A 57,671-nucleotide genomic window follows, 5' to 3' on the forward strand; every position below is an offset into this window, starting at 1 on the left:
ATCGCCGCCTTCCGCACTGATGAAATCATCGCCTTCATCGCCGCGGATGACATCGGCACCGCCGCCGCCCACCACCGTGTCATTGCCGCCCAATGCTATGATGTTCTCGCCGTTGGCCGTGCCAAGCAGAACGTCCGCATTGGCTGTACCCACAACCGGAGCCCCTGGTGAGTTCGAACCTGGAGCAGGAGCATCGTCATCCTCCTCTACCGGCTCCCCGCCAATCTGAGGCATGCCGTCTGGCGCAGTGAACTTGATGGTTTGTTCACTGCTGGTCAGTGTCGTGACGCCATCTTCTATGGTTGCTTCATAGTCTGCAATGGTCGCTCCGTTTGGCAATTCGATCACATCCTGGGGACGGAGGTTGCCGACAATCGTGTCGTTACCGCCGTTGGACCTGAAGACGATGCGATGCGCCGAGTCCAGCGATGAGATATCCACCGTATCATCGCCTGCATTGCCATCAATAGTGATGGTATTGAAGTTCAGGCTGGTGAAGGGCGCATTGAAGTTGCCGATGACCTGAATCGTGTCACCGCCATTACTACCGCTTCCACCGGGAGGTGTTCCACCAGGCGAAGTTACCTGCTGTGTGTTGACCCGGATCTCTTCGATGTTATCGAGTTCGGCGATGACTGTTGTGGTTGCACCAACCGTACGGGTGATAACAATCTCGGTATTAGCTCCCAACACCGGAATGTTTGCTGCGAGAGCAGCTGCCTTCGCATAGATGCGGAATATCTCGGCCCCCGCTCCGCCGTTCAACACGAAGGTGTCGGTAGCACCGGCTCCGCCGTCGATCATGTCGAAGCCGTCACCAGTTGTCCAGTTGATCGTGTCATTGCCTGTGCCCGCGAGGATGATATCGTCGCCCGCACCGCCAGTGACTGTGTCTCCGCCGTCGCCAGCATCGATGTTGTCATTGCCACCGCCGCCGTTGATTGTAGTACCAGCAGTATCACCAATGATGATTTCGCTGGTGGCACCGCCATTGATGGTGCCTGTGACCCTGGTTACGTTCACCGCCGTTGTCGGATCAGTCAGTGTCCCGTCACTGGCAACGTAGTTGAAGCTGCCTCCTGCCCCACCGGTATCGGACACCGTCACCGCTGTGGCACCAAGAGTGGGCGCGTTGAGACCGTTCTGGCCGCCCACCGACGTGATTGTCACCGGCGAGCCCTCAGGGTCTGTGTCATTCGCGAGAAGTGCCGACCGGGCGATGGAGAAGTTCACGCCTGAAGCGACATTGGTAATAACAGTGTCGTTGTTTCCGACCGGCGCATCATTCGTGGCGGTGACAGTGACCGTCGCCGTGGCGACGTTGCTGTTCAATAGCCCGTCATTGACTGTAACCTGAAGTGTTCTAGCGCCAGCGGTCGGGTTATCCGACGTGTTCGCATATCGCACTTGCTGGATCGCCGTCCGGTAGTTGGCAATCGTGGTTGTTCCGGAGAGGTTTAGAGTGATCTGACCTGCTACGGATGTGTCCACTGATGAGGTAATGCCGCCCGGAAGCCCGCCAAGTACCGACAAGACGTCACCCACGCTGGCATTGGTCAGAACGACGCGGGCCGAAGCCATAGTCGTGCCATCATCGGTAATCACGGAGCCGACGGCGATTGCGACACCAAGTCCGTTTTCGGTATAGCTCGTTTGATAGTTGTTGCCGGGCGTACCTGGAATGGTCGTGGTAGTTGTCGTCGTCGTGGCAATATTAACGTTGTTTATGCGGACATCTTCCCCCGCTCCAGTAATCGTCGAGGCGACAAAGCGGATTGCTGAATTCGGCCCAGCCCCCGTGAGGTTCAGGTTGAAACTCGGATTATCCGCACCATCCCCTCCACCGGAGGTGCTGCCTATCGTTTCAAGTACGGTGAAATTCCCGGGGGTAAAGTTCCCAGAGGCTGAATATTGCACCTGGACGGTTTCCCCAGCGTCGATGCTGCTAGAGCCGTTATTTCGATCATACTCGAACGACAGGACCGCGGTCGTCAGGCCGGAGAGATTGACGGTACGTGTGATCGACGCGCCGTCCCCCGTCAGGAAGCGAAGGTCGTTGGTGCCGTTGTCGAGTTGGATCTGGCCGGCAGTGACGCCGCCGCTGTCATTCGCCTCCACCCAAGGCGTTGCCGCCCAGTTCACGGTACCATTGGTGTTGTTAAAGGCTGGTGTATCGAACGTATCGCGAAATGCCTGAGGAGCAGATACAGTCGACGTCGTTGTGACGTCGCCGTGGAGGTCCAGTGTCGGGGCCAGCAGCGAGATGTCCTGATCGGTGAAGTCCAGAACTTCGATGTTGCGGAGTGTATCTGTACCGTCTGTTGCGAGACCACCGGTATGCGCCACGGTGATCGTTCCGTCGGTATTGAACGCGATATCGTACTCATCTCTGGCGCCCGAGAACACCGCGCGATCCACGTCAGCGACATTATCTGCAGTGTCACGGATCGTACGTACAATCGCCAGTTGGCCTGGATTAATCGTACCGGCGAACATCGCAGCGGTAAGTGTTGTCATGCTGTTATGCAAGGCGATAGGCGCACCGGTATGGTTTGGATCGTTGGCCGCAAACACGCCGATCTGCACGTCAAGCCATTTGTCGCCGTCGATGATGTCATCACCGGCGTTGCCCGTGATCCGGTCGCTGCCGTCACCGCCTAGGATGATGTCGCCAGCTGCGAACGAGGTGACACCTTCTCCCAATATAGCCTGGAGTCCGTTTATAAGGGCGATACCTTGTGCATCAAGTGCGCTTCCGTAAAAGCCTGTGGAACCACCTTGTGCAAGTGGAGCAAGCGAAACCACATCCTCATTCGAACCTGCCAATACGTCGTCAAAACGTGTTCCAGACAAACCCTGCACGGATTCGAACTCGTCTAGTGCCGTATTTGGCGGCAGCGTCGGTGCTTCGTCGAACACGATTGGGATCGAGAGATCGGCATTCACACCAGTTACGTTATTTTTGTAAGTCGCCCAGTCGAAGCCGGACATGCCCGCCATTTTGCCACGGCCCGGGCTACCAACGAAGATGTCGTCGCCACCCTCTCCGATAAACTCGTCGAAGCCGCCATCGCCAAGGAATACGTCGTTGCCGCGAATGCCGTCACGTGCGAAAATTTCGTCGAAATTGTCGCCGGGTGCGCCGTCGAAGGTGCCCGTTTCGAGCCAGTCATCGCCTTCGTTGCCAAGCAGGCGTTCAGCGTTCTTGTTGCCGAGGATAAAATCATTACCCTCGCCGCCGAAGACCTCCGAGCCCATGTCTGTACCGAGAACGATGAAGTCCTGTCCAGCACCTGCAAGGACCAGATCAAGTCCGTTACCGGCATTGACGACGTCGTTGCCGTCACCTGCCTTGATATTGTCGTCGCCACCCGCATCACGGATGATGTCGTCGCCGGCGCCACCGTTGATGATGTCGTTGCCGAAACCACCTTCAAGTCGATCATTGCCACCATCACCGAACAAGGTGTCATCACCAATGCCGGCAACCATAATGTCATTGCCCTCGGTGCCGCCGAGCACAACGTGCTCCTCACCGGTGTAACGCAGGTAATTGGTATCGGCGCCTGCGGTAGCGGGATTGTTGCGGATCACGAGCGGAGTGAGGATGCCGCCGCCTGCGGGATCGATGCCAAGATTGTCAGCAGCTTCGTTGATGGCCGTGTTCGGATCATCGTCCATGATGCCATCGGCACCAGCGGTCTCACCCAAGCCTTCATTGTATTGCCTGGTCCTGTCGACCTCCAGGATGAGGCCGGGCGTCGAGAATACGTCAGACGGCAGGTGCGTCGCGTCGGTGTTGCGCATGATCAGCGAGGCAAAGGAATTGCCCTCCATCTCGCTAAACAGGTGCAGGCCGTCAAGCCGCTGCAAGTAATAGAACCGATCACCGTTCTGGAGCTTTTCCATCTGCGTCTCGAAGACGAAGTTGAAGGTTGAGCCCAGCATACCGCCGAACGGCATGGTTTCTTCGGCAAGTCCACCGATCCATAGATCGACATTGTTGAGTCCGCCTAGATTTCCTCCGGCATAGCCGTTGGTTGCATTGAGGAAGTCCACGGCGTCCGCAGGGACCACAAAGCCAGCGATGAGGGCAAATTTACCGGTGGCGATGCCTGTAATGAGCGTCAGCGCTGCGTCACGTTTGCCTTCGATCGTGGTTTCGCCGGTTATCAGCGAGTGCGTGCCATAGGCAGCGATGAAATTGATGATCGAAGCTTCATTCTTGAGATGTCCGGCGAAATCGACCCAACTCTCATAGGGCTTGAGCAAGGATTCTTCGTTCGTAGCTTCGTAAAATTGGCTCCGCGCTTCATTCAATGACGGTACGCCGGTGTCACGGCCACGCGCCAGGTTGATGGTAGCCAGATCCAGCGGAAGCCCAAGAAGGTTGTTGCGAAGGGCACTGGTGACGAATTCATCGATCTGATTACCCGCCTGCCGGGTCATGCCGCGGATGATGGCGCCGGCCGCAATGTTGGCATCGACGACGCCACCAGTACCGTTAGTCTCGAACTGGAGCGGGTTAAGGAAGCCTTCGATCAAACCGATATCATGATCAGTGAATGTCGGATCGAAACGGTCAATGGTCTCAGTCAGCATCGAGTGGCCGAAGCGGTAAACAACGTGGGCGAATTCGGCCACGATATCGGGATTGATCGTGACGTCGTACCCGTCGGGGACGAGGAAGACGTTGATATTTGGCTGAATCTTGCGGGCGAATTCTTCGAACACGAGATGCTGGTATTGCATTTCGGTGCCGAACTTGGCGGCCTGGAACAGACGTTCACCATCCCAAACCAGGGCTGCGACTTCTCCCGCTGTTTCCGGGACCGAGGCCACGTCGTTGATCAACCATTCATTGAGAAACGCGGTTGCTTCTTCCTGAGAGGCGCCGTTGGCGAGCATGGTTGTTGCATCGGCAAGGGTGACTGTCTTTGTGTGCTCCACAAGACGGTTATGCTCCGAGTGGAAAACGTGATGGACGGCCGTCAAACCGATATTTTCGTTGGCGCGGCCATCGCCGGCGATGAAATGCGCGTCGAGTAATTCGTTGTCATAAAATCCATTGGTCGGCCCGTTGTCTGGATTGCCCAGGCCGATTTCGATGTCGCCATCGGCCAGGCCTGTCGGCACGGCGCTATGGGCGATATCGGCAAGGAAGGCATGACCGGTGCGAACGGCGCCGGCCGTCAGTACGCCGAGCCCGCCATTTGCCGTGGGATCGCCCTCGACCATGATGAAGGTGCCCGGTGTGGCGCCAGGGAAGATCATCTGCGGGTAACCGTTGGGACCCGGAATGAAGTTGCCATACTGGTCGGCGGCGAGGAGGGGAATATTGCCGACGTCGGAGTCGATCAGCTGGATGCCTAGCAGATCGGCGGCCTGCGCCTTGACGTCAGCCCATGTGGCCATGCCACCATTGACGCCTTCAATCAGCTTGCCGGTCGATACCGGATCGCCCGCTGCATTCAGCGCATAGCCACGCAGAAACACCTGGTGCGAGGAATGGGACGTATAGGTTTGGTTCTGATCGACGAACGGCGTCGTGGTATTGACCGGCCGCGTGTCGTCCGCGCCTTCGTTGACATTTAAGGTTGTCGGATCATCACCCATGATGCCATCAGCGCCTGGGCCGACGGTTGCGCGGGTCAGCACCATGAAGTTCGGTGCTCCTGGGGTTGTGTCGAAAAGTGGATCGTCCGGCTGCAACGGTATGAACACGGTTCCGCTACCGCCCTTGTTGACGAGGTCAAGGCCATGATCGAAGAACTGGCCGAACAGCGTAAACCAGGAATTGAACGGTGCCGACAGGCCCTCGTCGGGCGCGATATTCGGTATTGAGACATTGGAACCTTCAAGCTCGACGCCATAGGTGCCGAGGAGCGTCATCAGCGGGTCGTCAACAGCATCGAGAGCCGTCTGCGCGTCTGTGACATCTTGTAGTGCGGCGGCGGCGGCGGCTTGAAGCGCGGCATTGCCAGGGCTTGCAGCAGCTGCGGCGGAGGCGTTGGCATAAGCACGCTCGGCATCGCCAAGATCATCGAACAGTGGCTTCAGCGGAGCGTATGCAGCAGATATTTGTGCCGTTATGGCCATCTGGTTAACCGGTGTTACGGTACCGGCGCGTTGCAGGGCGGTCAGTATTGCTGAGGGATTGCCGAGCGTCTGGTCGACAATCAGGTTGGAAATAGTGCGCAGTGCCGGATCAACGACAATCGAGTTGGGATTGTTCGATGGATTGTAGTTAGGCGCCGTCGGCATCGCGGGTGCCGGGCCAGGGCCGTCCATATCGAGTGGCGTGCCGTCGGCCGGACGGAAATCCGTACCCAGTCCTTCGGGGAATGGCTGGTCAGACGATCCCCACGTGGGATGCAGCAGATTGTTATAGGTGCCATCGACAGTGCGAAGGCCCCAAGCCAGATTATAGGTGGGAATCAGACCACCGGGTCCATAAAGCGGCTGTCCTCCGGCATGAGCCTCGGCAATTTTGATTTGCGCCAGGATGAAATCCAGATCCGAACGAATATAGCTGACCATGTTGCTCTCCCATTAGACACACAAGAAATCGTCGTGTCGGACGATGTTTCCGCCTTACGTCTGCTCATGCCGACGCATTTACTTTGACCCTCAACTTGGTTTCTCTTGACCGCTCCCAGAACAAAGGGACAAACTGGTTCAAAATAACTTCGGCACGAGTTTCGATGGTCGGATAATGTAAGGGGGGAAGCGAACTTGATAGTTCGGAAGGTCCAGTCAAATACACAGACTTTCGTCGGCGGGAAGGTGGGACTTTGGGCCCGAACCAAAATGTGACCTATGGCCCTAAGGACGAAGGTAGTCCTTCAAAATCCAATACCCTGTTCCAACATTGGCACAGCCTGGGTTTGACATCGCAATTCCTTATTGTGGCGACGCTCATCGTCTGTGGTTCAATGGCGGTACTGGGCGAATGGCTAAGCTCGCAGATTGCAGCGAACCAGCTTCGGAGCCGTGTAGAAGCCGGAGCACTCTATGTTGAGGGATTTCTGGCCCGCCATGTGGAGGAGACCGAGGATGGGCCGAGGGTTGCCACCGACCGGCAGAAGGAACTCGACGAACTTTTGATCGGGACTGAACTCTCCAAGCGCGTCGAAGGATTCCGAATATGGCGCCAGGACGGCTCAGTCATCTACAGCACAGACAAATCTCTGATGGGAAAGCGGCTTCCATCGACCGACATCGACAAGGCGTTTGCTGGGACAGTCGTCTCGCAGTTGGAAGTTGGACATAACGACGAAGGAGATATCACGCTGGGTGACCATCAATCTTTGATCGAAATCTACGCGCCTATTTATCGCCCGGGCTCACACGATGTAATCGCCGTCGGAGAACTCTACGAGGAGGCTGAACAGTTTATCCTTCAGCGCAACCGCGCTCAGCGCCATACTTGGGCCATTGTCGGCGCGACGACGCTGGCAATCATGGGGCTGCTTTTTCTCATCGTCAGGCGTGCGAGCAATGTCATCGAAAGCCAGCGAGTGACGCTGAAGTCCCAGTTGGCCAATGCGCAGGCATTGGCTGAACAGAACAAAAAACTCCGAAAGGCTGCCGACCACGCCCGTATGGACGCTACCAAATCCAATGAGACGCTGCTCAACCGCATTGGCTCTGACCTGCACGACGGACCGGTTCAGCTGCTCAGTCTTTTGATCCTCAGGCTTGGAGGCGGCTCTTCCGGCCCGGCGATGGGGTCAGATCTGCCGAAAAACGCGCCTCAGGAACTTCATCCCTCGCGGCTAGCAAGCCAAGTGCTTACGGAGCTGCGCGAACTCTCGACAGGACTCGTTCTGCCAGAGATCGAGAACATGTCGCTCGAAGCGGCGCTTCGTGTTGCTGTGGAACGTCACGAGTATGCGACCGGTTCAGTTGTCAGCGCGAGTTACATTGGCCTGCCAGACAATGTTGCCTATCCATTGAAAATTTGCCTTTACCGTGTTGTTCAAGAAGGGCTCAACAATGCGTTCCGACACGCTTCCGGATTGGGCCAAAAAGTCACGGCTTCGGCGGACGGAAAAACCATTACTGTTGTCGTCAGCGATGCGGGGCCGGGATTGGTGCGGGCGGAAGGAGCCTCGGTGCGCACAAGGCCATTGGGACTTCAAGGCATCCGTAATCGCGTGGAAGCCTTCGGCGGTTCGGTGCAGTTCCAGCAGCGTAGCGGTAATGATACGCAATTGATCGTATCGGTCTCCCTGGAAAGCAACTCGCCTTAAGACGGTTCTAGTGGCGCGACATTGGCTCTCGTTGACCGCCGACCTCGAGCTTCTGGGCGGCAATGAGAACTTCGAGCCGATTTCGGGCATGCAATTTCTGCATCAGAATTGTCATGTAATTTTTGACAGTCTTCTCTCCGATGCCCAGCCCAACGGCAATTTCGCGATTAGTAAACCCTCGCAGCAATAGGCGAACGATCTGCTCCTCACGTATGCTCAACTTGATGGGACCCGCCGACATCCGTCGCAAGGAAGCAATTCTCAAGGCCTCGACGACTTTGCAGGCAAAACTTGGAGTGATGTAGGTTTCGCCGTTATGGGCCGCCCTTACGCCTTGAATGAGTTCTTCGGCGCTGCTGCCCTTCAAGATATAACCACTGGCACCAGCGTTAAGGGCCCGCACTGCATAATCGCTTGCAGTCATGGCGGTAAAAGCCACCACTTTTGTGCCGCCCGATTTTGTGACGATCTCGGTAATTACATCAAACACGTTGCCGGGCATGAACAGGTCGAGGACCATAACGTCCGGACGCAGCTTTTTGTTTATTTGAAGAGCATCGTCAGCAGTTGCTCCCTTGGCGACAACCGTAAAATCGTCGTTTACTTCAAAGAGGTTGACCACGCCAGCCAGCAAAAGCGGATGGTCGTCGACCAACGCGATCGATATTGAACCCATGATTGATGCCCTCACTATGCCTTTGCGGCTTTTATGGCTGTATTAGGCACTTATTTGGCTGTTCTGTCCTTAAACAATTGGGACTAACCAAAATCGATGGCCTGAAAGCATTGAAATAAGGAGGTGGTGGGGTAGGCGTTTTCCCTTTTGATGCAACCGATTGCCATCGGCAACCTGTTCTAGCCATCACTCATGTCTTTGGCGGGGACTGACAGGGATTGCGTCAAATCTTCCCTATGTCGTCGCCCCACAGCCAGCGATATGGCAAGCGGATATGAGCATTGGGTTCAGGGAATCGTAAAGATACTGATCTGATCCGTGATGCCGCGAAGAGTAACGGTTTGCGACATCGGCTTGAGACCACGATCCGTAAGGACATGGGAAACACGCGGATCATTGAGTACCGAACCGGTAGCGAATATCTCGCGCGAGGTTGCGAGGTGTTGGACCCGCGAGGCAATGTTGACAGTTTGTCCGAAATAATCCTGGCGCTCGTTGAGGCTGACGGCTATGCAGGGCCCTTCATGAATGCCGATTTTCAGCAGCAGATCTTCGCTGCCACGTTCCTTGTTGAGTCGCAGCATGGCATCACGCATCCGCATCGCCGCCACCAATGCCCGGTCGGGTGTTGGAAAAGTCGCCATTACCGCGTCGCCGATCGTCTTGACGACAGCACCTGCCTCTGCGCCGACAATCTCATTGAGTACACGGAAATGGGCCTTCACAAGATCGAATGCAGCCAAATCGCCCACCCTCTCGTAAAGCTCCGTCGAACCGCGTAGGTCTGTGAAAAGGAACGTGAGACTGGTAATCCGCAGCTTCTGGTCGACGTCGATGGTATCGGTACGATAGATGTCGCGGAATGTCTGATTGGAGAGTAGGGACTTGGCGGTAAGGAACGGGCGGCGCTTGCCGAGCATTGTGTGAAGAGCATCATTGGCCAGGCACACCGACGGAAGCGTGCGAACGTCGGTGTGATTCTCGACTGATATTCGCAAGGGACCGGGGCGCAAAGCGATCGTCTCGCTGTGCCGGTGCGTACGGTCAAATACGAGCGATACGGTCTGCCGTTCCTTGGTCGGCTCGCCGGTCACGTCCAAAAATTGAGCTGCGTGGGTCACCGGTTCAAAGACAATAATGAAGGCTGGTGGCAAATGCAGCGATATCACCGCTTTTTCTCCGGCGGGTAGTTCAAGCGACTCAATAATGAACTCGTCAACTTTTTCCCCAAAATCGTTGTCCGGCAAATCGACTCCCGAACCCCAATAAACCTGACGGAAATATTCCACGGCTGGCAGTTGGTGGGGATTGTGAGCCTCGATATGGCGCACACGCGGTGTCACGGTGAAGGTGACTTCTACCATTTCGTCGAGCGTCGGCTCGTAGCCGGCAGCACAGAGCGCGCAGGTGTATTCATCGCTTTGCACGGTCTTGAGCGAGGTATTAGCATCCAGAACGCCACCGCAGCCGGGGCAAAGAACATTCCACGACATTTCGAACAGGCCGAGACGTGATGCCTGCAGGAAGGCGCTGATCGTCTGCTCTTTATCAAGTTGTTCGCTGGCAGCAAAAGCCAGCGCATTGATACGGCTCAGCTTGCGATCCGGCGCTTCGCGAACGAGCCGTTCCAGGGCATCGACAACGCGGGGCTGGGCCGATTGACGGAGCATTGCAAACAAAGGCTTAGCTTCACTCATGAGAGTATTCTACACTGAAATCAGTGAGCGGACAGCGAATTCGTGGGAAGTTATGGCAGGCGAAGAAGACCACCGAAGTCCCATATGTCTAAACCCGATCCTGAACGCTATCATCACTTCGAACCCTAGACGCGCAGTAGACAGGCGGGTCCACATGCGGCTGAGAGCGGTAAACTATTAGCCAAATTACTGAGACTACGTCCTTTGGGAAAAGAGCCAATGTTGGGACACCTCCCGGGAGGCGTGTAATTGTTCCTGTTTTATGCTTCAAAAATCGCATAATGTCTCAACTCAACTTCCGCTGATGTCGCTTGAAGGTTAGCCTCGCCTAGATAACCCTCAACTGTTGATCGTTACCATCCGAGACGGGCGGATATTTTGGCGGCTGCATCCTTGAGCAGCAGTGTGTAGCGGTTGACATCACTTTGTTGCGTGCGAAAGGCGGGCGCCGCAACGTTGATGGCGGCTATCACAGAACCATCGAACGCCAGGACGGGAACCGAAACAGACACGAGTTGTTCGCTGACTTCGCCATAGCTCACGCAAACACCGTTTTTGCGGACATTTTCAAGTTCTTGCAGAAGTTTCGCGTGGTTTGTAATGGTGCTGTTTGTGAAGCGTGGGAGTGTCGCTGGTATCATCTGCATTTGAACTTGTGGCTGCAGGAAAGCCAGGAGCACTTTGTAAGAGCCCGCGAACAACGGACGACGGCGGCCGATCATGGCTTGAACGCGTAAATCGCGCATCGGCTCGAACTTGGCAATGCAGAGCGACTCGCCATTGTCGATGATACGCAATTGTGCGGTTTCATTCGTTTTTTGGCCGAGCTCTTCCAGGATAGGGCTTGCTATACGCACCAAGTCGACTTGTGTAGAGGCAGCAGTTCCCAACACGATTGCCGTATTGCCTAGGCGATACGTGCCCATCTTACTCTTTCGGACAAGTCCACGCTGTTCCAGTGTGCGTAACATCCGCAGAATTCTTGGCTTTGTCTCCTCGATATTCCTTGAAATATCCGACAGGCGGATATCGGGGTGTTTAGCCACATGCAGAAGGACGTCGATGGCAACATCAACTGATTGAATTATATCACCAGTTTTCTCTTTTGCGACGTCGTGCACACCAAAACCTCCGGTTCCAATATCGAACAATTTGATAGTGTATTCTGATGTTACGTCAAGCGTAACGTGTCAGATTTGTGTTTGACACATTGCGTCAAATAACCCTACCAATTCAAGTAACAGGGAAACAAATTTGCCCGAAAGTGGGCAGCTGACCAGACAGAATTGAAATGGGAGCTATGGAATGAGCACGAATATCCTCAAGCGGGCAGCTCTTTTGCTGGTTGCATCGATCGTAATGCCTGCCGTTACGTTGGCGCAGGAAACGCCACTGGTTATCGGCATGTCGACAACACCGACCACGCTTGACCCCCATGAAGACAGTTCTGCTGTTCAGAGTGCGACCTCACGGCACATTTGGGACAGCCTGATCAATCTGACGGCGACCTCTGGAAGTGCCCCGGAGCTTGCGACCGCGTGGACGACGATCGATCCCACACATTGGGAATTCAAGCTGCGACAGGGTGTCAAATTTCATGATGGTAGCGATTTCGACGCGGACGACGTCGTTGCATCGTTGCTTCGGGCTCGCGATAAGCCAAGCCAGGGCTTTGCATCCTACACGCGCAACATTGCTAGCGTCACTTCGAAGGATCCCTATACCGTTGTGATAGAGACCAAGGTACCCGATCCAATTTTGTTGAATTCGGTCAGCCGTATCCGAATTATCAGTGCCGACTGTAAGGATGCCCCGGTACAGGAGTTCGACAGCGGCAAATGTGCCGTCGGAACTGGCGCATATTCTTTCGTTTCGTATTCGCCCGGCAGCAATCTGACACTCAAACGCAATGACAGCTATTTTGCTGGTGCGTCGCACTGGTCCGATGTCACTTTGCGCTTTCTCCCTGACGACGGTGCCCGTCTCGCGTCATTGTTGTCGAACGAAATTGACATCATTGAAGCTCTGCCAGCCGACGGTATGTCGCGTGTGCAATCCAGTAACAACCTGCAGGTCATTAGCGGGCAGTCGTCCCGTCTTGTGTACATGGGTCTGGATGTGGGACGTGATGTATCACCATTCGTCAAAGCTGCAGACGGATCAGACTTGGGCAAAAATCCTCTAAAGGATTTAAAGGTTCGGCGGGCGATGCTCATGTCAATAAACCGACCCGCAATCGTTGATCGTGTGATGCAGAAAAACGGCACCGTGGCGGATCAATTCGTTGCCAAGGGCTATGCAGGGCACTCCGACCAGGTCGAGAACGTTGGTTATGATCCCAAGGCAGCAAAGGCAATTCTTGCGGAAGCGGGCTATCCGGAAGGCTTTAGCTTGACGCTACACGGGCCGTCCGGACGATATGTAAAAGATGCAGAAGTGCTTCAGGCGGTCGGGCAGATGTTCACGCGTATCGGCATCAAGTCGAGGGTTGAGGTTATGCCTTGGTCCATGTACTCGGAGGAATATTCCAAAGGGACATACAGCACCTACCTTGGCTCGTGGGGTGTCAATACAGGCGAGACAACCAACCCTGCAGTCGCTCTCGTGGCAACACGTGACGAAGCGAAAGGAACAGGTCGCTACAATGGTGGAGGGGTCTCTGATCCGAAGATCGATGAAGCGTTGGTGAAAGCGAGCTCTACGTTGGATGAGGCACAACGGGTGCCACTTCTGCAGGAACTCTCAACGCAAACGTTCAACAATCTGTGGCTTCTCCCGATGCACTACGAAAATGTCGTCTTAGGCGCCAAGAAGACGGTCACCTACACCCCGCGCGGTGACAAGTACACGCTTGCCTACGAGGTTAAGCCCGCAAACTAATAATCCCCGACAAATGGGGCTGCTTGCCGCAGCTCCAATGACTTCCCAGGAGACATTCATGCAGGAACTCGGTACGGGCGAAGCCGTCGCCCGGGCACAGGCCGTCTATGACTATGGCCAGACAGCAATTTTTGCGTCCAGCGTCGATCCACGACTACACATGGTCCTCTACGTGCCGCCGATTGCGGCGGATGGTCGAAAGCTGGATCTTCTCGTCGCTGTCCACGGAACGGGCAGGACATCTGCTATCGATTTTAGAGACGCCTTTGCAGAATTCGGGTTCCACAACGACTGTGCAATCCTGTGTCCAATTTTCCCCGTCAACGTGCTCGGTGATGGTGCGCGATCAGGCTATAAATTCCTTGAGGAAGGCGACATCCGTTACGACAAGGTCGTTTTGGCTATGGTCGAGGAGATGGCACAGAAATACCGTCAGGACTGGTCGCGTTTCGCTATGTTCGGCTTTTCGGGTGGAGGGCATTTCACTCATCGTTTTGCCATCCTTCATCCTGAGAAGCTCTGGGCAGCATCCATTGGAGCACCGGGCTCGGTGACTCTGCTCGACCCCACACGCGATTGGTGGGTAGGTATTCGCGATCTCGAAGCGCGCTTCGGCAAGGCCTTTCGGGCCGATGAACTTGCGAATGTTCCAGTTCATATGGTTGTAGGCGATGCCGATCTCGAAACTTGGGAAATCACCCACAAACCAGGTTCCAAATATTACATGGAAGGCGCAAACGACGCTGGTGAGAACCGCCCGGCGCGCCTGGAGGCACTTGCGAAATCGTTTCGTGACGCGGGTGTCAAAGTCACCTTTGACCGCGTTCCTGGCATCTCCCACGACAGAATGAAGGTGCTTGGTCATGTCAAAAATTTTCTTGCCAAAGTACTTCAGGAGCGGCGTTCGAAATGAGAAATGCAACGATCGTAGCACCGCAGCCTGAAGCTGTTGAAGCAGGTGCCGAGGTGCTGGAACGGGGTGGCAATGCTATCGACGCGGCGCTTGCCTGCGCGTTTGTCCAGGGTGTCGTTGACCCCCAAATGGCCGGCATCGGCGGATTTGGTTCCATGCATGTTTACATGCCTGGGAAGGGCATCCACGAAGTACTTGAGTTCTATGCTCGTGCGCCCCTGAAAGCCACACCCGACATGTGGGTCGACAAAATCAGACACCAAAGCCGAGACGGATTCGGATATGTACTTGAAGACAATATTTCCGACATCGGCTACCAGGCTGTTTGCACGCCGGGCTCCTTGAAGGGCTTCGAAACCGCGCTGCGTGACTACGGAACCTTTGACTGGGCAGACTTGATTGCGCCGGCGATCCGCTACGCACGTGATGGATTTATGGTGCGTAGCCATATGCATTGGTACTGGACAAAGGACCAGTCGAATGATGGTTTTGCAAATACCTTCGACAAGCTTCGGTTCTCAAAAACAGGCAGAGACATCTATTTCAACCGGGACGGTTCAATCAGAAACGTTGGCGATATCCTGATCAATAAGGATATGGCGAATACGCTCGAGCGTATTGCCAAGAGCGGTGGAACCGACATTTTCTACCATGGCGAACTTGCCGAGCAGATCGCAGCGGACTTTCAAGAGAATGGCGGCCTGATCGACCGCGATGATCTTGCAAAATACGAACTGTCCAAGATTAAGCCGATCTGGGGTGAATACCGCGGGAATCGCATCGCGACATCTCCGCCTCCCGGATCTGGATTTCCAATGTTGGAACTACTCCATATCATGGATCAGTTCGACGTCGGCGCGATGCAACACGGCAGCACCGAACATGTTCGAACTCTTTTCGAAGCGATGAAGCGCATGACGATCGACAAGGACGCTCACATGGGTGATCCTGCCTATGTCGAAGTACCTTTTGAGCGTCTCCTTACCAAGGAAAATGCAGCAAAGCATGCGGCATCGATCAGGGCCGGAGAGATAGCGAATGTTTCGCGTCTCGATAAGTCGCAGAGAGACACCACCCACGTCTCGGTGATTGATAAGCACGGTAATGCCGTCGCGATGACGCATACATTGGGGAGCCCCTCAGGCGCGATCACGGATGGCCTGGGTTTTATGTACAATGGTACAATGAGCCGGTTTAACCCCGTTCCCGGCAAACCCGGGTCAATCGCACCAGGAAAACGCCGGCCCAGCTCAGCTGCCCCAACGATTGTGTTCAAAGGCGACGAACCTTCCATCGTCATCGGCGCACCCGGCGGAAGCTACATCGCGCCTGCTGTGGCGCAATGTCTGATGAACATGATCGATTTCGACATGTCGGTCCTTGAGGCGGTTGCTGCACCACGAATCGTCGGTGTCTCAAATGAGATCGACATCTGCAATCGCATCAGGCGATCGGTAGAGAATGAGCTCTCTCGACAAGGATATGAAGTAGCACGTTCGGCGCAGACATACGCATTTGCCGCCGTCCACGCTATCAAGATTGAAGACGGTACCTCTACAGGTGCGGCAGATCCGCAGCGTGATGGTATGGCGATCACCGTCAACTAAGGAACAGGCACATGGTTACGTCCATTATCAGGAGGTTATTCCAGGCGCTCTTCGTTATTCTTGCAATGACGGTCATCGTCTTTATCGGGGTCAGCGTGATTGGCAATCCGGTTGACATCCTGATCAACCCGGATGCGAACCAGGTGGAGAGGGCGCGCGTTATCGCGCATTATGGTCTCGACGAGCCTTTGTGGAAGCAATACTTTATATTCCTGCGGGGACTGGCACAGGGCGACTTCGGAGACAGCTTCGTGTACGGCAGACCTGCCTTGGGTCTCATTCTCGAGCGATTGCCCGCTACGCTCGAACTCGCCATCGCTGCTCTGGGCATTGCAATCGTCATCGGGCTACCGCTTGGCCTCTACGCGGGCCTTTATCCCAGCCGCATTTCGTCGCGCATTATCATGACGGGATCGATTCTGGGATTTTCTCTTCCGACATTTTGGGTCGGACTGATGCTTATCATGATATTTTCGGTCGAGCTGGGATGGCTCCCTACGAATGGCCGGGGGCCAACCCTGGAGTTTCTGGGGGGGCAATGGTCATTCCTGACGAGCGACGGACTACGACACCTTCTCCTGCCAGCATTTAACCTGGCCCTCTTCAAGACATCCCTTATCTTGCGCCTCACGCGTGCTGGCGTTCAGGAGGTGCTTCCTCAGGACTATATAAAGTTTGCACGCGCCAAGGGCTTACGGGAGCGGCGGATCATCGCGGTTCACGTCCTGAAGAACCTGATGATTCCGGTTGTAACAATCGTCGGCCTGGAGTTTGGATCGCTGATTGCATTTTCGGTGGTCACGGAAAGCATTTTTGCCTGGCCCGGCATGGGCAAGCTGATCATCGACTCGATAAATCTTCTCGATCGCCCTGTCATCGTGGCTTACCTGATGATGATGGTGCTGCTTTTCGTCGTGCTGAATTTCGTCATCGACACTTGTTATACCATTCTGGACCCGCGTGTCCGGCTCGACTCGAAGGCATAGTCCAATGACCGTTTCGAACGCAGGCAACGAAACTATCGCTAAATCCGAGCCAAGTGGCTCTTCAAGGGTGATCAAGGATTTTTTCCGTTCCCCAGGAGCGGCCATCGGGTTTGCAGTTCTGATAATCATTTGCGGTTTGGCGATCCTCGCTCCGTGGATCTCGCCACAAAATCCCTATGACCTGATGCAGCTCGACATCATGGACGGCCGTCTTGCTCCCGGTTCCGAGTCCATGAAAGGCCTTGTCTACCATTTGGGAACCGATAGTCAGGGGCGCGATATTCTTTCGGGTATCCTTTATGGTCTCCGTACCTCGCTGACGGTTGGCGTGGTATCGGCAATAGCGGCGGCATTGATTGGCACAAGTGCTGGGCTCTTTGCTGCATACACGAGGGGACGAATCGAAACTGGCTTGATGCGGCTGGTTGACCTCCAGCTGTCATTTCCGACCATTCTCATGGCATTGATGATGTTGGCGGTGCTCGGCAAGGGGGTGACGAATGTGGTTATCGCTCTGATCATTGCCGAATGGGCGACATATGCTCGAACTGTTCGCGCCACGGCACTGGTTGAGCGAGAGAAGGAGTACATCGAGGCTGCAAGAATGCTTCGTTTGCCGGGCTGGCGTATTCTTTTACGACACCTTTTGCCAAATTGCCTCGCGCCGGTAATCGTCATTGCGACGATGCAGGTCGCCCGCGCCATTGGACTTGAAGCTACCTTGTCTTTCCTCGGTCTTGGGGCATCTGTCACGGAGCCGTCGCTAGGGATGTTGATATCAACTGGCTACCAGTATCTCCTTACAGGCCTTTACTGGATCAGTTTCTTTCCAGGCGTTGCCCTCCTGATCACTATTGTGGCGATCAATCTCGTTGGCGACAGAGTTCGCGACGTGCTCAATCCGAGGAACGCGTCATGACGTCTTTGTTGAGCGTGAATAATCTCGTCACGGAGTTCGGTGGCGGAAAAGGTGCCTCCGGTTTGAGGGCCGTCAATGACGTTTCTTTCAAAGTTGAGCGAGGGCGAGTTCTTGGGCTTGTCGGAGAGTCAGGTTCGGGAAAATCGGTGACGGGTTTCTCGGTCATGCGATTGCTGGAAAGGCCGGGGCGTATTGCGAGCGGACAAATTATCTTCGACGGTGTCGATCTGGCCAGACTTTCCAACGAAGAGATGCGGCAAATTCGCGGCAAGCGGATAGCCATGGTGTTCCAGGATCCGATGATGACGCTCAATCCGGTGCTGACCATCGAGACGCAAATGGTGGAAGCGGTGCGTGCGCATGATCAGGTTTCCAAAACCACTGCACGTCAACGTGCCAGAGATGCACTCGGGTTGGTCGGAATTCCAAATCCGGAAGAGCGGCTGTCTTCTTACCCGCATCAATTTTCGGGCGGAATGCGGCAGCGGGTGGTGATTGCAATCGCGCTTTTGCACAAGCCTGAACTGATCATCGCTGATGAACCGACAACCGCACTGGACGTCACGATCCAGAGCCAGATCATTTCCGAGTTCCAAAAACTGACGGAAGAATCCGGTACGGCCGTCATTTGGATAACACACGACTTGGCAATTGTTTCACGTCTGGCTGACGACATCGCAGTAATGTATGCAGGACGTCTCGTCGAAAGCGGTCCTGTTTCCAGTGTTCTCACGGATCCGAAACATCCCTACACAGCGGGGTTGATTGCGTCAGTTCCGTCGCGAAACCGACGCGGTGTTCCGCTGCGGCAGATACCGGGAATGACACCTGCGATCACGATGCTTCCTAGAGGATGCAGCTTTCGGACGCGATGCGACCGGGCGACCGACGAGTGCTTGGTCATACCCCCGCTCTTTCCTCAGCAAGAACGCTTCGTCCGCTGTTTTCACCCAGTAATGAAAGCGATGACCTGATGACGGCAGCATGTACCCCGTTGATCGAAGCCAGAAATGTCTCGCAGCAGTTCGGGGAAAAACCGGATCTTGCTGCCAAGATTGCCCTGAAGCTCAAGCTCGCAAGACCCGCGCCGATCGTTCACGCTTTAGATGGCGTTGATCTGGCGATCCAAAAAGGCGAGGTGGTTGGTCTCGTCGGGGAAAGCGGTTGCGGAAAGTCGACGCTCGGCCGTCTAATCGCAGGCATCACCTCGCCGAGCGAGGGCAGCATTCTGTGGGAAGGTGAAGACCGCGCTGCCATGTCCAGTGAAAAGCGACATCGCCTCGGCCTCATCACCCAAATGATTTTTCAGAACCCGATGGCGGCTCTCAACCCGCGTATGACGGTTGATGAACTGATTTGGGAAGCACCGAGCACGCACGGATTTGCCAGGCGCTCCGAGCGTCGCGACTACGTTGACAAATATCTGCGGCTGGCAGGGTTCGATCCGGCCATGAAAGCACGTTATCCTCACCAGTTCTCCGGTGGCCAACGCCAACGCGTCAACATTGCGCGCGCTCTGGCAGTTCAACCGAAATTCTTGGTCTGTGATGAGAGTGTCGCTGCGTTGGACGTTTCCATCCAGGCGCAAGTCCTCAATCTGTTCATGGAGCTGCGCGACAAGCTCGATCTCACCTATCTTTTCGTCAGCCACGATCTCGGTGTGGTTGAACACATTTCGGATCGCGTAGCTATCATGTACCTCGGTCGAATTGTGGAAGAAGCACCAGTCGAAGAAATCTTCAAACGGCCTAACCATCCGTACACTCAGGCTTTACTGGCCGAGGTCCCGCGCATCGAGTCTGGCAAAAGACGATTTCAGGTGGTGAAAGGAGAGCTCCCTAGCCCTCTTAACCCGCCAAAAGGCTGTCATTTTCATCCTCGCTGTCCATTCGCCATGGAGCGATGCCGTATCGACGCGCCTGTAAAGCGAGAAATCGCGCCAGGCCATAAGTCCGCATGCCACTTAAATGGCGAACGCCTGTGACAGATCCAGAGGGTGTGCCGCCGCTGTACCAAGCGTGCTCCCAAAATGAGTCGCAGAACGACGTATTCCCTGCTGAGCGCAATTGCAGAGTTTTCGGCACCAAAAGGTGGACAAAAATCGGCTTTCATCGGCCTTTTCAAAGGAGCGGTTGTCTATATACGCCGAGATTGCACACGCGGGCGGCGACACAGATTACAAACCGCCGCCTTACGTTCAGACGCTAAACGATACAGACACAACTGCGGAAGAATGAGGCATAGCCTGGTGGCGCGCATTAAAATGGTGTCCGAGACTAGCACTGTCGCAACGCGGACCTCACTCTGATTCGAACGGAACATTCCATGAGAGCTGCCATTTCCAAGTAATTAGGCCAGACGGCTCGCGTGCAGAGCGTTGCGGATACAACACCCGCTGCAACAGGCAACTGAGACATTACAAACGAGCCGCACAGGAGAGAACCATTCGACCCATTAGCGAGAAGCGCACTGGACGCGGTCACCTACAGCGCTACAGCGCGCGCCGTGGCAAGAACGAAACGTTCCCATCGCCAATGCCAAACGCGCCTATTGTGTCTGCGCCATCAACGTGATCGATGCCAGTAGCAACAACCGAAACCCGGAATGTTCCTTCAAGAGCGGTGTCGAACGTGGCTCCCAAAATGATGTTGGCTTCGTCGTCCACTTCCTCGCGAATCCGCGTGGCCGCCTCATCAACTTCGAACAAGGTCATATCCCGGCCGCCTGAAATGGAAACCAGGACGCCCTTGGCTCCTTTCATCGAAGCGACATCGAGTAGCGGATTTGCAATGGCCGCTTCAGCCGCTGCTGTCGCTCTGCCAGCGCCTGAGCTCTGCCCGGTACCCATCATGGCGCGGCCCATGTCGCGCATCACCGCCCGAACATCGGCAAAATCCAGATTGATCAGTCCTTCGCGGACCATAAGATCTGTTATGCAGGCAACACCGGAATAAAGTACGCGGTCCGCAGTTGCGAAAGCATCAGCGAACGTGGTCGACGCATCTGCAACGCGGAAAAGATTCTGGTTGGGGATAACGATGAGCGTATCCGCGCTGTCCCGCAGCAATTTGAGCCCGTCCTCTGCGAACTTCATGCGGCGGGTCCCTTCAAAATTGAATGGCTTCGTCACGACAGCCACCGTCAATATGCCGGCGTCGCGTGCTGCCCGTGCGATCACGGGAGCAGCTCCCGTCCCGGTTCCACCACCCATGCCGGCAGTTACGAAACACATATGGGTTCCGTTGAGGTGGTCCATGATCTCGTCGATGCTTTCCTCAGCCGCCGCCCGCCCGATTTCCGATTGCGACCCGGCTCCAAGGCCTTGCGTTACATTCACACCGAGCTGTATCAAGCGACCAGCCTTCGACATGGTCAGTGCCTGGGCATCGGTGTTTGCGACCACGAACTCCGTTCCCTGAAGCCCCTCGCGGATCATGTTGTTGACGGCATTGCCGCCACCACCGCCGACACCAATCACAGTTATATTTGGCTTCATTTCGGTGATTTCCGGATGCTTTGGGTTGCTCGACATCACTTTGTCCTTCCTTGCCTGCAGCGAACTGGCATAGTTGGCACGGGATGGGATTGCCGGATGAAATACCGAAAACGAATCAAATCAACTCATCCCGAGCAAGGGATATGAATCAGACAAGCGTCGTTGACGCAACCTTCGGCTCGCCCTCACTTCGATGCCGGGTGCTGCTTCGGAACTTTGCAGGACAGTCGATGACTCAGCGATAATTTTATTTGGCAGGTATCGAGGCGGGCATTGTCACATTCCATACGGTTTTTGTTCATTGCGCAGGAACATTTCCGTCGCCATTTACAAGAACAATCGCTTTGCGCCAAAGATCATCGCGCCCCGGTCTGGTTGTACTATCGGTTCCCACTAGGGCTGCGTGACCGTGTAGGTGCCGATCATCGGGGCACCCGTCTCCAGCCTGCTGATTACATCGGGGTCGATTGTGCCGTCCGGGGGCATCCCCGTCATCTTTTCGAAACTGGCCACCGCCTTGGTAACATTCTTCCCATAAATGCCGTCGATCACGCCCGGCGACGTACCCGCACGGTCGAGGAGAACCTGAAGGCGGACGATCGCAGGATCGGGATCCGCTGATGGTTTCGCGCTGCGCTCCGTCGGGGACGTCACAATCGCCCGCGCAAGCGCAACGCGCTGCTGCTGGCCACCGCTCAATTCGGTCCCGTAGCGATCGGAATATCCGGTCAGGCCGACAGTGCTCAGGGCTTCGCTTACTTTCGCCTCGATTGTTGCTGCTGGCTCGTGCCGGGTCCTGAGACCGTAGGCGACGTTCTCGTAGACGGTCATATGGGGCCAGACCGCATAGGATTGGAAAACCATATTGATGTCGCGTTTTTCTGGCGGAACGTCCCGCCCATCGGCCGCAACGATCTCCCCGTCTATACGGATCGTTCCACCGGAGGAGGCCTCCAGGCCAGCTATGCAGCGCAGAGTCGTGGTCTTCCCGCAGCCACTTGGACCAAGGAGCGAAACAAATTCGCCGTCCTCGACCACGAAGCTCACATCCTTGACGGCTGTGACGCTGCCATAGGTAACCACGAGATCTTCAACGCTTAGCTGAGCCAAGTCACCACTCCATATTCACGCGGCCGTACGTCAGCCACTCTGGGAAAGTTTCACACGAAGCAGGAACCTGCTGACGAGAATTCCAGCGATCAGTATGACCGTCTGGAGGATGCCGATGATCGCCGCATTTTGAACGTTGCCGAATTCCAGATAATCCCACGACATCACCGACAAGACCTTGTTGCTCGGTGAGGCGAGAATGATTGCCGCGCTGATTTCACGGATTGAAAAAATGAACACGAGAATCCATGCAGAGAGGACACTCGGCCGGATAAGCCTGAAGGTTATCTGTGATGCCGTGCGAAAATGGGACGCTCCGCAAAGCGCTGAGGCTTCTTCGAGAGATCTGTCGATCTGAATGATCGACGTATCGATCATGCGGTAGGCATAAGGGATATAGGTTGCAACAAAGGCGATAACCAATATCCAAACCGTTCCGTAGACGGGAGTCATCAGATAGGTCCAAAAAATGCCGGTACCAAAGACGATGCCTGGCACGGCAATCGGGAACATGGCGATATAGTCGAGAATTCCTGCGGCGCGGATACGAAGCCGCCGTATCGAATAGGCGAGGACAATTCCGAGAAGGACGCAGAAGGTTGGGGAGATCACTCCCACCAGCAACGTGTTGCTAATTGATTGTCGAACCGCAACCGAGGCAATGACAGAGCGAAAATTATCGAGTGTATAGCTGGCACTGAGGATGTTTGACGAAGTGAAGCGCGTAAAAGCTACATAAAACAGGGCGAAGTATGGGAGGATGATCGCCAGTGTCACATAGGCAAGAATGAAGCCTATCGCCGGAAGTCGCCAACCTCGAAGCTTCAGATATCGCGTGCGAAAGCCGCGCGCTGTCACGGTTACGAATCGCGTCGCGACCTGCGATGCAAAACGGTAGAAGGCGACGCCCATCAGTGAAATCCAAAACAACAATGTTCCGATGGCAGCAGCCCTGGCGTAGTCCACCGGATAAGTCGCGGTCGAACGGTAGATGTCTATCGCCAGAAACGGCATAGCCTGTGTCCCGCCGAGCGCGGCGGGGATAGAGAATGTCCCGCATGTCAGAACGAAGACAAAGAAGAAGGCCGAAATAATCGATGGCCGCACGACTGGGAGGGTCACCTTCAGCGCGGTTTCAAAAACACCGGCGCCGTTGAGATAGGATGCTTCTTCCATCGAAGGGTCCATACCCTTGAGCGCTGCAGAAACCGTCATGTAGGCGTAGGGAATATTGTAGAGGGTCATGACGAGAATGACCCCTGTCGCGGTCATCACGTTGATCGCATAGCCGGTCACGCCAAAAACTTCGCGAGCAAGAACATTGATCAGTCCGGCATTGGGTGAACCAAGAATGAGCCACGCCAAGGCACCAACAAACGGCGACAGATAAAGTGGAGCGATAACGGCATTTTCCATCCACGCCTTTGCGGGAATATCGGTGCGCGAGATCAGCCATGCCAAGGCGATGCCGACAAAACATGCGAGGAAGGAGACAGCGAGCGACGCTCCGATAGTCACGATCAAAGTCTTGAGGTACGGCGTTGTCGCGTAGACAGCGATCACGCTGCGCAAGGAGAAATGGGCGCGTGGATCGACGAATGTGCCCGTCCGCACCGCGCCGAGAAACATCAACACGATCGGCAGCAGGACCAGAACAGCGAGAATCAATCCGAGAATGACCGGAAGCGCCAGTCTCTGGCGTTTCCTTCGAACCAGGCCAACAGGAACGTTATCCGTTACAGGTATGGTCGCTGAAATTGTCATCGGACTGTTTCAGCGACCGAAAATCTGATTCCACTCGGCTATGATCGGTTTGGCCGGGTCCACGTATCCCGGATCGCTCAAGTAGTCGATGTAGAGACTTTCCGGATCCTTGTACCAGTCTTCCTTGTACCAATCGGCTTTGGCAGCCTTGCGAGGATCGACCGTATCTTCACGCGCGGAGGCAACACCCGCGACGCTGAACCATGCAGCTTGCCCATCCTGACTCATCGCCCAATCCTGGAACAACCGGGCGGCATTCGGGTGAGGTGCTCCAGCGGAGATCGTCTGCACGGTGAGATTGGCAGGCGTAGGAGTGGGGAAAACCCAACGGATCGGTGCACCCTTAAGATAAAAGCCGCCCATGTCGCTTTGCGATGCCTGATCGACGATGGCGTGTTCTCCAGCCGCAAGCCGGTCATACATGGGCGACTTGCTGTCGTAAATCTGAGGCTTGAGTGCTGCCATCTTGGCAAGAAAATCTGGTCCGAACTGATCGCGTTGCCGCCGAGGAACATATACACGTAGGAGTAGCTGCTCCCGCCGGAAGCGGGTGTACCCGTCGCGATACGTCCTTTCCAGCGCGGGTCCGTCAGTACGTTCCAGCCACCTTCCCGGATAAGTTTTTCTTCTTCTGGCGAGACGAGCTTAGAGTTCCAGGCGATACCCATTGCGTTCACAAACGCCGTGTACCAAACACCTTCCTTCTTCATCTCCGGCCGAATCCCGGCAGCGGAGGTGGGCGTATAGTCGGCAATCAGTTTCTCGTCATGGGCAGATTCAATCAGCACCGTATCGGTGATCTGCACGACATCAGCGACATGTTGACCCACACGTTCCTCGGTCAACCAGCGTTCAAAAAGTGGATAGCTCGGACCGCGAACGTTCTGTGTCGTGATTCCATACTTCTTGGTAAATGCTCCGGTCCAGACGGCCGTGGGGTCAATTGCGGTGGTATGATAGAACGTGAGAGTACCTTCGGCTTTAGCCGCCGAAATCAAGTCGTCGCTCGGCTGTGGGGCGGATGTTTGAGCCACAGCGCCCCTGGGGAAAAGGGACAAGCTCGCAGCACCAAGTCCTGTGACTGCGGCCATGCGCATGAGGTCTCGACGGGTGAAGTTGGATCTCGGCAAGCCATTCGTATTTTTCATATCGATCTCCTCCCAGAGTAACGATTTTCAAGACGTGGCGCGTGCGCCCTCATGGGCAGCCCCCATTTTCGTACATTTGCGCAAATATATTTGACTGTCAATGTACATTTGCGCAAATATATTTGCGTTTGAAAACGGCTTCGCGTAACGATGGGTGGTGGATTAGCAGAACAGTCAACCGAGGTGGACTTGTCGAAGAGCATACCCGAAAGCGCACCATTGAATGAGCCGACTTATCTTCGGGTAAAGCGAGCCATAATTGGCGATCTGGTGTCGGGAAATTTCGCGCCTGGGACACATCTGACAATCGAGACGCTCACGTCACGCTATGCGGTCAGCCACATGCCGATCCGCGAGGCGCTTCGCCAACTTGAGGGTGAGGGCATCCTGATATCAATTGCGCACCGTGGTTTCAGGATCGAGGCCCTCACGGAAACCTACATCCGAAACATTTACGATATTCGTGTCGGCATTGAATCGATGCTGGCGCACCGCGCTGTCGAAATGGCAATGGACAGCGATGTAGAGGCCCTTCGTCATATGCATGAGGACCTCAATGCCTTGATACGGTCAGGAAAGCCCTTGGTAGCGTCGCAAGAGAATATCGCTTTCCACAAACGTATATATGGAATCGCAAACAACCCAGAAGCCGAACAGATACTTGAAGGCCGAACGAGGGTAGTGCGAACGGTCGCCGACAGTCTGGGTGGATACACCCCGGATGTGTTTGAAGTGGTAATTGCCGAACATGAGAAGATGATCTTGGCCTTCGAGAGCCGAGATCCGGAAGCCGCGGGGCAGGCGGTATTCGATCATGTGAGTGCCGCCCGTGACAGGCTTCTTAGGCGGATGGCCGTGAAAGAAATCTTCAACCAAGAGGGGACTGCCACTGGAGCGCCAACCTCGCTCGAAGCTCAGCAATAGCGGATATATCTTCCGATCATAGGGAAAGTGACATGTGGATGAGACCTACGTTCAAAATCCGAGGCAAGTGGATGTACTTCTACCGGGCCATCGACAGTGTCGGCGATACGGTCGAGTTCTTCTTCAGCGAGCACCGGGACCTGGCCGTGGCACAGCGTTTTTTCAACAAGGCTCTCAGTCGTCATCCCGACCCCCACACGTCACAGAAATCCGTGCCGGCATGACGTCAACCCGCTGCAATAAAATTCTATTTCGTCGCAGTTAGCATCCTGCGGTATTCTACGTCATACTTCGCGACCAAGAAGCTTGACCTAGTCAAAGTGCAATCAAAAAATTCTCATAATCCGAAGGTGTAACAATATCAATAGCCTAGAAGAAAACTATGGCGGAGAGGGAGGGATTTGAACCCCCGATGGAGTTGCCCCCATGCCGCATTTCGAGTGCGGTGCTTTCAACCACTCAGCCACCTCTCCGCGTAGGGGGATTGATATCCCCCGATCCATTTGCCGGATATGAAACCCGGCTGATGCCGCGATGCCCCCAAGGGCACGGCTTGAGCGTGCGACCGGCTAGATAGCGGGCAAAGCTTCCAGATACAAGAGTAATTTGCGTTAAATTTCTTGACTCAGCGGCGAACCTGATCCTATAAGCGCCCGTCAACTGGCGTGGGGGATTCTCCGCGCTGTTTGTTTTTGAATTCGGGTGCCTTTATTCTTATGCGTAAGAGTGCCTTTCGATCAATCTGTCACGACTGACAAAAAGACGGTTATTGCCGTAAAACGGCACTAAACCGAACCGGACTCCGAAAGGGAAAAAATGTTCGCAGTCATCAAGACCGGTGGTAAGCAGTATCGCGTTGCCGCCAATGACCTGTTGAAGGTCGAGAAAGTTGCCGGCAATGCCGGCGATATCGTTGAGTTTGCTGAAGTTCTGATGGTTGGCGTCGGAGTCGATGCAACGATCGGTGCTCCTGTTGTTGGCGGCGCGCTGGTGACAGCCGAAGTCGTAGAGCAGGGCCGTGCACGCAAGGTCATCGCCTTCAAGAAGCGTCGTCGCCAGAATTCCAAGCGTACGCGCGGTCATCGTCAGGAGTTGACGACGATCCGTATCTCGGAAATCCTGACCGATGGCGCGAAGCCTTCCAAGAAAGCCGCTGAAAAGCCGGCCAAGAAGGAAGCTGCTCCGAAGGCGGAAGTTGCCGCTGCGGATGTAACCGCAACCGAGACTAAAGCCGCCCCAAAGGCTAAAGCAGCGCCGAAGAAGGCTGCTGCCAAGGCCGAGAAGCCCGCTAAGGGCGAGTAAGAACAAGTTTAGAGGAGCAATCCGATGGCACATAAAAAAGCTGGTGGTTCGTCACGCAACGGTCGTGATTCCGAATCGAAGCGCCTTGGCGTGAAGAAGTTTGGCGGCGAGAAGGTTCTTGCCGGCAACATCCTCGTTCGTCAACGCGGTACCAAATGGCACCCCGGTGTCAACGTTGGCCTTGGTAAGGACCATACCCTGTTTGCACTTGAAGCAGGCACTGTTTCCTTCCGCACCAAAGCCAACGGCCGTAGCTACGTGTCGATCGTCAACCCGATCGCCGAAGCAGCAGAATAGCCGGTCCTGCTTGAAGCACCGGCGTCCCATCGGACCCGGTGTATGGCAACCGCCAACAGATCAAAGGGGAGATGGGATAACCACCCATCTCCCCTTTCGTGTCTGGAGGAACGACAAATGGTTGCTGAAATACTGGAAGACGATGAAGAGCGGCTGGATCTGATAGACTGTCCCGTTCTCGTTACTGAACGTCTCGTTCTGCGAGCGCCACGTAACGAGGATGTGGGTGCAATTGCCCGTCTCGCCGATAACCTTCACGTGGCGGAAATGCTTTCCCGCATGCCGCATCCCTATACGAAGGAACATGCGGTGGATTTCGTGCGCCGCGCCCATGCGGGCGAGATCGGCAAATGCGTCTACGCCATTACGTTGGCGCAATCAGGCACATTCATTGGTTGTTGCGGTATCAATTATCGTCGTAACAAGGATGAGCATACGCCTTGCCGCAAGGAAGAGTTGGAGATCGGATACTGGCTGGGCGAATCCTACTGGGGCAACGGCTATGCAACGGAAGCCGCCCATGCGCTTGTCGATCTGGTGTTCAGAGCAACACAAGTCGAAAAACTCTATGCTTCTTGCCGCGTGTCCAACAATGCCTCGCGCCGGGTGATCTATAAAAGCGGTTTCCAGTATACCAACACCGGTATGATGGATTCGATCACTGCCGGGAATGTTCCTGTCGAACGTTACATGCTCGACCGGAGGACGTGGATCGGTCTTCGCAGCTGGACTTCATAACCAAACTGGTCGTCTCCGACATCGAGGCGACCAGTTTTCATTTCGAGGATTTTACTGTAATGCCTCGGAACATCAAAAGGACTGAACTTCATGAAATTCCTTGATCAGGCGAAAGTCTATATCCGTTCCGGCGACGGTGGTGCCGGTTCGGTGTCGTTTCGGCGCGAGAAATTTCTCGAGTTCGGCGGTCCCGACGGCGGCGATGGCGGACGCGGCGGCGATGTCTGGGCGGAAGCAGTCGATGGTCTTAACACCTTGATCGACTATCGCTATCAGCAGCATTTCAAGGCCAAAACCGGTATGCATGGCATGGGGCGCAACATGACCGGCGGCAAAGGTGCCGATGTTATTCTGAAGGTACCGGTCGGAACGCAAATATTCGAAAACGACAACGAAACGCTGATCTGCGATTTCACAGTGGTCGGTCAGCGATATCGTCTTGCCAAGGGCGGCAATGGCGGTTTCGGCAATGCACATTTCAAGACCTCGACCAACCAGGCGCCGCGCCGCGCCAATCCCGGCCTCGAAGGCGAGGAGCGCAACCTTTGGCTCCGGCTGAAGTTGATCGCTGACGCTGGACTTCTTGGCAAGCCCAATGCCGGGAAATCGACCTTCCTGGCCAGCGTCACTGCCGCCAAACCAAAGATTGCCGATTATCCGTTTACAACGCTCCATCCCAATCTCGGCGTTGCACGCATCGACGCCAGAGAATTTGTCATCGCTGATATTCCGGGGCTGATCGAGGGCGCGCATGAGGGGGTGGGCATTGGTGACCGGTTCCTTGGGCATGTCGAGCGGACCCGTGTCCTTCTACACCTTGTTTCGGCACAAGAAGAGAATGTCGCGGAAGCCTATAAAACCGTCCGGATGGAACTTGAGGCCTATGGAGCGGGACTTGCTGACAAGCTAGAGATCGTGGCGCTCAGCCAGATCGATACGCTTGACGCAGCGGCTCGCAAGAAAAAGGTTGCAGCGCTCAAGAAGGCGGCCGGCCGAGAGCCGATGCTGTTGTCATCCGTCAGTCGCGAGGGCGTTGAACCGGTGATGCGCGCGCTGTCTGCAATCATTCTTGAATCGCGTCAGTCGGAAGCTCCTGTCGAGATCGACAACCGCTTCAAATATTGAGTCGTAGAATGTCCGCGAAATCAGTCCAATTCCAGGATAACGAAGATCAGGTGAATTCACTACCGAAGCTGGCGTCCTATCGCCGGATCGTTGTCAAGATTGGCTCGGCTTTGCTGGTTGATCGTGTCACTGGCCTTAAGCGTGATTGGCTTGAGAGCCTTGGCACCGACGTTGCGGCGTTAAGCGCATCGGGCGTCGAGATGATGATTGTATCCTCCGGTGCGATCGCCCTTGGCCGGACGGTGCTGGGTTTGCCAAAGGGCGCCTTGCGGCTGGAAGAAAGCCAGGCTGCAGCTGCCGCCGGCCAGATCGAATTGGCTAAAGCTTATGCCGAGGTTTTGAGCCACCACAAACTGCGCGCCGGACAGATTCTTTTGACCCTCGCCGATACCGAAGAACGCCGCCGCTATCTCAATGCGCGCGCAACGGTAGGAACCCTGTTGCGATTGGAGGCAGTTCCCGTCATCAACGAAAATGACACGGTTGCCACCACCGAAATCCGCTATGGCGACAATGATCGGCTTGCTGCACGGGTTGCGACCATGATGGGCGCGGACCTGCTAATCCTGCTTTCAGACATCGATGGGCTGTACACTGCCCCGCCGCATCAGAATCCGCATGCGCAATTTTTACCTGTTATCGATGCGATTACACCCGATGTCGAAGCGATGGCTGGTGCAGCCGCATCAGAATATTCGCGGGGTGGTATGAAAACCAAGCTGGATGCGGGCAAGATCGCCAATGCGGCGGGAACGGCCATGATCATCGCCTCCGGCACAAGGCTAAACCCACTGGCTGCCATCGATCGAGGTGAGCGCTCCACAATGTTCAAGGCCAGCTTGACGCCGGTCAATGCCTGGAAGACCTGGATATCCGGCAATCTTGAACCATCCGGGCGGCTCGTGATCGACGAGGGTGCGCTTGTCGCTCTCAAATCCGGCAAGTCATTGCTTGCTGCCGGTGTTCGCGAAGTTGCGGGCCAGTTCACACGGGGCGATACAGTGGCTGTGTTTGGACCCGATGGCCGTGAGGCAGCTCGCGGGCTTATTGCCTACGACGCTGCCGATGCCGTAAAGATTGCCGGACGCAAGACCAATGAGATTGGCACGATTCTCGGTTATGATGCCCGTTCCGCGATGATCCATCGCGATGATCTGGTGGTGCGTGCCGCAAAGCGCGCTGCCACGGCCAAGGAGTAAGAGATGTTGCGACGAGTGGATAAAGACCTGTCGGTTGCCGAATTGATGGCTGAAATCGGCCGCAAGGCACGCGCCGCCGCGCAATCTCTTGCCACTACGTCTCCTGACAAGAAAACAGCAGCGCTGGCAGCTATGGCAGACGCCGTTGATAGGCGTGCGGCCGACATTCTCGAAGCCAACGACCGCGACATTGAGAACGGCAAGAAAGCCGGTATGTCGGCTGCGCTGTTGGACCGGCTCAAACTTGACCATAACCGGCTTGCCGGGATTTCCGCGAGCATTCGTGCAATAGCCGGTCTCAGGGATCCGGTTGGAGACGTCATTGCCGAATGGGATCGCCCAAATGGCCTGCATATCGAACGCGTCCGCACTCCCCTCGGCGTTATTGGCGTGATCTACGAGAGCCGGCCGAATGTGACAGCGGATGCAGGTGCACTATGCCTCAAATCCGGTAACGCTGTGATCTTGCGCGGAGGGTCGGATTCCGCGCAGTCATCAAAGGCTATCCATGAGGCCTTGCTCGAGGGACTCGCAGCCGCTGATCTTCCGGAGGCCGCGATCCAATTGGTGCCGACCACCGATCGTGCTGCCGTGGGCGAAATGCTCAAAGGTCTCGATGGAAATGTCGACGTGATCATTCCGCGCGGCGGCAAAAGCCTGGTGGCCCGAGTGCAAGCTGAGGCGCGTGTACCGGTGTTTGCCCATCTTGAGGGGCTGTGCCACGTCTACATTGATGCCTCAGCTGATTTGGCGATGGCGCTCAAGATCGTCGTCAATGCCAAGATGCGTCGCACAGGTGTATGCGGTTCGGCCGAGACGCTGCTCGTTGACAGGTTCGCTGTACCAACCCATCTCGTGCCGCTCCTTGAAGACCTACGTTCAGCAGGCTGCGAAATTCGTGGTGACGACGGAGTAGTGGAGCTTTTCGCGAGTGCCAAACCCGCCACTGAGGAAGATTGGTCTACGGAATATCTCGATACGATCATTTCGGTAAAGCTTGTTGATGGTATCGACGGCGCGATACAGCATATCAATCATTATTCCTCGCATCATACCGAAGCGGTTGTTGCTGAAGACCTTAGCATCGCGGAACGGTTTTTTGATGAGATCGACTCGGCCATTCTTTTGCACAATGCGTCTACGCAGTTTGCTGACGGCGGTGAATTCGGCATGGGCGCCGAAATCGGAATTGCCACCGGCAAGATGCATGCGCGGGGTCCAGTGGGGGTCGAGCAGTTGACCTCGTTCAAATACCGTGTGCGCGGCAACGGCCAGACTCGTCCGTGACAATAAAGGCAAGTTTGCAAACGACCTTTCCAGGCGTCAGTCAAGCGCATCTGCGCATGCCTTTCGTCGAAAAGGGTATGACGGTGGGGCTGTTTGGCGGTTCCTTCAATCCGCCACATGCGGGTCACGCGCTGGTGGCCGAAATTGCCTTGCGTCGCCTGAGGCTCGACCAGCTCTGGTGGATTGTCACGCCGGGCAATCCTCTGAAGGATACGCGGCATCTGGCACCGTTGGCGGAGCGCCTGGAGCGCTGTGAAGAACTGATCCATGATCCCCGTGTGAAAATTACGGCATTCGAAGCCGCTTACAATATCCGCTACACTGCTGACGCGCTGGCTATGATCAAAGCTCGCAACCCGGGCGTGCATTTTGTCTGGATCATGGGAGCGGACAATCTTGCGGACTTTCACCTCTGGCAGCGCTGGCAGAAGATCGCCTTGACGTTTCCGATTGCTGTTATCGATCGTCCGGGATCCACCCTGGCTTTCCTGTCGTCCCGTATGGCCAAGACGTTCGGTTATGCACGTATCGATGAAGACGATGCGCCGATCCTGGCCCGTTCACGTGCGCCAGCATGGACTTTCATTCATGGGCCGAGGTCATTGCTGTCATCGACTGCTATTCGCAACGGCGTGATGAAACCAAAGACGTGAAGCGGCGTTTCAACTACGCGCCCCACCATGCGGAGCATGGCAGTAACAGCGAGTTAGTTCGATATGACGTCTTGAAACTGTCATGCGACTCTGCCTATCTTATTGGTGTGCAGTACGGGTACAAACTGCGTTGCGTTGTTCTTAAGGGAAAGGAAATACACTGAGAACAGCATTTCAGAAGAAGGATGCCTTGGCACCTTCACCGGCAGAGATGAACGGTATCAATTCCGTATCTCTTGCCCTTCAATCGGTCCTTGCCAGTCTTGAAGACGCAAAGGCTGAAAATATTATCCCCATCGACCTTCGAGGCAAGTCCGTCATTGCTGATCATATGATCATTGCATCGGGGCGTTCGCATCGTCATGTAGCGGCGGTTGCGGACCAACTTTTGCGTGCTCTGAAAGAGAGCGGGCATGGCAATAATGCCAAGATCGAAGGTCTTTCTGGCGGTGATTGGGTGTTGATCGACACAGGCGACATCATCATCCATATTTTCCGTCCCGAAGTACGTGAGTTCTACAATCTCGAAAAGATGTGGCAGGCTCCCGAACTCGACGGAGAGACCGTCCACTAGCAGGTGGATCAGAGTGTCGAACAACACGATGCTCTGAACGGTTGATAGATTTTACCGGTCGCAGACCGGGAAGAATATTTTCGGGCCGCCATAGGGCCTGAAACCCGGAGTGTGCCATGCGGATTACTGTTTTTGCCGTGGGCCGAATGAAGTCTGGCCCCGAACGCGAGTTGGCAGACCGATATTTCGACCGTCTAAAAAAGACAGGTGTTCCGCTTGGGCTTGAATTCACATCCGTTATCGAAATTAGCGAAAGCAAAGCGCCGCAGGCGGAACTGCGCAAGCAGGAGGAGTCTGCGAAAGTTCTTGAAGCACTCGAACAAGGCGGCGTCCTCATTCTTCTGGACGAGCGGGGGAAGACGATGCCCTCAGAGGCCTTTGCGGCGTCAGTTGCGCGGTTTCGCGATGATGGCAAGCGCCAGCTCCTCGTGGCGATTGGCGGTCCTGACGGACACGACGCTTCACTGAGGGATCGTGCCAATGTCGTTTTAGCACTTGGCGCGATGACGTGGCCGCACCAGATCGTTCGCATTCTTGTCGCAGAACAACTTTACCGGGCAACGACAATCCTTGCGGGTCACCCCTACCATCGCATTTGAAATTCATTCAGCTCGCATTCATGCCCACGGCTCATAATAGCGCCCCAGTGATCATTACGAAAATATAATGATCTCAATACTTTTCAGGCGAACCGCTCATCTCCATTTCTTGCTAAGATGGATCGGGAAAAAATGTCGTTCGTCGGCGCAAAAAGGGTGGACGGTTGATGAGCAAAATAGCCAAGCAAGGCAAGGAATCCTCTGCCGAGTCCAACGTGACCTTCATTCCGGCCACCGCAAAGCCGCATCGAAAAAAGAAGCGGTCCCGCGTGTGGATATGGCTGCCCGTCGTCCTCGCGGCTGCAGGGGCGGGTTATTACGCGTGGATAAACTACAGCGCATCAACAGCGAGTACTACCGTTATCACGCAAGCGGTCGTACGCGGTGACATCGAGAATGCAGTTACCGCCGTCGGCACGCTTGATTCAATCAAGTCGGTAGATGCCGGTGCTCAGGTGTCAGGACAGCTCAAGGTGCTGCACGTCGAGATTGGCGATACGGTCACCCAAAATCAGCTTATTGGCGAGATTGATCCTGCCACCATACAGAACAGGATTGAAATCGATCAGGCGGAACTCGCCAATCTGCAAGCACAGCTGATTTCGAAGAACGCGCAACTGGTGCTGAAGCAGGCCAATATCGAGCGCCAGCGCAATCTTGTTGCGACGCGCAGCGTTTCACAATCTACGCTGGATCAAGCTATTGCCGACCTCGCGGCCGCCGAAGCGGATGTGAATGCCCTGGCAGCCCAGATACGCAAACAGCAGGCGACATTGGCCGGCGATCAGGTCGATCTCGGTTATACGAAGATTTACGCACCTATGGCTGGCACGATCGCCGCTGTTCCGGTTAAAGAGGGCCAGACTCTGAATGCTAGCCAAACGGCGCCGACGATCGCAACGATTGCGGATTTGTCGACAATGACGGTGAAGGCACAAGTCTCGGAGGCTGATGTCAGCAAGCTCAAGATTGGCATGGATGCCTATTTCACTTTGCTGGGGCAACCAGGAAAGCGTTACAAGGGAAAATTGAGGCAGATCCAGCCGACCCCAGATATCCAGAATAATGTCGTACTCTACTACGCTTTGTTTGATGTTCCGAACCCTGATGGCGATCTTATGATTTCAATGAGTGCGCAGGTGTTCTTCGTGCAGTCGGCCGCAAACGATGTGCTTGTGGTGCCAAGTTCTGCAGTTCGCAGTTCCGAAGGATCGCGTCGTGCGGGAAGTAGCGACGAGGGTCACAAGGCCGAGGTTACGGTTGTCACGACCGCCGGCACCCAGGAAACTCGCGAGGTTGAAGTGGGTGTCCGCAACCGTGTCAGCGCCGAAGTCAAGAGCGGGCTGAAGGAAGGGGAACTCGTGGTCGTCGGCCAGGGAAGTGAAGGCAACGGCGCAAGCACGAGCCGTAATTCGGGCAATCGCTCGCAGCGCGGCATGCGTATGCCGCCGATGTTCTGACGATGACCGCCCTCATCTCGCTCAGAGACATAAGCAAGACGTATCGCAATGGCGACCTCGCCGTTGAGGTCCTTCACGGAATATCGCTTGATATCGAGGCGGGCGAATTCGTCGCGATCATCGGGCAATCCGGTTCGGGCAAGTCGACGCTGATGAATATTCTCGGCTGTCTCGACCAGCCGACCAGCGGTGATTATCTGCTCGACGGCGAACACGTTTCTGGCTTTGAACCCGATGAACTTGCCGGATTACGCAGGCGCACATTTGGCTTTGTCTTCCAGAGCTACAATCTCATCCCGACCGCCAGCGCGCAGGAGAACGTCGAAGTTCCGGCCGTCTATGCTGGCGCGTCAGCGCGCGACAGGCATGACCGCGCAGAGGCACTACTTAGCTCATTGAAGCTTGGCGACCGGCTCGATCACCGTCCGAACCAGCTTTCCGGCGGTCAGCAGCAACGTGTCTCTATCGCACGAGCTTTGATGAATGGCGGCAGGGTCATCCTTGCGGACGAGCCGACCGGCGCTCTTGACAGCCAGAGCGGCGACGAAGTCATGGCGCTGCTGCGCAGCATGAACGAAAGTGGCCACACGATCATCGTCATTACCCACTCACGCGAAGTTGCAGAGCAGGCCGACCGGCTCATCGAATTGCGCGACGGCCGTATTATCTCGGACCGGACAAAAAAGGGTCGCAGCAATCCCGAGGCCGCAACCGGGCTGAAGCAGAAGGCTTTTGAGGGTGTTGCTGCAATCGCCGATATTTCCGAAGCTATCAAAATGGCCTTCCGTGCATTGCGGGCCAACCTGTTCCGCACGATTCTCACACTGCTTGGGATTGTCATTGGCGTCGGTTCGGTCGTGGCTATGCTTGCTATCGGCACGGGCGCACAGAAGTCTGTCCTTGACCGAATTTCTTCCATGGGATCCGATCTTTTGGTGATCCGACCGAACATGGCCAATTTCCGCGGTGGTACGGGCGGCAGCGTCGTGACCCTGATTCCGGCCGATGCGGATGCCATTCTCGAACAACCAAATGTTGCTTTCGCTGTTCCGGAAATGACAAGCACGGTGACAGTACGCTATGGCAATGTCGATTATCAGACGACAGCCAATGGTACAGTTCCGCAGTTCACGCAGGCGAAATCCTGGACAGTGGGTAAGGGCGAGTTCATCAATCAGGATGACATGACCAATTACGCCCCAGTTGCTGTGCTTGGTCAAACCGTGGTCAAGACGCTCTTTGCCGATGGCACGGACCCTATTGGCAAGTATGTACTCGTCAACAAAATTCCATTCCAGATCATCGGCGTGATGAGCGAAATGGGCGCAGGCATGGGCGGCAACGATCAGGACGATACGGTTCTGGTTCCCCTGACGACTGGAAGCATGCGGCTTTTCGGCCAGCGCAACGTGCGGACGATTACCGTGCAGGTAAAGGACGGCTCGGCAATCGACGCCACGCAGGAGACGATCCAGGCGCTTTTGGACAAACGTCACCAGAGACAGGACACCCTCATCACCAATATGGCGTCCATTCGCGAAGCTGTCACCGAGACATCAAATACACTGAAGCTGTTTCTCGGTGCTGTTGCTGCAATTTCGCTCCTCGTCGGCGGAATCGGGGTCATGAACATCATGTTGGTAAGTGTCACGGAGCGAACTCGCGAGATCGGCGTTCGTATGGCGACGGGCGCGCGCCGGAGCGATATTCTGCTGCAGTTCATAATAGAGGCACTTGTGGTTTCGGCGATCGGTGGGGCGATTGGCGTCGCGGCAGGCATCGGGACTGGAGTGCTGGCAAAGCTTCTCGGTGCGCCGATCAGCTTCACGATCGGGCCGGTGGCGTTAGCTTTTGCCTGTTCATTCTTGACGGGGCTGGTCTTTGGGTACCTGCCGGCCAGAAACGCCTCGCGGCTTCAGCCGGCAGTAGCACTCAGCTCAGAGTAAATGCCTAGAAGTCGAGTTCAAGTTCGACGCCATTGTCACGCCTGCGGCGAGGGTACCGATCGTCGTATCGGTCGTCCTCCCGGTATCTGTCCCGGCCGCGTCTAGAATCGGTGAAGACCGCAGCACAACCCTTATCTACCCAGATAGCGCCTCGATTGTAGCCCCAACTGTCGCCAGCTATGCAGGGTCTTTTGGAAATCTGTCTTGCAACACGCGGGCGGCGCATGTCGGCATCGCATTCCCTGTATCTAAAGTTGCGCGATTCGCATCTGACGGAATCTTGCGCCTGCGCGGGCACCACCTGCAAGAATTGCGCGCCGCCAAAGACTACAGCGAATGCCAGGATATATCGGTACATTTTCCCTCTCCGATACCGTTTCGAATCACCATTATGGTGCACCATTTTAAAGTCGAGTTGGCGATTTTTGTTCCGCGGTAGTTAATCATTATTTGGCCCATGAAACTGTATCTTATTTAAGAGAATCGCGCGTTTTCCCGGTTCACCATATCGGAAATGAAATTGGAGACCGCAGCGATGCGGCGAAGTGTACGAACGGATTCGTGATAGGCCAACCAGTAAGACCGGTGAATGGTGCGTTCGGGCAGGACTGGCACGAGATCTTCATGCTCGCGCGCAATGAACATGTGGAGTATTCCGATACCTGCGCCAGCCCGCACCGCCTCGACCTGTCCAAGCGCACTCGAAATCTCAAATGCCGCTTTCCAGTCACGTGTGATTTCAGGCGCGTAGTTCAGCGACGGGCTGATGACGAGGTCATCGACGTATCCCACAAGGCGATGCGCCGAGAGCTCATCCACCGTCTGCGGCGCCCTACGTTCGGCGAGGTAGGAACGGCTGGCGTAGAGGCCGAGGCTGTAATCGACGAGCTTGCGCGCTACAAGGCGTCCCTGATCGGGGCGATCAACCGTGATGGCAATATCGGCTTCGCGCCGGGAAAGCGAAAATGAGCGGGGGACCGGCACCAACTGTATTTTCAAGTCTGGATAGCGGGCTGTCAGCAACGCCAATCTTGGTGCCAGGAAGGTAACGCCAAATCCATCCGGCGCCCCAATCCGAACTGATCCGGAGATGGCCACGTCAGCATCGCCGAGTGAAGAGCGGATGGATAGCATTTCCGCCTCCATGCGCTCTGCAGACAATAGAAACTCTTCGCCTGCGTGCGTGAGTTCACATCCATTGGTACGCCGGGTGAGAAGCTTTGTATTAAGATCGTTCTCCAGCGCTGTCAGCCGTCGCGCAACTGTCGCGTGGTTGAGCCCTAGACGTCTTGCCGCCCCGAGAATCTGTTCGGACCGTGCAACAGCCAGGAAAATGCGCACATCATCCCAATTCATAAAAGTCTCCCGCTCAGAGTCGTACTTCAATTTTTGCACAACGGATACGCTTTTGCTTGGCTTGCAATAAAGTTTTTGAAGCGCGATGATGGTTGCAACAGAAATCCAACTATTACCGGGAGGTTATTCGCTATGCGTGACGTAGGACATTTCATCGGTGGCAAGCATGTCGCCGGAACCAGCGGTCGCACGACCGAGATTTTCCAGCCGATGGACGGAACTGTTCAGGGCCGCGTTGCACTTGCGACACCGGCGGAAGTTCGCGCTGCAGTAGAGAATGCGAAAGCTGCGCAGCCCGCCTGGGCCACAACCAACCCGCAGCGCCGGGTGCGCGTCATGCGCAAGTTCCTCGAACTGGTGGAAGCCGAGTATGATTCGTTGGCCGAACTTCTGGCACGCGAGCATGGCAAGACAATCCCTGATGCCAAGGGTGATATACAGCGCGGTCTGGAAGTGGTCGAGGTGTGCCTCGGTGCAGCGCATATGCTGAAGGGCGAGTTTTCTGACAGCGCCGGAACTGGCATCGATGTCTATTCAATGCGGCAGCCTCTCGGGGTAGTTGCCGGCATCACCCCGTTCAATTTTCCTGCAATGATCCCGCTATGGAAAGCCGGCCCGGCAATCGTGTCTGGTAACGCCTTTATTCTGAAGCCTTCAGAACGCGATCCAGGCGTGCCTATGCGCCTTGCAGAGCTTTTCATCGAAGCGGGGCTTCCTGCAGGCATCTTCAACGTCGTCAATGGGGACAAGGAAGCGGTCGATGCGATCCTTGACGACCCGGACATCAAGGCTGTCGGCTTTGTTGGCTCAACCCCGATTGCTCAGTACATTTACACTCGCGCTACGGCGAACGGTAAGCGTGCCCAGTGCTTTGGCGGCGCCAAGAATCACATGATCATTATGCCGGATGCCGATATGGACCAAACTGTCGATGCACTGATTGGTGCTGGATATGGCTCTGCCGGCGAGCGTTGCATGGCTATTTCCGTGGCGGTACCTGTTGGCAAGGACACGGCTGATCGCCTTGTCGAGCGGCTGATCCCCCGCGTGGAAAGCCTGAAGGTTGGCCCTTCGACCGACATGTCTGCCGATTATGGTCCGGTTGTTACCAAACAGGCGCTGGAGCGCATCCAGGGTTATGTGAATCTCGGCGTGGAAGAAGGTGCCAAACTCGTGGTCGATGGTCGTGGTTTCACGATGCAAGGCTATGAGAACGGTTTCTACATGGGCGGCTGCCTGTTTGATCATGTGACGCCAGACATGCGGATCTATAAAGAAGAAATCTTCGGACCGGTTTTGGGTATCGTTCGCGCCGATACATACGAGGACGCGATCCGCCTGCCAAACGAACATGAATATGGCAATGGCGTTGCAATTTTCACGCGTGATGGCGATGCGGCCCGCGATTTTGCCTCTCGTGTTCAGGTCGGAATGGTAGGTATCAACGTGCCGATCCCGGTTCCGATCGCTTATTATACATTTGGGGGTTGGAAGGGTTCCGGTTTCGGCGATTTGAACCAGCATGGTCCCGATGCGTTCCGCTTCTATACCAAGACCAAGACGGTCACGTCTCGCTGGCCTTCCGGCGTCAAGGACGGTGCCGAGTTCGTTATCCCGACGATGAAATAACACAAAAATGCCGCCGGTCTCCGGCGGCATTTTTGTCTAAGGTGCCAGGGTACGCAAGTGATCAATAAGTTTGGTGGCCTCTTCAGACGCTCGATCCGGTGCGCCGGCAATGATTGCTTCTATCAATGCCTTGTGAGCGCCTCCTGATTGCTGAAGGCTTCCTGGTCTCTGCAAGCGGAACCAAAAACGCCGGCTATGGGTTTGAAGCGGTGACGCAAGCCGGGCAGCAAACGGGTTTTCCGCTGCTTGGCCAAGCACAGTATCGAAAATTTTGTCTGCTATCAGGAAGCGGCTGACATCGTCGGACGCAAGAGCGGTGCTCATGGCGTCGGAGGCCTCCTTTAATCGCTTGTGGTGGAGGGCTGCACCAAAGCGGGCGGCATCGCGGGCGAGGACGCGTTCAACCCCCTCGCGGGTGTCCAGTATTTTACCGAAATCCTGCAAATTGAGCGGGGCTATGGCGATGCCGGAGCGCGGCCGGATTTCCATCAGGCCTTCCCAAGCAAGCTTTTGTACTGCCTCACGCACCGGAGTGCGACCCATCCCTGTGATATCCGTCAGTGCCCTTTCGTTGACGATCGAGCCTGGCTCCAGTTTGAGTGTTACGATCATCTCCTCCAACTGGCGATAGGCGAGTTCCGCCAGGCTCTCGCCCGTTTGTGCAACCGTGTGGATGGTCGTTTGATACATAAGTCGTTCTCTCGGATTGACAGCCATAAGTGTTATAGATATATTTGTGATATATCAAGAAGGAGCAAGCGTCATGTGGTCAGGTGTATTTCCGGCAGTTACCAGCAAATTCACAGCGAATGATAGTCTCGATCATGGTGAAATGGAACGCTGCTTTGCGCTGCTGATGGATGCAGGCTGCGACGGATTGATCGTGGCAGGGTCTCTTGGCGAAGGACCGATGCTTAGCCATGATGAGAAACTCGAGGTCTTGAAGACTGCGCAGCGCGTTGCCAAAGGCAGGCCCGTGCTCCTGACCATCAATGAAGCGGCAACGCGTGACGGTGCAGCGCTGGCAAAACGCGCTGCCAAAGCTGGTGCGGACGGCCTGATGCTCGTTCCCAGTCCGATCTACCACACAGACCCCGAAGAAACAGTGACAACGCTGAAAGCTGTGGCGGCGGCGGGCGACTTGCCTGTAATGATCTATTCCAATCGCATCGCTTACCGCGTCGACGTAACGAGTGAAATCCTGACGGAACTTGCATCGGATCAACATTTCGTCGCGATCAAGGAATCCTCGGATGACGTTCGCCGTACCACAGATATCATCAACATCTTCGGTACTCGGTATGACCTCTTTACCGGTGTAGACAATCTCGCATTCGAGGCGTTGACCGCTGGCGCCATCGGCTGGGTTGCCGGCCTCGTTACTGCTTTTCCGAAGGAAACTGTTGCTATCTACAAATTGGTCATGGCTGAACGTTATGCCGAGGCGCTGGAAATTTATCGCTGGTTCCGTCCTCTTCTCGACCTCGATGTTTCCACATACCTCGTACAGAACATCAAACTGGCGGAAGTGCATGAAATTGGAACAAATGACCGCGTTCGCCTGCCGCGCCAGCCGCTTCGCGGCGAGCGCCGTGCTGCTGTCGAGAAGACCGTCATGGACGCGATCGCATCCCGCCCGAAACTCCCTGCGCTTTGAGCCAGTCGGCTGATTGATGGGCGGCCAACGTTCGGACACAAAGGAAATTGTTATCGTAGGTGCCGGCATTGTCGGCATCGTCGTTGCCGCCTATCTTTCCGAGATTGGCCACAAGGTGCTTGTTATCGACAGGCAGGGTATCTGTGAAGGGACAAGCGCCGGCAACGCCGGGGCATTGGCATTTTCCGATATTCTTCCCATGGCTTCGAAGGGCGTTCTTGCCAAGGTGCCGGGTTGGCTTGTCGACCCCCTTGGACCATTCTCGATTCGCCCATCATATCTGCCAAAGCTTGCACCTTGGCTCTACCGGTTCTGGCGCGCCAGCCGCACTGATGCTCTTGAGCGGACCGTACAGGCGCAGGGCGCGCTAATGCGACTAGCCGAGCCGGAAATGCTTGGTTTGATGGAGCGTGCAAGTATTCGCAGTATGGTGCGCGAGGATGGCTCGCTTGAACTCTATGAAAGCGAAGAGGAACTGAATGCGGCCCTGCCGGGCTGGAACGCCCGTAAGCGAGCGGGCATTCCCTTTGAGCATCTGCGCGGCGAAGAGCTTGCCACAAGCCAACCCGGTCTCGCATCGCGCTTTGTTGCTGGCACCTTTGTGCCTGGCTGGAAGACGGTCAGTGATCCTCAGCATGTGGGTAAGGGCCTGTGGCTGTACGCAGCACGTCTTGGTGCTGAATTTCTGTGTGCCGAGGTCAGTGCTGTTGCGGCAAGAGAAAGCGGTGCGACGATTCAGCTGGCAGACGGCACACGTATCGAAGCTGCAAAACTGATTATTGCTGCTGGTGCATGGTCGCACCGGCTGGCAAAGAGTTTGGGTGATGCAATTCCTCTCGAGACCGAGCGAGGTTATAATACAACCTTGCCGGTGGGGGCATTCGATCTTAAGCGTCAGCTCATTTTCTCGGGCCACGGCTTTGTGGTAACGCCACTCGAAACCGGTATCCGTATCGGCGGCGCAGTCGAATTTGGTGGACTGGATCTGCCACCAAACTACAAACGATCCGAAGCGATGTTGACGAAGGCGAAAATGTTCATGCCTGACCTTGATACTTCAGGCGGTACGCAGTGGATGGGATATCGGCCGTCCTCGCCGGATTCATTGCCCGTTATCGGCTATGCAAGAACCAGCAAAAGTGTTCTCTATGCTTTTGGCCACGGCCATCTTGGACTGACACAATCGGCGGCAACGGGACGCTTGATTACGGATTTGATTGTTGGAACAAATCCTTCAATTCCGATCGGACCATTCAGCCCGCAACGTTTCTAAGGAGTATCATGGCGCGCCATTCCTTTTTCTGTGTCGATGGTCATACTTGTGGCAATCCAGTACGTCTGGTAGCGGGTGGCGGCCCCAATCTTTCCGGTTCGACGATGATGGAAAAGCGGGCGCATTTCCTGGCGGAATTCGACTGGATCCGTACAGGACTGATGTTCGAGCCGCGGGGGCACGACATGATGTCCGGATCGATTCTGTATCCTCCTACCCGTGACGATTGCGATGTGGCGGTGCTGTTCATCGAAACGTCCGGCTGCCTTCCCATGTGCGGACATGGAACGATCGGTACGGTGACGATGGCGATCGAACACGGCCTGATAACACCGAAGACACCAGGTATCCTCAAGCTCGATACACCCGCTGGCCCTGTGGTCGCGGAGTACGAACTAGACGGCCAGTATGTCTCCAGCGTGCGGATTACCAATGTTCCTGCATTTCTCTATGCCGAGAAGCTGGAAGTCGAATGTCCGGATTTGGGAACGTTATTCGTAGATGTTGCCTATGGTGGGAATTTCTATGCGATCGTCGATCCCCAGGAGAATTTCAAGGATATTGCCGACTACCGAGCGCTCGATCTTATCGGCTGGAGTCCGATACTCCGGGAGCGCCTAAATGAGCGCTATTCGTTTCAGCATCCAGAAAAGCACGATATCAATACCCTCAGCCATATTCTTTGGACCGGCGCGCCGACGCAACCAGAAGCCCATGCACGCAACGCGGTTTTCTATGGGGATAAGGCGATCGATCGTTCGCCCTGTGGAACCGGAACATCCGCCCGTATGGCGCAGTTAGCGGCCAAGGGGAAGCTGAAACCAGGCGATGATTTCGTGCACGAATCCATAATCGGCTCGCTGTTTCATGGCAGGGTCGAAGAGGCCAGCAGCGTGGCAGGAAAGCCGGCAATCATTCCATCAATTACAGGGTGGGCGCGCATGACAGGATATAACACCATCTTCATAGATGACCGCGATCCGTTTGCTCATGGCTTTGTCGTCAAATAGTCCCTTTTGGATCACTGGAGAATTAAGGCGCGACTAGTCAATTCGTCTAACACGAGCGAAAACGCCGGAATTTCTGTTGCATTGTATATTAAATTTGGTGAAAATTTCCGGAGAATATATGTCAGCAAATGTAACGTTGTTGTGTCAGCCAAAAAAGCAGTTGCTTTCTCTAACGCAGACGCTAGGTGTAAAGACATTGGGGTAATGGGAACCGGATAAAAAAACCGGATAAAAAACTTCCCAATAAAATGAGGGGTATCGTTGCGATGGAGTACTTCATCCAGCAATCGATCAATGGATTGACGCTTGGTTCGATCTATGGGCTGATCGCCATCGGCTATACGATGGTTTACGGAATTATCGGTATGATCAACTTCGCCCACGGCGATGTTTTCATGCTCGGCGCCTTCATGGCGATGATTGTTTTTCTTGCCTTGACTACTTTCATTGGAGGTGTGCCAGTCGTTCTCGCACTGCTCCTGATGATGATTGTGGCAATGCTGCTGACGGGGTTGTGGAGCTGGACGATCGAGCGCCTGGCCTACCGGCCCTTGCGCGGGTCGTTCCGTCTCGCACCGTTGATTACAGCGATCGGCATGTCGATCGCGTTGTCCAATTTCGTGCAGGTCACACAGGGTCCGCGTAACAAGCCGATCCCGCCACTCGTCAACGGTGGCATCACAATTTACGGTACGAACATCACAGTTGCCTACAAACAGATGGTCATCATCATCGTGACAGTGATCCTGCTTGCTGCCTTCTGGTATCTTGTCAACAAAACGACGCTCGGAAGGGCGCAGCGCTCCTGTGAACAAGACCGCAAGATGGCGGCTCTGCTGGGTATCGACGTGGACAAGACCATTTCCATGACCTTCGTTATGGGCGCCATGCTCGCGGCAGTCGCCGGCACACTTTATCTCATGTTTTATGGCGTCATCTCCTTCACCGATGGTTTCACCCCAGGCGTTAAAGCTTTCACTGCCGCGGTGCTGGGTGGTATCGGCTCGCTCCCCGGCGCGGTGGTCGGCGGTCTGCTGATCGGGCTGATCGAGGCTCTTTGGTCCGCCTATTTCTCCATCGACTACAAGGACGTTGCCGCATTCTCGATTTTGGCAATTGTTCTGATCTTCCTGCCTTCCGGCATTCTCGGTCGGCCCGAAGTCGAAAAGGTTTAAGCGTATGGCCGACGTCCAAAAAATAGAACCGGATTCCGTCTTCGCAAAGGCTGTGAAGGAAGGGCTCCTCGCCGGTGCTCTCGCCTTCGGATTGTTCTTTCTGATCGTCGGTTTCCGCACCGATCAGAATATCCGGAATGAGCTTGTTCTGAACCAGCGTTGGGGACTGCTGGCGATCTTCGTGCTTGTCGCAGGTATTGGGCGGTTTTTACTGACCGCTTACATCACACCCTGGAGCGAAGCGCGTAGCAAGAACAAGCGCGCTGCAGTCGAAAAAGAACAATCCGCATTCCGCAAGAGCTTCCCCAAGATCGGACTCGGACTGCTACTCATCTATCCGTTCCTCGTGATTCTGATCCTCTGGGCCTATAACGGCTCCATCATGGGTGGCCTGCAAGGCTCATTGAAGTATGTCGATAATTTTGGCATTCAGATCCTGATCTATGTGATGCTCGCCTGGGGTCTGAATATTGTGGTCGGTCTTGCCGGACTGCTCGATCTCGGTTATGTCGCCTTCTACGCTGTTGGCGCTTATTCCTACGCATTGCTCTCAACCCATTTCGGTTTATCGTTCTGGCTGTTGCTGCCGATGGCGGGCATTTTCGCCGCCCTCTGGGGCATTATGCTCGGCTTCCCGGTTTTGCGCTTACGCGGCGACTATCTGGCGATTGTCACCCTCGCTTTCGGTGAAATCATTCGTTTGGTGTTGATCAACTGGACCGTCGTTACCAAAGGCACGTTCGGTATTTCGGGTATCGCCAAAGCAACCTTGTTTGGCATTCCTTTCACCCCTGGACCAACCGGTTTCGCAGCGCTGCTTGGTCTTCCCAATTCCGGCGTCTACTACAAGATTTTTCTCTACTACCTTATTCTGCTCCTTGCGCTCCTGACTGCATGGGTCACCATTCGTCTGCGCCGTATGCCGATCGGTCGTGCGTGGGAGGCTTTGCGTGAGGATGAGATCGCCTGCCGCTCGCTCGGCATCAATACGACGACGACAAAACTGACCGCGTTCGCCACCGGCGCAATGTTCGGCGGCTTTGCGGGTTCGTTTTTCGCGGCGCGGCAGGGATTTGTCAGCCCAGAATCCTTTGTGTTCCTGGAGTCCGCTATTATTCTTGCAATAGTGGTTCTGGGGGGGATGGGATCACTGGTCGGCATCGCTATCGCCGCTGCGGTGATGATCGGTGGTACGGAACTCTTGCGCGAATTGGAATTCCTGAAGCGCATCTTTGGACCGGATTTCACTCCCGAACTCTATCGTATGCTCTTGTTCGGTCTCGCGATGATCGTGGTCATGGTGTGGAAGCCGCGTGGTTTTGTCGGCAATCGAGAACCGAGTGCCTTCCTGCACAAACGCAAGATGGTGTCCAGCGAGTTTACCAAAGAAGGCCACGGCTGATGGTTTCGGAAGTGCAAAACAATCCCACTGCAATCTTGCGCGTTGAACGGCTCTCGATGAAATTTGGTGGCCTCATCGCGATCAACGACCTGAACTTCGAAGCCAAGCGCGGCGCGATTACTGCCCTTATCGGCCCCAACGGTGCCGGCAAGACCACGGTCTTCAATTGCATAACCGGCTTTTACAAGCCGACCGAAGGTATGCTGACGATGACCCGTCAGAATGGTGAGGAGTATCTCTTGGAACGGATGGCCGATTTCGTCATCACCAAGAAGGCCAAGGTCGCGCGTACGTTCCAGAATATTCGCCTGTTTTCGGGGTTGACCGTTCTTGAAAACCTGCTCGTCGCTCAGCACAACCCACTGATGTTGTCGTCTGGTTTTACCATTCTCGGCTTGCTGGGCTTTCCTACTTACAAGAAGGCGGCTTCGGATGCGATCGAGAAGGCCCGTTTCTGGCTGGAAAAGATCAATCTGGTGGAGCGCGCCGACGATCCAGCTGGTGATCTGCCCTATGGTGCGCAGCGGCGTCTCGAGATCGCTCGCGCAATGTGTACGGATCCGGAATTGCTCTGCCTTGATGAACCTGCTGCAGGACTCAATGCTCGCGAGTCTGCCGAGCTCAACAAACTTCTGCTCGATATTCGCGATGAAACGGGAACGTCGATCCTCCTCATAGAACATGACATGTCTGTAGTTATGGAAATCTCCGACCACGTTGTTGTTCTCGAATACGGCACGAAAATCTCGGATGGCACGCCTGAGACCGTGAAAAATGATCCAAAGGTCATCGCTGCTTATCTTGGCGTCGAGGACGAAGAAGTGGTCGAACTGATCGAACAGGCGGAAGCTGCTGGTCTTGATGATATTACCGCGGCGGTAGATTTGCTTTCGACCGAGGCGCTGCACGAGATCGAGGAAGCCCATCCGGATATGGCTCCGGCCGCACTTATTCCTTCCGCCCCTGCCACGGTCAGGCGGGCTAGAGCTACGACTGCAAAAAAGCCTGTTGTAAAGTCCGCCGCAGACAAAACTGCTGCCAAGCCTGCAGCGAGTACCGTGAAATCGAAGCCAACCACCCCAACTGCAAAATCGCCGGCGGCAATCAAACCCGGTGCAACGGCGAACGCTCTTGCAGAGCCGCGTGGCGGCAAGGCAGACAAACTTATCGTTATCAAGGGCATTGGGCCGGTCAACGAGCGCAAACTCAACCAACACGGCATCTTCCACTTCGACCAGATTGCTGCCTGGAAGAAGGCTGACATTATCGCCGCGGAGGCCTACCTTGCTTTTGATGGGCGGATTGCGCGTGAAGACTGGATTGGACAGGCCAAGAAACTGGCAAAGCAGAGCCAGGTAACCCCGGCGCCCAAAAAGACCGGAGGGGCTAAATAATGTCGGAAAAGCAAGCCCTTCTCAGCGTTGAAGGCGTTGAAACCTACTACGGCAATATTCGTGCCCTGAGCGGTGTTACAGTCCACGCGGATCCGGGCGAGATTGTCGCTTTGATCGGTGCCAATGGCGCCGGAAAATCTACCTTGATGATGACAATCTTCGGGATGCCGCGCGCACGTACCGGACGTGTCGTTTTTGACGGCAAGGACATCACGCAATTGCCTACGCATGAAATCGCTCGGCTGCGGATCGCGCAATCACCTGAAGGCCGCCGCATTTTTCCCCGCATGACCGTGCAGGAAAATCTGCAGATGGGTGCGAGCCTCGACAAGCTTGAGTACTTCGATGAAGATTCGCGCATGGTGTTCGATCTTTTCCCGCGGTTGAAGGAACGTATCAATCAGCGCGGCGGCACGCTTTCTGGCGGCGAACAGCAAATGCTGGCAATCGGGCGGGCGCTTATGGCACGTCCGCGCCTGCTACTGCTAGACGAGCCTTCATTGGGTCTCGCGCCACTGATCATAAAGCACATTTTCGAAGCAATCAAAGAGTTGAACAAGACCACCGGATTGACGGTGTTCCTAGTTGAACAGAACGCGTTCGGCGCTCTGAAGCTCGCCGATCGCGGCTACGTGATGGTGAACGGTATTGTGACGATGAGCGGATCGAGCGCGGAACTTCTTGCAAATCCGGAAGTGCGCGCCGCGTACCTTGAAGGCGGTCGTCACTAACGAGAGAAAGGCCTTCTTGAATGGCCTCAGGGGAATATTGCCATGCAGGGCATCTTATACGAAGAACCTTCAATCTGGCTGTTCATACTGGTCACCTGCCTCATGGGCGGCTGGGCCGCGTGGATGGCAGGACGAGCCTGCGCCAAAACATGGCGCCCCTTGGTGATCGTCATATTCTATATGCTGCTGTTAGGCATTGCTGTCCGGTTCATCCACTTCGCTCTTTTTGGTGGAACGATGTTCACGCTTCACTACTACATCGTGGATACGATTGTGCTGACCATCATCGGAATCCTCGGCTATCGCTATACCCGGACCAACCAGATGGTCCGGCAATATCATTGGCTCTATGAAAAAAGTTCTCCATTTGCCTGGAAAGACAGAACGAGAGCTTAACCTATCTCGCTGATGCGAAATGAATCAGCGTGACAACCGCCGGGAAATCGGCAAATGTAATCTTCAAGCGACGAAAACAAACCGTCGCGAGGGGTTGGTAAGTACCTAGAAAATGGGAGTTTTCAAATGAAGAAGTCACTGTTATCGGGCGTTGCACTTGCTGCAATGCTCGCCTTGAGCGGCAACGCGTATGCCGATCTTCTGATCGGTGTCGGTGGACCGTTGACCGGACCGAACGCCGCTTTCGGTGCACAGTTGCAGAAGGGTGCAGAAGCAGCTATCGCTGAGATCAATGCAGCCGGCGGCGTTAATGGTGAGCAGGTCAAACTGTCACTTGGCGATGACGTTTCGGATCCAAAACAGGGCATTTCCGTTGCCAACAAGTTTGTTGCTGATGGTGTGAAGTTCGTTATCGGCCACTTCAATTCCGGCGTTTCGATCCCGGCATCTGAAGTTTATGCTGAAAACGGGATTCTGGAAATCACGCCTGCTGCGACCAACCCGGTCTTCACAGAGCGTAAATTGTGGAACACCTTCCGCACTTGCGGACGTGACGATCAGCAGGGTGTTGTAGCTGGTACGTACATTGCCGAGAAGTTCAAGGATGCCAAGATTGCGGTTGTCCATGACAAGACACCATATGGCCAGGGCCTCGCGGACGAAACCAAGAAGACGCTGAATGCCAAGGGCATGAAGGAAGCGATGTACGAAGGCGTTAACGTCGGCGACAAAGACTTCTCCGCTCTGATCGCCAAGGCAAAGGAAGCCGGCGTTACGGTTCTTTATTGGGGTGGCTTGCACACGGAAGCTGGCCTGATTATCCGCCAGCTTGCTGATCAGGGCCTGAAAGTCACGTTCATCTCCGGTGACGGTATCGTTTCGAACGAACTTGCTTCCATCGCTGGCGATGCCGTCGCGGGTACGTTGAACACATTCGGCCCAGATCCGAGCAAGAACCCAGCCAACAAGGAACTCGTTGAAAAGTTCCGCGCGCAGGGCTTCGAGCCGGAAGCTTATACACTCTATTCCTATGCTGCGGCACAGGTTATCGCAGACGCAGCGAAAGCCGCGGGATCGAACGATCCTGAGACCGTTGCAAAAACGATGAAGGAAAAGGGTCCGTTCAAGACCGTTCTTGGCGATATCGCCTTTGATGAAAAGGGCGATCCCAAGCTTCCAGGCTATGTTATGTACGAATGGAAGAAGGGCGAAGACGGCAAGTACAGCTATTTCCAGCAATAAGCCTTCCGTTTGAGATGATCAGTGAATGCCCGGCGCGATGCTGGGCATTCACATTAATAACCATCGCGTTTGTCGTGTTTCGACGGAAAACAGCGGTGCTTGTTCGCAATTTTTCGTTTATCCGCCTAAACCTATACCGGTGATCGAACTCCGGATTTGGTAATATTGCCCGCTAATTTTTTTGACATCATTTTAGAATGGAGTTTGTATGACGAAGTTACTTTTTCCCGGCATGATTGCAGCAGCAATGGTCATATTCACCGGTTACGCTCACGCCAATATACTGGTCGGCGTTGGGGCTCCACTCACTGGCCCGAATGCAGCCATGGGTGCGCAGATAAAGCGAGGGGTCGAGGCAGCTACCGCTGCTATAAACGACGCCGGCGGTATCAATGGTGAGAAGATAGATCTAGCCTTTGGCGATGATGTTTCCGATCCGAAGCAAGGTATTTCCGTTGCAAACAAATTCGTGGCCGACGGCGTGAAGATCGTTATTGGTCATTACAATTCGGGCGTATCGATACCAGCGTCGGAGGTTTATGCGGAGAATGGAATCCTGCAGGTAACCCCGGCGTCGACCAATCCGAAGTATACCGAGCGCGGTCTCTGGAACACATTCCGAACCTGTGGCCGCGATGACCAGCAAGGGAAGGTCGCCGGAGCATATATCGCCGATCATTTCAAGGACGCCAAGATCGCCATCGTCAACGACAAGACGCCCTATGGCCAGGGTCTCGCCGATGAAACCAAGAAAGCACTGAACGCCCAGGGCATCACCGAAGCGCTCAACGAGGGCGTCCATACCGGTGACAAGGATTTCTCGGCGCTGATCAGCAAAGTGAAAGAAGCCGGTGTTACCGTATTCTATTGGGGTGGGGTACACACGGAAGCGGGCCTGATCATGCGTCAATTGGCGGACCAGGGCCTTAAAGTACAATTCATTTCAGGTGCGGCGATCGTCTCAAATGAGTTGGCATCGATAGCAGGTGATGCCGTCATTGGTACGCTCAATACATTTGGTCCGGATCCACGCAACAACCCGGCGAACAAGGAACTGATCGAGAAGTTCAGGGCGGACGGTTTTGAGCCGGAAGCATTCACGCTGTACGCCTACGGCTCCCTTCAGGCCATCGCTGCTGCTGCAAACGCCGCAGAAACAAACGATCCGGAGCTGATAGCCAAATCATTGAAAGGAAAGGGGCCATTCAAGACGGTGCTAGGTGATCTGGCGTTTGATGAGAAGGGCGATCCGAAATTCCCGGGCTACGTCATGTATGAATGGAAAAAGGGCCCCGACGGCAAGATCGGCTATTTCCAGCAATAAGCTGACTAACTGATATATGCGTGAAATGCTCGGCCTAGCGCCGGGCATTTTGCTATTGGACATTTGAGATTCTTGTGTTCAATATGTATTTGTTTGCACTGCAACAATCCTGAGAAATGTTGATGCAGCCCAATCCATTTTAAAGCGTTTTTCGCTGTCTGGAGTTTTCGCCTTGCCTATCAAGAAAATACTCGTCGCCAATCGATCAGAGATTGCCATCCGCGTATTCCGTGCGGCAAACGAGCTTGGCATGAAAACCGTGGCGATCTGGGCGGAAGAGGACAAGCTTGCGCTGCACCGCTTCAAGGCGGATGAGTCCTATCAGGTTGGTCGTGGTCCGCATCTCGCCAAGGATATGGGCCCCATTGAAAGCTACCTGTCAATCGAGGAGATCATCCGGGTTGCGAAGCTTTCGGGCGCCGACGCTATCCATCCAGGCTACGGGCTTCTGTCGGAAAGCCCGGAATTTGCCGATGCCTGCGCGGAGGCCGGCATTATCTTCATCGGACCCAAGCCGGAGACCATGCGCCGGCTTGGTAACAAGGTTGCCGCGCGCAATTTGGCAATTGAAATAGGCGTTCCGGTGGTTCCCGCAACCGAGCCACTGCCCGACGACATGGAAGCTGTCAAGGCAATGGCCGAACAGATTGGCTACCCAGTGATGTTGAAGGCATCATGGGGCGGCGGCGGGCGTGGCATGCGCGCTATTTTTTCGGTGGATGACCTCGCACGCGAAGTCACTGAGGGCAAGAGGGAGGCCAAGGCCGCCTTTGGCAAGGATGAGGTCTATCTTGAAAAGCTGGTGCAGCGCGCCCGTCACGTTGAAGTACAGATTCTTGGCGACACGCATGGCAATGCAGTGCACCTTTTTGAGCGCGACTGCTCGATTCAGCGACGGAACCAGAAGGTGGTTGAGCGTGCCCCGGCACCATACCTCACTGACAGCCAACGCAAGGAAATATGCGATTATGGTCTGAAGATCGCGGAGGAGACAAGCTACATCGGCGCCGGAACCATCGAGTTCCTGATGGATGCCGATACGAATGAGTTCTACTTCATCGAAGTGAACCCACGCATCCAGGTCGAGCATACGGTTACCGAAGAGGTGACTGGTATCGACATCGTCAAGGCGCAGATACGCATTCTTGAAGGTGCGGCCATTGGCACGCCGGAATCGGGCGTACCGGCGCAGAAAGACATCAAGCTCAACGGCCACGCCTTGCAGTGCCGTATCACTACGGAAGACCCCGAACAGAACTTTATCCCGGACTATGGTCGCATCACCGCCTATCGGGGCGCGACCGGTTTCGGTATCCGTCTGGATGGCGGCACGGCCTATTCCGGCGCGGTGATTACCCGTTTCTACGATCCGCTTTTGGAGAAGATCACCGCCTGGTCGCCAACGGCGGAAGAAACCATCCACAGGATGCATCGTGCGCTGCGCGAGTTTCGTATCCGCGGTGTCGCCACTAACCTTACCTTCCTTGAAGCGATCATCACACACCCGAAATTTCTCGATAATTCCTATACGACCAAATTCATCGATACGACTCCCGAACTCTTTGAACAGGTCAAGCGGCAAGACCGTGCAACCAAACTTCTGACCTATCTTGCGGACGTAACCGTAAACGGTCATCCGGAAACCAAGGGCAGGGCCGCGCCCTCCAAAGATGCGGCGCTGCCGCGCGTTCCTTTCGTGGAAACGCCGATCCCTGACGGCACCAAACGGTTGCTCGATCAACTGGGGCCGCAAAAGTTTGCCGAGTGGATGCGCAACGAAAAGCGCGTGTTGTTTACGGACACCACGATGCGCGACGGGCACCAATCACTCTTGGCTACGCGAATGCGGACCTATGATATTGCTCGCGTTGCCGGCACTTACGCACGCGCCTTGCCGCAGCTCTTCTCGCTGGAATGCTGGGGTGGTGCTACTTTCGATGTCGCAATGCGGTTCCTGACGGAAGACCCGTGGGAACGCCTCGCTGAAATCCGCGAGGGCGCGCCAAATATCCTTCTGCAAATGCTGCTGCGTGGCGCAAATGGCGTTGGTTACAAAAGCTATCCGGATAATGTCGTCAAATATTTTGTACGCCAGGCGGCAAAAGGCGGTGTGGATGTTTTCCGCGTGTTCGACAGTTTGAACTGGGTCGAAAACATGCGTGTCACCATGGATGCGGTCGTTGAGGAGAACAAGCTCTGCGAAGCCGCGATCTGCTATACGGGCGATATACTGAATTCCGCGCGGCCAAAATACGATCTGAAATATTACGTCGACCTGGCGCAGCAGGTGGAGAAGGCCGGGGCCCATATCATCGCCCTTAAGGACATGGCGGGTCTTTTGAAGCCAAATGCTGCGAAGGTTTTATTCAAGGCGTTGCGTGAAGCAACCGACCTGCCGCTGCATTTCCACACGCACGATACGTCGGGTGTTGCCGCAGCGACTGTTCTTGCAGCAGTGGATGCAGGTGTTGACGTGGTGGACGCTGCGATGGATGCGCTTTCCGGCAATACCTCGCAGCCATGTCTCGGTTCGATCGTTGAGGCATTGAAAGGTACAGAGCGCGATCCCGGCCTCGATCCCGAGTGGATACGCCGTATTTCCTTCTATTGGGAGGCGGTGCGTACGCAATATGCGGCTTTTGAAAGTGACTTAAAGGGGCCGGCCTCCGAGGTCTACCTTCACGAAATGCCCGGGGGGCAGTTTACCAATCTCAAGGAACAGGCTCGCTCGCTCGGACTCGAGACGCGTTGGCACGAAGTTGCGCAAACCTATGCAGACGTGAACCAGATGTTCGGTGATATCGTCAAGGTCACGCCATCCTCCAAGGTTGTCGGAGATATGGCTCTGATGATGGTAAGCCAGGATCTGTCCGTCGCCGACGTGGAGAACCCCGATAAGGATATTGCATTTCCGGATTCGGTGGTGTCGATGATGCGGGGTGATCTCGGACAACCGCCGAACGGTTGGCCGAAGAACATTCAGAAGAAGATTCTGAATGGTGAAAAGCCATTCACCGAGCGGCCGGGTGCACTTTTGTCGCCCGCGGATCTTGATGCCGAGCGGAAAGAAATCGAGACCAAACTGGAACGGAAGATCAGCGATCAGGAATTCGCTTCTTATCTCATGTACCCTAAAGTGTTCACAGATTTTGCCATAACGCACAACACATACGGCCCGACGAGTGTACTGCCGACGCATGTCTACTTTTACGGACTGGCGCAGGAGGAGGAAGTGTTTCTCGATATCGAACGCGGCAAGACCCTCGTCGTTCGCAACCAGGCAGTGGGTGAACCCGATGATAAAGGAATGTGCACAGTCTTTTTCGAGATGAACGGTCAGCCGCGCCGCGTGAAGGTCCCCGATCGCACACGTGCCGGCAGTGGCGCCGGCGTAAGACGCAAGGCGGAGCTTGGAAATGACAAGCAGGTGGGAGCGCCCATGCCAGGCATTATCTCAACTGTCGGCATTGCAAGTGGACAAAAAGTCAATGCGGGAGACGTCTTGCTGTCCATCGAGGCGATGAAGATGGAGACTGCCTTGCGTGCCGAACGAGATGGCACAATTGCGGAAGTGCTCGTGCGTGCCGGCGATCAGATAGACGCAAAGGATCTTCTCGTCGTTTACGAATAGGCTTGTGGCAATTCGCAAGCATGAGAAAGGCCCATATGGGCCTTTTTGTTTCCGGCCTACGCGCCAAAGCGCTCATTCATGCAAATATGCGCATCATCTATTGCCGATATCGGCAATAATTGCTATGTTGCCGGCATATGCAGGGGTGTTCAATGCTGAAGGATTTATCGCCGGACGAAAGAAAAAGTATGATCCTTCAAAGGATCAATGAGTCCGGTCGCGTGCTGGCGAATGCGGTCGCATCGGAATTTGGTGTCTCAGAAGACTCCATACGCCGCGATCTTCGGGAACTGTCCGAACAGGGCCTGGTCCGGCGATTCCACGGAGGTGCTGCAAGAAGCAGATCAGGTCCCCGAAGCTTTCAGCAGCGTGCTCGCGATGAGACTGCCGGCAAGAAGGCAATCGCTGCCGCCGCTGCTGCCCGCATCCCAATGAACACCACGATGCTTCTCGATTCCAGCACAACGGTATTGGAATTCGTTCGTGCACTCCCTAGAGATCTTCAGGCATGCATCATTACCGGTTCTCCAGATATCGGTTCGGCGGCGCTCGACCATCCCTGCTGCGAGGTCATTCTTCTGGGCGGAAGCCTAAACCGACTGACGCGCAGTGCCATCGGGCAATCCACGCTGGCTGAAGTCCAATCGATGCGTGTTGACTATTGTATTCTTGGTGCTTGCGCCGTCGATGAAGAACTGATGCTGCGTGCAGAGAACTATGATGATGCACGCATGAAACTTGCCCTTGGTCAGGCATGCAATGAGATCATTCTCTTGGCGACAAGCGAAAAGCTCGTCAAGCAGGCTCCCTTTGCCATTGGCCCAATATCGCTCGTATCCACCCTTATAACCGACCGGACGGCAGATCGGTTGATTCTGGAGCGGATAAGCGGGGCAGGCGTCGAAGTAATCGTCGCAGACGATGAGCCCCGGTGACCTAAATGTCTTCGCAATATCAGTGCACAACAGGTGATGATCCAATGGATGCTTCTGTCTACCTCAGGAAAGCCGTCTATGGCCGGTGGGCCGTCGCCTGCGCGTTTTTCTTCAACGGCTTTCTGGTTGGTAGCTGGGCGCCGCAAATTCCCGTATTTATGGTACGCCTCGGAATCAGCGAATTCACGCTCGGATTGCTCATCCTGGTTTTTGGTGTGGGCGCGCTCGCTGCAATGCCATGGTGCGGTTATCTGATCAGCCGTTTTGGATCGCGGGCGGTCGTGAAAGGCTTTGCGGTTTTCTGTTCCTTTTCGCTATTGCTCGTCGCTCTCGCCCCAAACGTTTCGACAGCTGCGCCAGCCCTGTTTCTTTTCGGTGCCGTGATTGGCGGCATGGATGTGGCGATGAATGCCAATGCAGTGGAGGTGGAGAAAAAGCTCTCGCGGGCGGTCATGTCGTCATCGCATGGTTTTTGGAGCCTCGGCGGCTTTGCTGGCGGCGCGCTGGGCGGATTGCTGATCGAAGCGCATGGCCACTTGGCTCATGCGCTGGTGGTTACTCTGATCGCTATCCTGCTAGGCATGGCAACCTTCGGCTATATGATCACCGAAGATTCGCCTGCGGCACAGGAAAAGCACAAGCTTGAGTTCCCGACCAATCCATTGATCTATCTCATCGGATTGATGGCGTTGTTTTCCATGGTGCCCGAGGGTTCGGTACTCGACTGGGCAGCGCTATATCTTCAGCAGGAGCGTGGCGCCGACATCGCAACAGCCGGTTTCGCGTTCGCCGCCTTTTCCGGAACCATGTCAATCATGCGATTTCTCGGCGATGGCGTACGCAACCGCTTTGGTGCAGTGAAGACATTGCGCTATTCGGCGCTTATCGGCGCAACGGGCATGTTGATAGCCAGCGTTGCACCGAATTCCTGGATTGCGATACTTGCATTTGCATTCGCTGG

44 protein-coding genes, 1 tRNA gene and 2 pseudogenes (1 of these 47 running past the window's edge) are annotated in these 57,671 nt (G+C 55.2%); 35 read left to right on the forward strand and 12 right to left on the reverse strand.

The features are described from left to right. The coding region (locus tag PHA01_RS14720) for a peroxidase family protein (RefSeq protein WP_271896703.1) at positions 1-6,540 on the reverse strand (6,540 nt) is incomplete at its 3' end. A gap of 347 nt (positions 6,541-6,887) precedes the next feature. On the opposite strand from PHA01_RS14720, the gene PHA01_RS14725 reads away from it, so the two are divergent. Then, positions 6,888-8,255 (forward strand): sensor histidine kinase, encoded by a 1,368-nt coding sequence (locus tag PHA01_RS14725; protein WP_271896705.1) that lies wholly within the window; start codon positions 6,888-6,890, stop codon positions 8,253-8,255. 7 nt (positions 8,256-8,262) lie between these two features. Here the strand turns inward: PHA01_RS14725 and PHA01_RS14730 are convergent, their stop codons facing one another. From PHA01_RS14730 to PHA01_RS14740, 3 genes are all read right to left on the reverse strand, one after another. Next, positions 8,263-8,910 (reverse strand): response regulator transcription factor, encoded by a 648-nt coding sequence (locus PHA01_RS14730; RefSeq protein ID WP_334312027.1) that lies wholly within the window; start codon positions 8,908-8,910, stop codon positions 8,263-8,265. Between the two features lie 308 nt (positions 8,911-9,218). Continuing rightward, the gene (locus PHA01_RS14735; protein ID WP_271896707.1) at positions 9,219-10,628 is read right to left on the reverse strand and encodes an adenylate/guanylate cyclase domain-containing protein; all 1,410 of its coding nucleotides are present in this window, start codon (positions 10,626-10,628) and stop codon (positions 9,219-9,221) included. A 353-nt stretch (positions 10,629-10,981) separates the two neighbouring features. Beyond that, positions 10,982-11,749 carry an IclR family transcriptional regulator gene (locus PHA01_RS14740; protein WP_271896709.1) on the reverse strand — a complete coding sequence of 256 codons (768 nt, stop codon included), beginning with the start codon at positions 11,747-11,749 and terminating at the stop codon, positions 10,982-10,984. A 184-nt stretch (positions 11,750-11,933) separates the two neighbouring features. On the opposite strand from PHA01_RS14740, the gene PHA01_RS14745 reads away from it, so the two are divergent. The 7 genes from PHA01_RS14745 to PHA01_RS14775 are packed head-to-tail and all read left to right on the forward strand — an operon-like array spanning position 11,934 to position 19,917. Next, positions 11,934-13,508 carry an ABC transporter substrate-binding protein gene (locus PHA01_RS14745; protein WP_271896711.1) on the forward strand — a complete coding sequence of 525 codons (1,575 nt, stop codon included), beginning with the start codon at positions 11,934-11,936 and terminating at the stop codon, positions 13,506-13,508. A 58-nt stretch (positions 13,509-13,566) separates the two neighbouring features. After that, positions 13,567-14,421, forward strand: coding sequence for an alpha/beta hydrolase (locus PHA01_RS14750; RefSeq protein ID WP_271896713.1), 855 nt, complete (start codon positions 13,567-13,569; stop codon positions 14,419-14,421). Then, entirely contained in the window at positions 14,418-16,028 is a 1,611-nt protein-coding gene (ggt, locus tag PHA01_RS14755; protein WP_271896714.1) for a gamma-glutamyltransferase, read from the forward strand. Before PHA01_RS14750 ends, ggt begins: the two co-directional genes overlap by 4 nt. A gap of 11 nt (positions 16,029-16,039) precedes the next feature. After that, the gene (locus PHA01_RS14760) at positions 16,040-17,014 is read left to right on the forward strand and encodes an ABC transporter permease (RefSeq protein ID WP_271896716.1); all 975 of its coding nucleotides are present in this window, start codon (positions 16,040-16,042) and stop codon (positions 17,012-17,014) included. 4 nt (positions 17,015-17,018) lie between these two features. Next, positions 17,019-17,933, forward strand: coding sequence for an ABC transporter permease (locus PHA01_RS14765; RefSeq protein ID WP_271896718.1), 915 nt, complete (start codon positions 17,019-17,021; stop codon positions 17,931-17,933). Next, a complete protein-coding gene (locus tag PHA01_RS14770) occupies positions 17,930-18,907 on the forward strand; it encodes an ABC transporter ATP-binding protein (RefSeq protein ID WP_271896720.1) in 978 nt (325 codons plus the stop codon). Before PHA01_RS14765 ends, PHA01_RS14770 begins: the two co-directional genes overlap by 4 nt. Continuing rightward, positions 18,907-19,917: an ABC transporter ATP-binding protein gene (locus PHA01_RS14775; protein ID WP_271896722.1), complete on the forward strand. Its 1,011-nt coding sequence runs from the start codon at positions 18,907-18,909 to the stop codon at positions 19,915-19,917. The genes PHA01_RS14770 and PHA01_RS14775 overlap by 1 nt, the downstream gene beginning before the upstream one ends. A 531-nt stretch (positions 19,918-20,448) precedes the next feature. Here the strand turns inward: PHA01_RS14775 and ftsZ are convergent. The 4 genes and pseudogenes from ftsZ to PHA01_RS14795 form a co-directional block, all read right to left on the reverse strand. Next, positions 20,449-21,465 (reverse strand): annotated as a pseudogene (gene ftsZ / locus PHA01_RS14780) (cell division protein FtsZ); the annotation flags it as partial. Positions 21,466-21,822: 357 nt separating this feature from the next. Further along, positions 21,823-22,539: an ATP-binding cassette domain-containing protein gene (locus PHA01_RS14785; protein ID WP_271896726.1), complete on the reverse strand. Its 717-nt coding sequence runs from the start codon at positions 22,537-22,539 to the stop codon at positions 21,823-21,825. A gap of 30 nt (positions 22,540-22,569) precedes the next feature. Then, positions 22,570-24,303, reverse strand: a complete 1,734-nt coding sequence (locus PHA01_RS14790) for an ABC transporter permease (RefSeq protein WP_271896727.1) — start codon at positions 24,301-24,303, stop codon at positions 22,570-22,572. A 9-nt stretch (positions 24,304-24,312) separates the two neighbouring features. Continuing rightward, on the reverse strand, positions 24,313-24,768 hold the full coding sequence (locus tag PHA01_RS14795; RefSeq protein WP_334312028.1) for a hypothetical protein: 456 nt from the start codon (positions 24,766-24,768) through the stop codon (positions 24,313-24,315). A gap of 872 nt (positions 24,769-25,640) precedes the next feature. On the opposite strand from PHA01_RS14795, the gene PHA01_RS14800 reads away from it, so the two are divergent. Both PHA01_RS14800 and PHA01_RS14805 read left to right on the forward strand, forming a co-directional pair. Continuing rightward, a complete protein-coding gene (locus PHA01_RS14800; RefSeq protein ID WP_271896729.1) occupies positions 25,641-26,375 on the forward strand; it encodes a GntR family transcriptional regulator in 735 nt (244 codons plus the stop codon). 31 nt (positions 26,376-26,406) lie between these two features. Then, a pseudogene (locus tag PHA01_RS14805) lies at positions 26,407-26,569 on the forward strand (DDE-type integrase/transposase/recombinase); the annotation flags it as partial. A 189-nt stretch (positions 26,570-26,758) separates the two neighbouring features. Here PHA01_RS14805 and PHA01_RS14810 read toward each other — a convergent pair. Then, positions 26,759-26,848 (reverse strand) — tRNA-Ser (locus PHA01_RS14810). 343 nt (positions 26,849-27,191) lie between these two features. Between PHA01_RS14810 and rplU the strand changes: the two genes are divergently transcribed. From rplU to PHA01_RS14865, 11 genes are all read left to right on the forward strand, one after another. Continuing rightward, positions 27,192-27,677, forward strand: coding sequence for a 50S ribosomal protein L21 (gene rplU / locus PHA01_RS14815; RefSeq protein ID WP_271896731.1), 486 nt, complete (start codon positions 27,192-27,194; stop codon positions 27,675-27,677). Between the two features lie 24 nt (positions 27,678-27,701). Then, positions 27,702-27,974 (forward strand): 50S ribosomal protein L27, encoded by a 273-nt coding sequence (rpmA, locus tag PHA01_RS14820; RefSeq protein WP_112531041.1) that lies wholly within the window; start codon positions 27,702-27,704, stop codon positions 27,972-27,974. A 117-nt stretch (positions 27,975-28,091) separates the two neighbouring features. After that, on the forward strand, positions 28,092-28,712 hold the full coding sequence (locus PHA01_RS14825; protein ID WP_271896734.1) for a GNAT family N-acetyltransferase: 621 nt from the start codon (positions 28,092-28,094) through the stop codon (positions 28,710-28,712). Positions 28,713-28,802: 90 nt separating this feature from the next. Beyond that, positions 28,803-29,837, forward strand: a complete 1,035-nt coding sequence (gene obgE / locus PHA01_RS14830; RefSeq protein ID WP_271896735.1) for a GTPase ObgE — start codon at positions 28,803-28,805, stop codon at positions 29,835-29,837. Positions 29,838-29,845: 8 nt separating this feature from the next. Then, complete coding sequence (proB, locus tag PHA01_RS14835; RefSeq protein WP_271896737.1) at positions 29,846-31,036, forward strand: glutamate 5-kinase; 1,191 nt, start codon at positions 29,846-29,848, stop codon at positions 31,034-31,036. Between the two features lie 3 nt (positions 31,037-31,039). Then, the gene (locus PHA01_RS14840) at positions 31,040-32,323 is read left to right on the forward strand and encodes a glutamate-5-semialdehyde dehydrogenase (RefSeq protein WP_271896739.1); all 1,284 of its coding nucleotides are present in this window, start codon (positions 31,040-31,042) and stop codon (positions 32,321-32,323) included. A 56-nt stretch (positions 32,324-32,379) separates the two neighbouring features. Beyond that, entirely contained in the window at positions 32,380-32,976 is a 597-nt protein-coding gene (locus PHA01_RS14845) for a nicotinate-nucleotide adenylyltransferase (protein WP_271897365.1), read from the forward strand. Positions 32,977-33,187: 211 nt separating this feature from the next. Next, complete coding sequence (gene rsfS, locus PHA01_RS14850; RefSeq protein WP_112531036.1) at positions 33,188-33,550, forward strand: ribosome silencing factor; 363 nt, start codon at positions 33,188-33,190, stop codon at positions 33,548-33,550. Between the two features lie 116 nt (positions 33,551-33,666). Further along, complete coding sequence (gene rlmH, locus PHA01_RS14855) at positions 33,667-34,149, forward strand: 23S rRNA (pseudouridine(1915)-N(3))-methyltransferase RlmH (RefSeq protein WP_271896741.1); 483 nt, start codon at positions 33,667-33,669, stop codon at positions 34,147-34,149. A 167-nt stretch (positions 34,150-34,316) separates the two neighbouring features. Beyond that, on the forward strand, positions 34,317-35,609 hold the full coding sequence (gene macA / locus PHA01_RS14860) for a macrolide transporter subunit MacA (protein ID WP_271896743.1): 1,293 nt from the start codon (positions 34,317-34,319) through the stop codon (positions 35,607-35,609). 2 nt (positions 35,610-35,611) lie between these two features. Continuing rightward, entirely contained in the window at positions 35,612-37,555 is a 1,944-nt protein-coding gene (locus PHA01_RS14865) for a MacB family efflux pump subunit (RefSeq protein WP_271896745.1), read from the forward strand. Between the two features lie 4 nt (positions 37,556-37,559). On the opposite strand, the gene PHA01_RS29420 is transcribed toward PHA01_RS14865, so the two are convergent. Both PHA01_RS29420 and PHA01_RS14870 read right to left on the reverse strand, forming a co-directional pair. Next, positions 37,560-37,958, reverse strand: coding sequence for a DUF3011 domain-containing protein (locus PHA01_RS29420; protein ID WP_417020972.1), 399 nt, complete (start codon positions 37,956-37,958; stop codon positions 37,560-37,562). Positions 37,959-38,029: 71 nt separating this feature from the next. Then, positions 38,030-38,911 carry a LysR family transcriptional regulator gene (locus PHA01_RS14870; RefSeq protein ID WP_271896747.1) on the reverse strand — a complete coding sequence of 294 codons (882 nt, stop codon included), beginning with the start codon at positions 38,909-38,911 and terminating at the stop codon, positions 38,030-38,032. Positions 38,912-39,043: 132 nt separating this feature from the next. Between PHA01_RS14870 and PHA01_RS14875 the strand changes: the two genes are divergently transcribed. Continuing rightward, positions 39,044-40,540, forward strand: a complete 1,497-nt coding sequence (locus PHA01_RS14875; protein WP_271896749.1) for a CoA-acylating methylmalonate-semialdehyde dehydrogenase — start codon at positions 39,044-39,046, stop codon at positions 40,538-40,540. Between the two features lie 36 nt (positions 40,541-40,576). Here the strand turns inward: PHA01_RS14875 and PHA01_RS14880 are convergent, their stop codons facing one another. After that, the gene (locus PHA01_RS14880) at positions 40,577-41,230 is read right to left on the reverse strand and encodes a GntR family transcriptional regulator (protein ID WP_271896751.1); all 654 of its coding nucleotides are present in this window, start codon (positions 41,228-41,230) and stop codon (positions 40,577-40,579) included. A 73-nt stretch (positions 41,231-41,303) separates the two neighbouring features. Here PHA01_RS14880 and PHA01_RS14885 point away from each other — a divergent pair, with 73 nt between their 5' ends. The 13 genes from PHA01_RS14885 to PHA01_RS14945 form a co-directional block, all read left to right on the forward strand. Then, the gene (locus PHA01_RS14885) at positions 41,304-42,197 is read left to right on the forward strand and encodes a dihydrodipicolinate synthase family protein (RefSeq protein ID WP_271896753.1); all 894 of its coding nucleotides are present in this window, start codon (positions 41,304-41,306) and stop codon (positions 42,195-42,197) included. A gap of 16 nt (positions 42,198-42,213) precedes the next feature. Next, positions 42,214-43,470, forward strand: a complete 1,257-nt coding sequence (locus tag PHA01_RS14890; RefSeq protein ID WP_271896755.1) for an NAD(P)/FAD-dependent oxidoreductase — start codon at positions 42,214-42,216, stop codon at positions 43,468-43,470. Between the two features lie 8 nt (positions 43,471-43,478). Continuing rightward, positions 43,479-44,480, forward strand: a complete 1,002-nt coding sequence (locus PHA01_RS14895) for a 4-hydroxyproline epimerase (protein ID WP_271896757.1) — start codon at positions 43,479-43,481, stop codon at positions 44,478-44,480. A gap of 266 nt (positions 44,481-44,746) precedes the next feature. Beyond that, entirely contained in the window at positions 44,747-45,655 is a 909-nt protein-coding gene (locus tag PHA01_RS14900; RefSeq protein ID WP_112531051.1) for a branched-chain amino acid ABC transporter permease, read from the forward strand. 4 nt (positions 45,656-45,659) lie between these two features. Next, positions 45,660-47,057, forward strand: a complete 1,398-nt coding sequence (gene livM, locus PHA01_RS14905; protein WP_112531026.1) for a high-affinity branched-chain amino acid ABC transporter permease LivM — start codon at positions 45,660-45,662, stop codon at positions 47,055-47,057. Beyond that, positions 47,057-48,451: an ATP-binding cassette domain-containing protein gene (locus PHA01_RS14910; protein WP_271896759.1), complete on the forward strand. Its 1,395-nt coding sequence runs from the start codon at positions 47,057-47,059 to the stop codon at positions 48,449-48,451. Before livM ends, PHA01_RS14910 begins: the two co-directional genes overlap by 1 nt. Then, a complete protein-coding gene (locus tag PHA01_RS14915; RefSeq protein WP_271896761.1) occupies positions 48,451-49,182 on the forward strand; it encodes an ABC transporter ATP-binding protein in 732 nt (243 codons plus the stop codon). The genes PHA01_RS14910 and PHA01_RS14915 overlap by 1 nt, the downstream gene beginning before the upstream one ends. A gap of 42 nt (positions 49,183-49,224) precedes the next feature. Continuing rightward, positions 49,225-49,578, forward strand: a complete 354-nt coding sequence (locus PHA01_RS14920) for a DUF6867 family protein (RefSeq protein WP_271896763.1) — start codon at positions 49,225-49,227, stop codon at positions 49,576-49,578. Positions 49,579-49,704: 126 nt separating this feature from the next. Beyond that, complete coding sequence (locus tag PHA01_RS14925) at positions 49,705-50,820, forward strand: branched-chain amino acid ABC transporter substrate-binding protein (RefSeq protein ID WP_271896765.1); 1,116 nt, start codon at positions 49,705-49,707, stop codon at positions 50,818-50,820. A 208-nt stretch (positions 50,821-51,028) separates the two neighbouring features. Continuing rightward, positions 51,029-52,144, forward strand: coding sequence for a branched-chain amino acid ABC transporter substrate-binding protein (locus PHA01_RS14930; RefSeq protein ID WP_271896766.1), 1,116 nt, complete (start codon positions 51,029-51,031; stop codon positions 52,142-52,144). Between the two features lie 172 nt (positions 52,145-52,316). Then, complete coding sequence (gene pyc, locus PHA01_RS14935; protein ID WP_271896768.1) at positions 52,317-55,775, forward strand: pyruvate carboxylase; 3,459 nt, start codon at positions 52,317-52,319, stop codon at positions 55,773-55,775. 188 nt (positions 55,776-55,963) lie between these two features. Next, positions 55,964-56,710 carry a DeoR/GlpR family DNA-binding transcription regulator gene (locus PHA01_RS14940; protein ID WP_271896770.1) on the forward strand — a complete coding sequence of 249 codons (747 nt, stop codon included), beginning with the start codon at positions 55,964-55,966 and terminating at the stop codon, positions 56,708-56,710. A 44-nt stretch (positions 56,711-56,754) separates the two neighbouring features. Further along, positions 56,755-57,671: the 5' portion of an MFS transporter gene (locus tag PHA01_RS14945; protein WP_271896772.1), read on the forward strand. It continues 250 nt past the right edge of the window; 917 of the gene's 1,167 nt are visible here — the first part of the coding sequence; the start codon lies at positions 56,755-56,757; its stop codon lies beyond the right edge, outside the window.

Source organism: Candidatus Phyllobacterium onerii, from assembly GCF_028331445.1.
Classification (GTDB): domain Bacteria; phylum Pseudomonadota; class Alphaproteobacteria; order Rhizobiales; family Rhizobiaceae; genus Phyllobacterium; species Phyllobacterium onerii.

Bases quoted from the DNA above. Each gene is read 5' to 3' on its own strand.
- PHA01_RS14845 (WP_271897365.1), top strand. From the start codon at position 32,380: ATGCCTTTCGTCGAAAAGGGTATGACGGTGGGGCTGTTTGGCGGTTCC.
- ggt (WP_271896714.1), top strand. From the start codon at position 14,418: ATGAGAAATGCAACGATCGTAGCACCGCAGCCTGAAGCTGTTGAAGCA.
- PHA01_RS14895 (WP_271896757.1), top strand. From the start codon at position 43,479: ATGGCGCGCCATTCCTTTTTCTGTGTCGATGGTCATACTTGTGGCAAT.
- PHA01_RS14930 (WP_271896766.1), top strand. From the start codon at position 51,029: ATGACGAAGTTACTTTTTCCCGGCATGATTGCAGCAGCAATGGTCATA.
- obgE (WP_271896735.1), top strand. From the start codon at position 28,803: ATGAAATTCCTTGATCAGGCGAAAGTCTATATCCGTTCCGGCGACGGT.
- proB (WP_271896737.1), top strand. From the start codon at position 29,846: ATGTCCGCGAAATCAGTCCAATTCCAGGATAACGAAGATCAGGTGAAT.
- PHA01_RS14940 (WP_271896770.1), top strand. From the start codon at position 55,964: ATGATCCTTCAAAGGATCAATGAGTCCGGTCGCGTGCTGGCGAATGCG.
- PHA01_RS14795 (WP_334312028.1), bottom strand. From the start codon at position 24,768: ATGGCAGCACTCAAGCCTCAGATTTACGACAGCAAGTCGCCCATGTAT.
- PHA01_RS14915 (WP_271896761.1), top strand. From the start codon at position 48,451: ATGTCGGAAAAGCAAGCCCTTCTCAGCGTTGAAGGCGTTGAAACCTAC.
- PHA01_RS14925 (WP_271896765.1), top strand. From the start codon at position 49,705: ATGAAGAAGTCACTGTTATCGGGCGTTGCACTTGCTGCAATGCTCGCC.
- PHA01_RS14750 (WP_271896713.1), top strand. From the start codon at position 13,567: ATGCAGGAACTCGGTACGGGCGAAGCCGTCGCCCGGGCACAGGCCGTC.
- PHA01_RS14900 (WP_112531051.1), top strand. From the start codon at position 44,747: ATGGAGTACTTCATCCAGCAATCGATCAATGGATTGACGCTTGGTTCG.
- PHA01_RS14825 (WP_271896734.1), top strand. From the start codon at position 28,092: ATGGTTGCTGAAATACTGGAAGACGATGAAGAGCGGCTGGATCTGATA.
- rsfS (WP_112531036.1), top strand. From the start codon at position 33,188: ATGAACGGTATCAATTCCGTATCTCTTGCCCTTCAATCGGTCCTTGCC.
- PHA01_RS14875 (WP_271896749.1), top strand. From the start codon at position 39,044: ATGCGTGACGTAGGACATTTCATCGGTGGCAAGCATGTCGCCGGAACC.
- PHA01_RS14920 (WP_271896763.1), top strand. From the start codon at position 49,225: ATGCAGGGCATCTTATACGAAGAACCTTCAATCTGGCTGTTCATACTG.
- rplU (WP_271896731.1), top strand. From the start codon at position 27,192: ATGTTCGCAGTCATCAAGACCGGTGGTAAGCAGTATCGCGTTGCCGCC.
- PHA01_RS14840 (WP_271896739.1), top strand. From the start codon at position 31,040: ATGTTGCGACGAGTGGATAAAGACCTGTCGGTTGCCGAATTGATGGCT.
- PHA01_RS14735 (WP_271896707.1), bottom strand. From the start codon at position 10,628: ATGAGTGAAGCTAAGCCTTTGTTTGCAATGCTCCGTCAATCGGCCCAG.
- PHA01_RS14885 (WP_271896753.1), top strand. From the start codon at position 41,304: ATGTGGTCAGGTGTATTTCCGGCAGTTACCAGCAAATTCACAGCGAAT.
- PHA01_RS14880 (WP_271896751.1), bottom strand. From the start codon at position 41,230: ATGTATCAAACGACCATCCACACGGTTGCACAAACGGGCGAGAGCCTG.
- PHA01_RS14775 (WP_271896722.1), top strand. From the start codon at position 18,907: ATGACGGCAGCATGTACCCCGTTGATCGAAGCCAGAAATGTCTCGCAG.
- PHA01_RS14890 (WP_271896755.1), top strand. From the start codon at position 42,214: ATGGGCGGCCAACGTTCGGACACAAAGGAAATTGTTATCGTAGGTGCC.
- livM (WP_112531026.1), top strand. From the start codon at position 45,660: ATGGCCGACGTCCAAAAAATAGAACCGGATTCCGTCTTCGCAAAGGCT.
- PHA01_RS14745 (WP_271896711.1), top strand. From the start codon at position 11,934: ATGAGCACGAATATCCTCAAGCGGGCAGCTCTTTTGCTGGTTGCATCG.
- PHA01_RS14870 (WP_271896747.1), bottom strand. From the start codon at position 38,911: ATGAATTGGGATGATGTGCGCATTTTCCTGGCTGTTGCACGGTCCGAA.
- PHA01_RS14865 (WP_271896745.1), top strand. From the start codon at position 35,612: ATGACCGCCCTCATCTCGCTCAGAGACATAAGCAAGACGTATCGCAAT.
- PHA01_RS14765 (WP_271896718.1), top strand. From the start codon at position 17,019: ATGACCGTTTCGAACGCAGGCAACGAAACTATCGCTAAATCCGAGCCA.
- PHA01_RS14790 (WP_271896727.1), bottom strand. From the start codon at position 24,303: ATGACAATTTCAGCGACCATACCTGTAACGGATAACGTTCCTGTTGGC.
- rpmA (WP_112531041.1), top strand. From the start codon at position 27,702: ATGGCACATAAAAAAGCTGGTGGTTCGTCACGCAACGGTCGTGATTCC.
- PHA01_RS14770 (WP_271896720.1), top strand. From the start codon at position 17,930: ATGACGTCTTTGTTGAGCGTGAATAATCTCGTCACGGAGTTCGGTGGC.
- PHA01_RS14910 (WP_271896759.1), top strand. From the start codon at position 47,057: ATGGTTTCGGAAGTGCAAAACAATCCCACTGCAATCTTGCGCGTTGAA.
- macA (WP_271896743.1), top strand. From the start codon at position 34,317: ATGAGCAAAATAGCCAAGCAAGGCAAGGAATCCTCTGCCGAGTCCAAC.
- PHA01_RS29420 (WP_417020972.1), bottom strand. From the start codon at position 37,958: ATGGTGCACCATAATGGTGATTCGAAACGGTATCGGAGAGGGAAAATG.
- rlmH (WP_271896741.1), top strand. From the start codon at position 33,667: ATGCGGATTACTGTTTTTGCCGTGGGCCGAATGAAGTCTGGCCCCGAA.
- PHA01_RS14760 (WP_271896716.1), top strand. From the start codon at position 16,040: ATGGTTACGTCCATTATCAGGAGGTTATTCCAGGCGCTCTTCGTTATT.